Source organism: Mycobacterium kyorinense, assembly GCF_002101735.1.
GTDB lineage: Bacteria > Actinomycetota > Actinomycetes > Mycobacteriales > Mycobacteriaceae > Mycobacterium > Mycobacterium kyorinense.
Map to the genome: position 1 here is coordinate 1 of NZ_LQPE01000047.1, position 56054 is coordinate 56054.

56 protein-coding genes (1 of these 56 running past the window's edge) are annotated in these 56054 nt (G+C 68.7%); 25 read left to right on the forward strand and 31 right to left on the reverse strand.

Going from position 1 to position 56054, the window contains the following annotated elements; all coding sequences use genetic code 11:
- Window positions 1-136 precede the first annotated feature (136 nt).
- Together AWC14_RS07580 and AWC14_RS07585 are read right to left on the reverse strand one after the other, a co-directional pair.
- Window positions 137-3124, reverse strand: a complete 2988-nt coding sequence (locus AWC14_RS07580) for a UPF0182 family protein (protein ID WP_045384864.1) — start codon at window positions 3122-3124, stop codon at window positions 137-139.
- A gap of 57 nt (window positions 3125-3181) precedes the next feature.
- Window positions 3182-4204 (reverse strand): YlbL family protein, encoded by a 1023-nt coding sequence (locus AWC14_RS07585; RefSeq protein WP_057003342.1) that lies wholly within the window; start codon window positions 4202-4204, stop codon window positions 3182-3184.
- A 119-nt stretch (window positions 4205-4323) separates the two neighbouring features.
- Here AWC14_RS07585 and AWC14_RS07590 point away from each other — a divergent pair, with 119 nt between their 5' ends.
- The 3 genes from AWC14_RS07590 to AWC14_RS07600 all read left to right on the forward strand — a co-directional run bounded on the left by AWC14_RS07590 (window position 4324) and on the right by AWC14_RS07600 (window position 7951).
- Window positions 4324-5688, forward strand: coding sequence for a zinc-dependent metalloprotease (locus AWC14_RS07590; protein WP_081968357.1), 1365 nt, complete (start codon window positions 4324-4326; stop codon window positions 5686-5688).
- A gap of 69 nt (window positions 5689-5757) precedes the next feature.
- Window positions 5758-6564 (forward strand): cyclodehydratase, encoded by an 807-nt coding sequence (locus tag AWC14_RS07595; protein ID WP_193393841.1) that lies wholly within the window; start codon window positions 5758-5760, stop codon window positions 6562-6564.
- Between the two features lie 43 nt (window positions 6565-6607).
- A complete protein-coding gene (locus AWC14_RS07600) occupies window positions 6608-7951 on the forward strand; it encodes a macrolide-binding ATPase MABP-1 (RefSeq protein ID WP_045384867.1) in 1344 nt (447 codons plus the stop codon).
- Between the two features lie 4 nt (window positions 7952-7955).
- Here AWC14_RS07600 and AWC14_RS07605 read toward each other — a convergent pair whose 3' ends face one another.
- On the reverse strand, window positions 7956-8225 hold the full coding sequence (locus AWC14_RS07605; RefSeq protein WP_045384868.1) for a WhiB family transcriptional regulator: 270 nt from the start codon (window positions 8223-8225) through the stop codon (window positions 7956-7958).
- 365 nt (window positions 8226-8590) lie between these two features.
- Complete coding sequence (locus tag AWC14_RS07610; RefSeq protein WP_142281602.1) at window positions 8591-10669, reverse strand: ATP-dependent DNA helicase UvrD2; 2079 nt, start codon at window positions 10667-10669, stop codon at window positions 8591-8593.
- A gap of 65 nt (window positions 10670-10734) precedes the next feature.
- On the opposite strand from AWC14_RS07610, the gene mrx1 reads away from it, so the two are divergent.
- Window positions 10735-10980: a mycoredoxin Mrx1 gene (gene mrx1 / locus AWC14_RS07615; protein WP_045384870.1), complete on the forward strand. Its 246-nt coding sequence runs from the start codon at window positions 10735-10737 to the stop codon at window positions 10978-10980.
- A 5-nt stretch (window positions 10981-10985) separates the two neighbouring features.
- Here the strand turns inward: mrx1 and nudC are convergent, their stop codons facing one another.
- Window positions 10986-11909, reverse strand: a complete 924-nt coding sequence (gene nudC, locus AWC14_RS07620; RefSeq protein WP_057003341.1) for an NAD(+) diphosphatase — start codon at window positions 11907-11909, stop codon at window positions 10986-10988.
- Between the two features lie 9 nt (window positions 11910-11918).
- Window positions 11919-12992: a potassium channel family protein gene (locus AWC14_RS07625; protein ID WP_057003340.1), complete on the reverse strand. Its 1074-nt coding sequence runs from the start codon at window positions 12990-12992 to the stop codon at window positions 11919-11921.
- 33 nt (window positions 12993-13025) lie between these two features.
- Between AWC14_RS07625 and AWC14_RS07630 the strand changes: the two genes are divergently transcribed.
- A complete protein-coding gene (locus AWC14_RS07630; RefSeq protein ID WP_045383603.1) occupies window positions 13026-13415 on the forward strand; it encodes a DoxX family protein in 390 nt (129 codons plus the stop codon).
- Here the strand turns inward: AWC14_RS07630 and AWC14_RS07635 are convergent.
- Genes AWC14_RS07635 through AWC14_RS07650 form a run of 4 tightly spaced genes read right to left on the reverse strand, consistent with a single transcriptional unit; the run spans window position 13399 to window position 21641 of the window.
- A complete protein-coding gene (locus AWC14_RS07635) occupies window positions 13399-16608 on the reverse strand; it encodes an ATP-dependent helicase (RefSeq protein WP_057003339.1) in 3210 nt (1069 codons plus the stop codon). The two genes, AWC14_RS07630 and AWC14_RS07635, sit on opposite strands and share 17 nt — an antisense overlap.
- Window positions 16605-19709: an ATP-dependent helicase gene (locus tag AWC14_RS07640; RefSeq protein ID WP_045383600.1), complete on the reverse strand. Its 3105-nt coding sequence runs from the start codon at window positions 19707-19709 to the stop codon at window positions 16605-16607. Before AWC14_RS07640 ends, AWC14_RS07635 begins: the two co-directional genes overlap by 4 nt.
- A gap of 60 nt (window positions 19710-19769) precedes the next feature.
- Window positions 19770-20471, reverse strand: coding sequence for a hypothetical protein (locus AWC14_RS07645; RefSeq protein ID WP_045383597.1), 702 nt, complete (start codon window positions 20469-20471; stop codon window positions 19770-19772).
- 39 nt (window positions 20472-20510) lie between these two features.
- On the reverse strand, window positions 20511-21641 hold the full coding sequence (locus tag AWC14_RS07650) for a hypothetical protein (RefSeq protein ID WP_045383595.1): 1131 nt from the start codon (window positions 21639-21641) through the stop codon (window positions 20511-20513).
- A gap of 127 nt (window positions 21642-21768) precedes the next feature.
- On the opposite strand from AWC14_RS07650, the gene AWC14_RS07655 reads away from it, so the two are divergent.
- Both AWC14_RS07655 and AWC14_RS07660 read left to right on the forward strand, forming a co-directional pair.
- The gene (locus AWC14_RS07655; RefSeq protein WP_045383593.1) at window positions 21769-22548 is read left to right on the forward strand and encodes an alpha/beta fold hydrolase; all 780 of its coding nucleotides are present in this window, start codon (window positions 21769-21771) and stop codon (window positions 22546-22548) included.
- Between the two features lie 3 nt (window positions 22549-22551).
- Entirely contained in the window at window positions 22552-22848 is a 297-nt protein-coding gene (locus AWC14_RS07660; RefSeq protein ID WP_045383590.1) for an MGMT family protein, read from the forward strand.
- Between the two features lie 73 nt (window positions 22849-22921).
- Here AWC14_RS07660 and AWC14_RS07665 read toward each other — a convergent pair whose 3' ends face one another.
- The 3 genes from AWC14_RS07665 to AWC14_RS07675 form a co-directional block, all read right to left on the reverse strand.
- Window positions 22922-23776, reverse strand: a complete 855-nt coding sequence (locus tag AWC14_RS07665) for a TIGR02569 family protein (protein ID WP_045383588.1) — start codon at window positions 23774-23776, stop codon at window positions 22922-22924.
- A gap of 36 nt (window positions 23777-23812) precedes the next feature.
- Entirely contained in the window at window positions 23813-24991 is a 1179-nt protein-coding gene (gene moeZ / locus AWC14_RS07670) for an adenylyltransferase/sulfurtransferase MoeZ (protein WP_045383586.1), read from the reverse strand.
- Window positions 24992-25081: 90 nt separating this feature from the next.
- Window positions 25082-26116 carry a DUF3152 domain-containing protein gene (locus AWC14_RS07675; protein ID WP_045383619.1) on the reverse strand — a complete coding sequence of 345 codons (1035 nt, stop codon included), beginning with the start codon at window positions 26114-26116 and terminating at the stop codon, window positions 25082-25084.
- 169 nt (window positions 26117-26285) lie between these two features.
- Here AWC14_RS07675 and fasR point away from each other — a divergent pair, with 169 nt between their 5' ends.
- Entirely contained in the window at window positions 26286-26942 is a 657-nt protein-coding gene (fasR, locus tag AWC14_RS07680) for an HTH-type transcriptional activator FasR (RefSeq protein WP_045383616.1), read from the forward strand.
- On the opposite strand, the gene AWC14_RS07685 is transcribed toward fasR, so the two are convergent.
- On the reverse strand, window positions 26929-27171 hold the full coding sequence (locus AWC14_RS07685; protein ID WP_045383584.1) for a DUF3107 domain-containing protein: 243 nt from the start codon (window positions 27169-27171) through the stop codon (window positions 26929-26931). The genes fasR and AWC14_RS07685 overlap by 14 nt on opposite strands.
- A gap of 181 nt (window positions 27172-27352) precedes the next feature.
- Between AWC14_RS07685 and AWC14_RS07690 the strand changes: the two genes are divergently transcribed.
- Window positions 27353-28015, forward strand: a complete 663-nt coding sequence (locus AWC14_RS07690; RefSeq protein ID WP_045383581.1) for an MmpS family transport accessory protein — start codon at window positions 27353-27355, stop codon at window positions 28013-28015.
- On the opposite strand, the gene AWC14_RS07695 is transcribed toward AWC14_RS07690, so the two are convergent.
- Window positions 28012-28707 carry a ferritin-like fold-containing protein gene (locus AWC14_RS07695; protein ID WP_045383579.1) on the reverse strand — a complete coding sequence of 232 codons (696 nt, stop codon included), beginning with the start codon at window positions 28705-28707 and terminating at the stop codon, window positions 28012-28014. The two genes, AWC14_RS07690 and AWC14_RS07695, sit on opposite strands and share 4 nt — an antisense overlap.
- A 280-nt stretch (window positions 28708-28987) precedes the next feature.
- Here AWC14_RS07695 and AWC14_RS07700 point away from each other — a divergent pair, with 280 nt between their 5' ends.
- Both AWC14_RS07700 and AWC14_RS07705 read left to right on the forward strand, forming a co-directional pair.
- The gene (locus AWC14_RS07700; RefSeq protein ID WP_045383576.1) at window positions 28988-30463 is read left to right on the forward strand and encodes a DEAD/DEAH box helicase; all 1476 of its coding nucleotides are present in this window, start codon (window positions 28988-28990) and stop codon (window positions 30461-30463) included.
- A gap of 23 nt (window positions 30464-30486) precedes the next feature.
- Window positions 30487-31701, forward strand: coding sequence for an Rv3212 family protein (locus tag AWC14_RS07705; RefSeq protein ID WP_057003338.1), 1215 nt, complete (start codon window positions 30487-30489; stop codon window positions 31699-31701).
- Here the strand turns inward: AWC14_RS07705 and AWC14_RS07710 are convergent.
- A complete protein-coding gene (locus AWC14_RS07710) occupies window positions 31698-32501 on the reverse strand; it encodes a ParA family protein (RefSeq protein ID WP_045383572.1) in 804 nt (267 codons plus the stop codon). The genes AWC14_RS07705 and AWC14_RS07710 overlap by 4 nt on opposite strands.
- Window positions 32502-32621: 120 nt before the next feature.
- On the opposite strand from AWC14_RS07710, the gene AWC14_RS07715 reads away from it, so the two are divergent.
- Genes AWC14_RS07715 through AWC14_RS07725 form a run of 3 tightly spaced genes read left to right on the forward strand, consistent with a single transcriptional unit; the run spans window position 32622 to window position 34785 of the window.
- Complete coding sequence (locus AWC14_RS07715; RefSeq protein ID WP_045383569.1) at window positions 32622-33212, forward strand: acid phosphatase; 591 nt, start codon at window positions 32622-32624, stop codon at window positions 33210-33212.
- Window positions 33209-34306: an isochorismate synthase gene (locus AWC14_RS07720; RefSeq protein ID WP_045383566.1), complete on the forward strand. Its 1098-nt coding sequence runs from the start codon at window positions 33209-33211 to the stop codon at window positions 34304-34306. The genes AWC14_RS07715 and AWC14_RS07720 overlap by 4 nt, the downstream gene beginning before the upstream one ends.
- The gene (locus tag AWC14_RS07725) at window positions 34303-34785 is read left to right on the forward strand and encodes a GNAT family N-acetyltransferase (RefSeq protein WP_045383564.1); all 483 of its coding nucleotides are present in this window, start codon (window positions 34303-34305) and stop codon (window positions 34783-34785) included. The genes AWC14_RS07720 and AWC14_RS07725 overlap by 4 nt, the downstream gene beginning before the upstream one ends.
- On the opposite strand, the gene AWC14_RS07730 is transcribed toward AWC14_RS07725, so the two are convergent.
- On the reverse strand, window positions 34737-35159 hold the full coding sequence (locus AWC14_RS07730; protein ID WP_162267207.1) for a hypothetical protein: 423 nt from the start codon (window positions 35157-35159) through the stop codon (window positions 34737-34739). The two genes, AWC14_RS07725 and AWC14_RS07730, sit on opposite strands and share 49 nt — an antisense overlap.
- Before the next feature lie 61 nt (window positions 35160-35220).
- On the opposite strand from AWC14_RS07730, the gene AWC14_RS07735 reads away from it, so the two are divergent.
- Both AWC14_RS07735 and whiB1 read left to right on the forward strand, forming a co-directional pair.
- The gene (locus AWC14_RS07735; RefSeq protein ID WP_045383561.1) at window positions 35221-36195 is read left to right on the forward strand and encodes a diacylglycerol/lipid kinase family protein; all 975 of its coding nucleotides are present in this window, start codon (window positions 35221-35223) and stop codon (window positions 36193-36195) included.
- Window positions 36196-36430: 235 nt separating this feature from the next.
- Window positions 36431-36685, forward strand: a complete 255-nt coding sequence (gene whiB1 / locus AWC14_RS07740) for a transcriptional regulator WhiB1 (protein WP_023371700.1) — start codon at window positions 36431-36433, stop codon at window positions 36683-36685.
- 75 nt (window positions 36686-36760) lie between these two features.
- On the opposite strand, the gene AWC14_RS07745 is transcribed toward whiB1, so the two are convergent.
- Together AWC14_RS07745 and AWC14_RS07750 are read right to left on the reverse strand one after the other, a co-directional pair.
- On the reverse strand, window positions 36761-38260 hold the full coding sequence (locus AWC14_RS07745) for a sensor histidine kinase (protein WP_045383557.1): 1500 nt from the start codon (window positions 38258-38260) through the stop codon (window positions 36761-36763).
- 26 nt (window positions 38261-38286) lie between these two features.
- Complete coding sequence (locus AWC14_RS07750; protein WP_045383610.1) at window positions 38287-38502, reverse strand: biotin/lipoyl-binding carrier protein; 216 nt, start codon at window positions 38500-38502, stop codon at window positions 38287-38289.
- Window positions 38503-38739: 237 nt separating this feature from the next.
- Here AWC14_RS07750 and AWC14_RS07755 point away from each other — a divergent pair, with 237 nt between their 5' ends.
- Window positions 38740-39372, forward strand: coding sequence for a hypothetical protein (locus tag AWC14_RS07755; protein ID WP_142281604.1), 633 nt, complete (start codon window positions 38740-38742; stop codon window positions 39370-39372).
- 69 nt (window positions 39373-39441) lie between these two features.
- On the forward strand, window positions 39442-39516 hold the full coding sequence (locus AWC14_RS30175; RefSeq protein ID WP_085976515.1) for a 50S ribosomal protein bL37: 75 nt from the start codon (window positions 39442-39444) through the stop codon (window positions 39514-39516).
- Window positions 39517-39567: 51 nt separating this feature from the next.
- Here AWC14_RS30175 and rsrA read toward each other — a convergent pair whose 3' ends face one another.
- Together rsrA and AWC14_RS07765 are read right to left on the reverse strand one after the other, a co-directional pair.
- Entirely contained in the window at window positions 39568-39858 is a 291-nt protein-coding gene (gene rsrA / locus AWC14_RS07760) for a mycothiol system anti-sigma-R factor (protein WP_045383554.1), read from the reverse strand.
- Window positions 39855-40505, reverse strand: a complete 651-nt coding sequence (locus tag AWC14_RS07765; RefSeq protein ID WP_162267209.1) for a sigma-70 family RNA polymerase sigma factor — start codon at window positions 40503-40505, stop codon at window positions 39855-39857. The genes rsrA and AWC14_RS07765 overlap by 4 nt, the downstream gene beginning before the upstream one ends.
- A 254-nt stretch (window positions 40506-40759) precedes the next feature.
- Between AWC14_RS07765 and AWC14_RS07770 the strand changes: the two genes are divergently transcribed.
- Both AWC14_RS07770 and AWC14_RS07775 read left to right on the forward strand, forming a co-directional pair.
- Window positions 40760-41608 (forward strand): SDR family oxidoreductase, encoded by an 849-nt coding sequence (locus AWC14_RS07770; protein ID WP_045383547.1) that lies wholly within the window; start codon window positions 40760-40762, stop codon window positions 41606-41608.
- The gene (locus AWC14_RS07775; RefSeq protein ID WP_045383545.1) at window positions 41595-42086 is read left to right on the forward strand and encodes a YbaK/EbsC family protein; all 492 of its coding nucleotides are present in this window, start codon (window positions 41595-41597) and stop codon (window positions 42084-42086) included. Before AWC14_RS07770 ends, AWC14_RS07775 begins: the two co-directional genes overlap by 14 nt.
- Here AWC14_RS07775 and AWC14_RS07780 read toward each other — a convergent pair.
- Genes AWC14_RS07780 through AWC14_RS07790 form a run of 3 tightly spaced genes read right to left on the reverse strand, consistent with a single transcriptional unit; the run spans window position 42077 to window position 44237 of the window.
- Window positions 42077-42829 (reverse strand): class I SAM-dependent methyltransferase, encoded by a 753-nt coding sequence (locus AWC14_RS07780; RefSeq protein ID WP_045383543.1) that lies wholly within the window; start codon window positions 42827-42829, stop codon window positions 42077-42079. The genes AWC14_RS07775 and AWC14_RS07780 overlap by 10 nt on opposite strands.
- Entirely contained in the window at window positions 42826-43632 is an 807-nt protein-coding gene (locus tag AWC14_RS07785; protein ID WP_045383605.1) for an enoyl-CoA hydratase/isomerase family protein, read from the reverse strand. Before AWC14_RS07785 ends, AWC14_RS07780 begins: the two co-directional genes overlap by 4 nt.
- Before the next feature lie 20 nt (window positions 43633-43652).
- The gene (locus tag AWC14_RS07790) at window positions 43653-44237 is read right to left on the reverse strand and encodes a TetR/AcrR family transcriptional regulator (protein ID WP_045383541.1); all 585 of its coding nucleotides are present in this window, start codon (window positions 44235-44237) and stop codon (window positions 43653-43655) included.
- A gap of 161 nt (window positions 44238-44398) precedes the next feature.
- Between AWC14_RS07790 and AWC14_RS07795 the strand changes: the two genes are divergently transcribed.
- The 3 genes from AWC14_RS07795 to AWC14_RS07805 are packed head-to-tail and all read left to right on the forward strand — an operon-like array spanning window position 44399 to window position 45971.
- A complete protein-coding gene (locus tag AWC14_RS07795; RefSeq protein WP_057003337.1) occupies window positions 44399-45619 on the forward strand; it encodes an alkane 1-monooxygenase in 1221 nt (406 codons plus the stop codon).
- Between the two features lie 32 nt (window positions 45620-45651).
- Window positions 45652-45792, forward strand: coding sequence for a rubredoxin (locus AWC14_RS07800; protein WP_169716309.1), 141 nt, complete (start codon window positions 45652-45654; stop codon window positions 45790-45792).
- Window positions 45789-45971, forward strand: coding sequence for a rubredoxin (locus AWC14_RS07805; protein ID WP_045385184.1), 183 nt, complete (start codon window positions 45789-45791; stop codon window positions 45969-45971). The genes AWC14_RS07800 and AWC14_RS07805 overlap by 4 nt, the downstream gene beginning before the upstream one ends.
- 73 nt (window positions 45972-46044) lie before the next feature.
- On the opposite strand, the gene AWC14_RS07810 is transcribed toward AWC14_RS07805, so the two are convergent.
- The 3 genes from AWC14_RS07810 to AWC14_RS07820 all read right to left on the reverse strand — a co-directional run bounded on the left by AWC14_RS07810 (window position 46045) and on the right by AWC14_RS07820 (window position 49574).
- Complete coding sequence (locus AWC14_RS07810) at window positions 46045-47190, reverse strand: NDMA-dependent alcohol dehydrogenase (RefSeq protein ID WP_045385182.1); 1146 nt, start codon at window positions 47188-47190, stop codon at window positions 46045-46047.
- Between the two features lie 14 nt (window positions 47191-47204).
- Complete coding sequence (locus AWC14_RS07815; protein WP_045385179.1) at window positions 47205-48752, reverse strand: aldehyde dehydrogenase family protein; 1548 nt, start codon at window positions 48750-48752, stop codon at window positions 47205-47207.
- 66 nt (window positions 48753-48818) lie between these two features.
- A complete protein-coding gene (locus AWC14_RS07820; RefSeq protein WP_045385177.1) occupies window positions 48819-49574 on the reverse strand; it encodes an SOS response-associated peptidase in 756 nt (251 codons plus the stop codon).
- Window positions 49575-49663: 89 nt separating this feature from the next.
- Here AWC14_RS07820 and aroA point away from each other — a divergent pair, with 89 nt between their 5' ends.
- Window positions 49664-50938: a 3-phosphoshikimate 1-carboxyvinyltransferase gene (aroA, locus tag AWC14_RS07825; protein ID WP_045385174.1), complete on the forward strand. Its 1275-nt coding sequence runs from the start codon at window positions 49664-49666 to the stop codon at window positions 50936-50938.
- On the forward strand, window positions 50935-51915 hold the full coding sequence (gene rsgA, locus AWC14_RS07830) for a ribosome small subunit-dependent GTPase A (RefSeq protein ID WP_045385186.1): 981 nt from the start codon (window positions 50935-50937) through the stop codon (window positions 51913-51915). The genes aroA and rsgA overlap by 4 nt, the downstream gene beginning before the upstream one ends.
- A 58-nt stretch (window positions 51916-51973) precedes the next feature.
- Here the strand turns inward: rsgA and AWC14_RS07835 are convergent, their stop codons facing one another.
- The 4 genes from AWC14_RS07835 to AWC14_RS29145 form a co-directional block, all read right to left on the reverse strand.
- Window positions 51974-53263, reverse strand: a complete 1290-nt coding sequence (locus AWC14_RS07835) for a fatty acid desaturase family protein (RefSeq protein ID WP_057003336.1) — start codon at window positions 53261-53263, stop codon at window positions 51974-51976.
- Between the two features lie 81 nt (window positions 53264-53344).
- A complete protein-coding gene (locus AWC14_RS07840) occupies window positions 53345-54481 on the reverse strand; it encodes a ferredoxin reductase (protein WP_045384824.1) in 1137 nt (378 codons plus the stop codon).
- A gap of 44 nt (window positions 54482-54525) precedes the next feature.
- The gene (locus AWC14_RS07845) at window positions 54526-55020 is read right to left on the reverse strand and encodes a DUF6912 family protein (RefSeq protein WP_045384828.1); all 495 of its coding nucleotides are present in this window, start codon (window positions 55018-55020) and stop codon (window positions 54526-54528) included.
- Window positions 55021-55091: 71 nt separating this feature from the next.
- Window positions 55092-56054: the 3' portion of a WS/DGAT/MGAT family O-acyltransferase gene (locus tag AWC14_RS29145; protein WP_045384822.1), read on the reverse strand. 453 nt of this gene lie beyond the right edge of the window; only the last 963 of its 1416 coding nucleotides appear in the window; its start codon lies off the right edge, out of view — the gene reads right to left on this strand; it ends in the stop codon at window positions 55092-55094.

Consider the following 56054-nt stretch of genomic DNA (forward strand, 5'->3'; position numbering starts at 1 on the left):
AACCACCACGAAGCGGCCCTGTCACGCTGACACACCGCAACGCAGCACCATCACCCTGACACTGAGCGCAAACCCGGCGACACGCCCGGCGTGTCGGCCGGGGACGCGCACGCTCGCGGCCAAGGCGACCCACCCCTTACTTGGCGTTGTTGAACTTGGTGATCGCGTCGTCGACTCGCTGCAGCGCTGCGCCGTAAGCCGCGAAGTCGCCCTTCTTCTGGGCATCGCGCGCCGCGGCGATGGCCGCCTGGATCTCCTTCATCGCTGCGGCCTTGGCGGGCGACAACGTCGCGCCGTTCGGCGACGGCGGAACGGCCGCGGCCGGCGGCGCGGGTGATGCCGGCACCGAATCGGCGGCCGGCGGCGGCGTTCCCGACGGCGGACTGGCCGGCGCACCGGCATCCGTCGGCGCGATCTCGGTCGCGGTGGCACCGGCGCCGGGCCCGAACAGCCCCGTCAGCGCATCACTGACCGTCGGCCCATAGCCGATCTTGTCGTTGTACATCATCGCGACCCGGATCAGCCGCGGGTAGCTCGACGCCGCATCACTGGAACCCGGCGAGGCGTACACCGGTTCGACGTAGAGCAGCCCGCCCTGCGCCACCGGCAGCGTCAGCAGATTGCCCCACCGGATCCGGTTCTGGTTGTCCCGCCCGATCACGCCCAGATCTTGCGACACCGCGGTGTCCGTGGTGATCGCATTGTTGGCCAGTTTCGGCCCGTTGACCTGACCGGGGATGGTCAGCACCGTGATCTTGCCATACGTCGCGGGATCCGAGCTGGCGCTGATGTAGGCGGCCAGATAGTCGCGCTTGAACCTGTTCATCGCGCTGGTCAGCTGATACGACGCCGAATTGTCGCCTTTGGCAAGGTTTTTCGCGACTATGTAGTAAGGCGGCTGGTAGCTGCTGGCGGTCGGGTTGGGGTCCAGCGGCACGTCCCAGAAATCCGACGTCGAGAAGAACGTCACCGGGTCGTTGACGTGGTATTTGGCCAGCAGCATCCGCTGCACCTTGAACAGGTCCTCCGGATAGCGCAGATGTTCCGCCAGTTCGGGCGTGATGTCACTCTTGGGTTTGACGGTGCCCGGGAACACCTTCATCCACGCCTTGAGCACGGGGTCCTGCTCGTCCTGGGCATAGAGCGTGACCGTGCCGTCGTAGGCATCGACGGTGGCCTTCACCGAGTTGCGGATGTAGGAGACCTGCTTGTCGGGCGCCAGCCGGTTGAACGCCACCTCGTTGGAGTCGGCGGTGGCCGACGACAACGACGTCAGCTCGGAATACGGGTAGTTGTCCAGCGTGGTGTAGCCGTCGATGATCCACACCAGCCGCTTGTTGACGATCGCCGGGTACACCGCGCTGTCGGTGGTTAACCAGGGAGCCACCGCCTCGACCCGCTGCGCAGGATCCCGGTTGAACAGGATCTTGCTGTTGGAGCCGATCACGTTGGAGAACAAGAAGTTTCGTTCGGCGAACTTTGCGGCGAACACGCTGCGCGACACCCAGCTGCCGATCGGGACTCCGCCGGTGCCGGTGTAGGTGTAGTTCTTGGTTTCGGTGTTGGTTTCGTAGTCGTATTCGCGGTCGTTGCCGTTCTTGCCGACGATCGCGTAGTCGGCCGGGGTGTTGGCGATCACTGGACCGAAATAGACGCGGGGCTGATCCAGCCGCGCCGGACCGTCGGACACCACACCGCCGTTGGCGCCGACGACGTTGACCAAAAACTCCGGATAGCCGCCGTTCTGGTTGGGGTCGTTGGCAATACCGCGCACGGTGTTGGCCGGCGAGGCGATGAACCCGTTGCCGTGGGTGTAGACGGTGTGCCGGTTGATCCAGTCGCGCTGGTTGTCGATCAGCCGGTCCGGGTTGAGTTCACGGGCCGCGACGACGTAGTCGCGCAGGTTGCCGTCGCGGTCGAGGTAGCGGTCGATGGACAGCTGGTCGGGGAAGAAGTAGAAGTTCTTGCCCTGCTGGAACTGGGTGAACGCCGGGCTGACGATCGTGGGGTCGAGCAGCCGGATGTTCGACGTGGTGGCGCGGTCGGAGGCCACCTGCTCGGCGGTGGCCCGCCCGTCGCCGCTGTAGTTGCGGTAGCTGACCACGTCGTCGGTCAGCCCGTAGGCTTGCCGGGTCGCGGTGATGCTGCGGCTGATGTATTCGCTTTCCTTTTGCGCCGCATTGGGTTTGACGCTGATCTGTTCGACGATCAGCGGCCAGCCCGCCCCCACGATCAGCGACGACAGCAACAGCAGTACCAGACCGATCGCTGGAATCCGCAAGTCCCGCAGGGCAATTGCGGAGAACACCGCCGCGGCACAAATCAGCGCGATCGCCAGCAGGATCAGCTTGGCGGGCAGCACCGCGTTGATGTCGGTGTATCCGGCGCCGGTGAACGGCTTGCCGGCCCGGGTGTGCGACAGCAGCTCGTAGCGGTCCAGCCAGTAGGCGACCGCCTTGAGCAGCACCAGCGCGCCGACCAGGCTGATCAATTGGATGCGCGCCGAACGGCTCAGCGCGCCGGTACGCCCAGACAGCCGGATGCCGCCGAAGATGTAGTGCGCCACCAGATTCGCCACGAACGCCAAGAACAGCGCCACGAACAAATAGCTGACCACCAGCCGGTAGAACGGCAAATCGAAGGCGTAGAAGCCGAGATCCTTGCCGAATTGCGGATCTCTGATGCCGAAGACGCCGCCGTGCAAAAACAGCTGGATGCGCACCCAGTACGTCTGCGCGATGATGCCGGCCAGCAGGCCGATCATCGCCGGGACCCCGATTCCGAACAGCCGCAACCGCGAGAGCACCACGGTGCGATACCGCGCCACCGGATCGTTGCCGTTGCTGGGTACGAACACCGGACGGGTCCGATAGGCCAGCGCCAACCCGCCGAACACAATGCCGCCGACCAGCAGCCCGACCACCAAGAACACCACAAAGCGAGTCAGCAGCACGGTGGTGAACACCGACCGGTAGCCCAGTTCGCCGAACCACAGCCAGTCGACGTAGGCGTCGATCAGTCGCGGCCCGACCAGCAGCAGCACGATCACTACCAGCGCGATCGCGATCAGAATCCGGCTGCGCCGAGTAAGCTTCGGCATTCTCGCCGTGGGCCGCATTCCCACTACTTACGCTCCCTGACCGTCCTCATTTGTATCGACGGTCACAACTGTACGCAGGCGTCAGCAACTCGGCGGCTGCCCACCCGATGTGATGGCATGCAACGCATCCACCGCCTGCCCCAGGTTGTCGACCTTCACCAGTTGCAGTCCGGGCAGCTTGTCCGAGCTGGCCTCGTAGCAGTTCTTGGCGGGCACCAAAAAGACCGTGGCCCCGGCCGCGCGGGCGGCGTTCATCTTGTGCACGATGCCGCCGATGGGGCCCACCTTGCCCTCGGCGGTGATGGTGCCGGTGCCCGCGACGAACTTCGCGCCGGCCAGGTCGCCGGTGGTGAGTTTGTCGACGACGGCGAGGCTGAACATGAGCCCGGCCGACGGGCCGCCGACGTTGGCCAGGTTGAAGTCGATGACGAACGGCGCCCACGGCGCGTCGAGCACCGACACCCCCAAAAAGCCGTAGCCGCGATCGGGGTTGGCGCCCAGCGTGATCCGCGCACTACCGGGCGGGGCGTTCTTGCGCCGGAAGTCGACGGTGACCGACTGACCGGGTTTGGTTTTCTTCAGCAGCGACGTGAACTGCTCCACGTTGGCCACCGGCGTGCCGTCGACCGCGTCGAGCGCGTCACCGTCCTGCAGCTTGCCCTTCGACGGGCCGGGATCGCTCACCGCCGCCACGGTGACCGCCTGCGGGTACTTCAAATACCCGAGGGCGGCGTACTCCGCGCTGTCCTCGGACTGCCGGAAATCGGCGTTGTTGGCCTTGTCGACCTCGTCCCGCGACTTGCCCGGCGGATAGACCAGGTCACGCGGCACCAGCTGCTCCTGCCCGGACAGCCACAGCGTCAGCGCCTCCCCCAGGCTCAGGCCGTCGCGCTGCGACACCGTCGTCATGTTCAGGTGACCCGTCGTGGGATGCGTCTGGGTGCCCTCGATGTCGACCACCTGTTTGCCATCGACCTCACCGAGCGTGTCGAACGTCGGACCCGGACCCAGCGACACGAATGGCACCGTCACCACCGCGAGCAGCACGCCGAAGGCCACAATCGGCACCAGCGCGACGATCAGCGTCAGAATCCGCCTGTTCACGTCGCCTACCCTAAAGTGTTGTGGTGGCGACCCGCTGCGCCCGGCTACGCCGCGCTGGCGATCGCCACCAGCGCCGTTCACTGTCAGCGTGACCGCGGACCGCTCCCGGCGGCTCGGCCATGAGTACCGTTGGGGGTATGGCTGACCTGCCTTTCGGCTTCTCCGCCGGGGACGACCCCGAGCGCGACAAGCCGGGCAAAGACGACTCGGGCTCGACCGACCCATTCGGAATGGGCGGCAATTTCGACATGGCCGACCTGGGCCAGATCTTCACCCGTCTCGGGCAGATGTTCAGCGGCGCCGGCACCGCGATGGCGTCCGGCAAGCCCTCCGGTCCGGTCAACTACGAACTGGCACGGCAGCTGGCGTCCAGTTCGATCGGTTTCGTGCCGCCGATCCCGGCCGCCACCAGTTCGGCGATCAGCGATGCGGTGCACCTCGCCGAGACATGGCTCGACGGGGCGACCGCACTGCCGGCCGGCACCGCCAAGGCCGTCGCGTGGAGCCCCACCGACTGGGTGGACAACACGCTGGAAACGTGGAAACGGTTGTGCGATCCGATGGCTCAGCAGATCGCCACGGTGTGGGCTACGGCGTTGCCCGAGGAGGCCAAGGGCATGGCCGGCCCGCTGCTGTCGATGATGTCGCAGATGGGCGGCATGGCGTTCGGCTCGCAGCTGGGCCAGGCGCTGGGCCGGCTCTCCCGCGAGGTGCTGACGTCCACCGATATCGGTTTGCCGTTGGGCCCCAAGGGAATTGCCGCACTGCTGCCCGATGCAGTGGAAACTTTCGCCGACGGGCTGGAGCAACCGCGCAGCGAGATCGTGACCTACCTGGCGGCGCGCGAGGCCGCCCACCACCGGCTGTTCAGCCACGTGCCATGGTTGTCCAGTCAGCTGCTCGGCGCCGTGGAGGCCTACGCCAAGGGCATGAAGATCGACATGGCCGGAATCGAGGAACTGGCAAGGGATTTCAATCCTTCGTCGCTCACCGACCCGGCCGCGGTGGAAGACCTGCTGACGCAGGGCGTATTCGAGCCCAAGGCGACGCCGGAGCAGACCCAGGCACTGGAGCGGCTGGAGACACTGCTGGCGCTGATCGAGGGCTGGGTGCACACCGTGGTGACCGCGGCGCTGGGCGACCGCATCCCGGGGGCGGCCGCGCTGGCCGAGACGCTGCGACGGCGCCGGGCCACGGGCGGGCCCGCCGAGCAGACGTTCGCCACACTGGTGGGTTTGGAACTGCGTCCGCGCAAATTGCGGGAAGCCGCGCTGCTGTGGGAGCGGCTCACCCAGGCCGCCGGCGTCGACGCCCGCGACGCGGTGTGGCAGCACCCCGATCTGCTGCCCGACGCCGAGGATCTCGACGAACCGGCCGGCTTCATCGACCGGGTCATCGGCGGCGACACCAGCGGTATCGACGAGGCGATCGCCGAATTCGAACGCGGCACCGACCCCGGTCCCGACGGCTCTGTGGATAGCTGAGCGGAGCCCCACGCCCGGCGTGGCACAGTCGCGACTGTGCCGAGCACGCTGTACGCGCTTGATCCGGCGATGCCGGTGCTGGTACGCCCCGACGGCGCGGTCCAGGTCGGCTGGGATCCGCGCCGCGCCGTGCTCGTCCAGCCACCCCGCGGCCTGACCGCCGTCAAGCTGGCCGCGCTGCTGCGCAGCATGCACTCGCCGCTGCCGATCAGCGAGCTGCACCGGCAGGCGGGCGCGGTTTCCGAGCAGGACCTCGACGACCTCGTCGCGCAATTGGTCGAAGCCGGCGTCGCCACCCGCAGTCGCCAGCGGCCCGGGCGGTCGGCGTCGATACGGGTGCATGGCCGCGGACCGCTGTCGGACCTGCTGCTCGGGGCGCTGCGCTGCTCGGGCGCCCGAATCAAGCACAGCAGCCAGCCGCACGCCCTGGTCACCCAGACGGGCGCCGACTTGGTGGTGTTGTCGGACTACCTGGTCGCCGATCCGCGGATGGTCCGCGAACTGCACAGCCAGCGCGTCGCTCATCTGCCAGTGCGCGTGCGCGACGGCACGGGGCTGGTCGGACCGCTCGTGATCCCCGGGGTGACCAGCTGCCTGGCGTGCGCCGACCTTCATCGGCGGGACCGCGATGCCGCCTGGCCGGCCGTCGCCGCCCAGCTGCGCGACGCCGTCGGCACCGCCGACCGGGCGACGCTGCTCGCGACGGCCGCGCTGGCACTCAGCCAGGTCAACCGGGTCATCGGTGCGGTGCGCGGCGGCGACACGGCACCCGATCCCGGACCGCCCACCGCGTTGAACGCCACTCTGGAGTTCGACGTGCATGCCGGCTCGATCGTGGCGCGGCACTGGCCGCGCCACCCACTGTGTTCTTGTTGACATCGCGTGTTGCCAACTCGGTGCGGGCGACGGTCGGGCCGTCATGGATGATGGGTATGTGACAGACATCAAGCGGGGCCGCGCGGCGCGCAACGCGAAGCTGGCCGGCCTGTCGGTGAATATCGCGGGCCGCACGGCGCTGGGCATCGGCAAGCGACTGACCGGCAAGTCCAGGGACGAAGTCAACGCCGAGCTGATGGAAAAGGCTGCCCATCAACTGTTCACCGTCCTCGGTGAGCTCAAGGGCGGCGCGATGAAGGTCGGGCAGGCGCTATCGGTGATGGAAGCGGCCATTCCCGAGGAGTTCGGCGAGCCGTACCGCGAAGCGCTGACCAAGCTGCAGAAGGATGCCCCGCCGCTGGCGGCGCACAAGGTGCACCGGGTGTTGGACGCCCAGCTCGGCACCAAGTGGCGGCAGCGTTTCCTCGAATTCAACGACACCCCGGTGGCTTCGGCCAGCATCGGGCAGGTCCACAAGGCGGTGTGGCACGACGGCCGCGAGGTAGCCGTCAAGATCCAGTACCCGGGCGCAGACGAGGCGCTGCGCGCCGACCTGAAAACCATGCAGCGGATGGTCGGCGTGCTCAAGCAACTCTCCCCCGGCGCCGACGTGCAGGGCGTCGTCGACGAACTGATCTCGCGCACCGAGATGGAGTTGGACTACCGGCTGGAAGCCGACAACCAGCGCAAGTTCGCCAAGGCATACCAAGACCACCCGCACTTCGTGGTGCCGCATGTCGTGGCCAGCGCGCCGAAGGTCGTCATCCAGGAATGGATCGAGGGCGTGCCGATGTCCGAGATCATCCGCAACGGCACCACCGAACAGCGTGACCTGATGGGCACCCGGCTGGCGGAGCTCACCTTCGACGCGCCGCGGCGGTTGGAGATGATCCACGGCGACGCCCACCCCGGCAATTTCATGCTGCTGCCCGACGGCCGGATGGGGGTCATCGACTTCGGCGCGGTCGCCCCGCTGCCGGGCGGCTTTCCCATCGAGCTGGGGATGTCGATTCGGCTGGCGCGGGACAAGAACTACGACCTGCTGCTGCCGACGATGGAAAAGGCGGGCCTGATCCAGAAGGGCCAGCAGGTGTCGGTCCGCGACATCGACGACATGCTGCGCCAGCACGTCGAGCCGGTGGAAGTGGAGGTATTCCACTACAACCGCAAGTGGCTGCAGCGGGCGGCCGCCCACCGCATCGACCGGTCGATGGCACAAATGAAGACCGTGCGGCAGCTGGATCTGCCGGCGAAGCTGGCGATGCCGATGCGGGTGCTGGCGTCGGTGGGCGCCATCCTGTGTCAGCTGGACGCGCATGTGCCGATGAAGGCGCTGTCGGAGGAGCTGATCCCCGGCTTCGCCGAGCCGGACACCGCGGTCGTCTAGCTGCTTAAGCCGCCACGGCGTCCTTGCGTGGACGCCCCCGAGGCCGCTTGCGGCTGATGATCGAACCGCGGTCCAGGATTTCGCCGCCCCACACACCCCACGGCTCTGCGCGTTCCAGCGCCGCGGCCAGACACTGGGCGCGAATCGGGCAGTCGGCGCACAGCGCCTTGGCGCGTTCCAAGTCGACGGGACTGTCGGCGAACCACAGGTCGGGATCGCCGACATGACACGGCAGCTCCGGCAGCTTCTCGTCGCGGACCGTCTGTCTCGACATGTCCTGATCACCTTCCTGGTCTCTGGCGGTCTTTGGAAGATCCGGACCAGGTGGCGGGATGCCGACCCGAAAACTATGGCCACGGATCTGATTTCGAGTCCGTGGCCTTCGAGAGCTATTTCCTAGAACCTAGGTGGAGCCCCGATCCACGGACGCGTTGGTAGCGGCGGCGATGCGGCGATGACGCGGCGCGGCCGATGCGGGCGCCGCGGCGGCATGGCGGGAGCCAACGCCGGCCATGCCTACGCCGAGTGCGTTCATGGTGATCATCGTGGCTCCCTCCTTCCGTGCATGTGCCGTAAGAATGCGGTTCGAGGCTAAATCGTAGCAGCCCAACGCGGCAAGCGATTTTCTGACCTGCGAATTTAGCCGCGGCTGCGGACCAGCTCCAACACGTCCGGCCCGAACTGCTCGAGCTTGCGGGCACCGATACCGGGGATCGCGACCAGCGCGGCGTCGTCAGCGGGCAGCATTTCCGCGATCGCGATCAGCGTGTTGTCGGTGAACACGACGTAGGCCGGCACGTTGAGCTCCTTGGCGGTGCGCAGCCGCCAATCCTTGAGCCGCAGCAACAGCTCGTCGTCGATATCGGCGGCGCACGTCTCGCAGCGGCGCAACATGATGGCCGCCGGCGTGGTCAGCGCCTTGTTGCAAATGCGGCAACGCGATGCAGCGCCGCGGTTGCGCCGCGGCTTACTTGGCGTCGGGTCGGACTGCGTCTGCGGGGCGATCCCGTTGAGGAACCGTGACGGCTTGCGGCTCTGCCGCCCGCCCGGCGTCCGCGACAACGCCCAGCTGAGCGCCAAATGTGTTCGTGCCCTGGTGATTCCGACGTAAAGCAGCCGGCGCTCCTCCTCCACGGGCTCGCTGTCTGCGCCGTGCGCCAGCGCGTGGCTGATCGGCAGCGTGCCGTCGGCCAGGCCCACCAGAAACACCGCGTCCCACTCCAGCCCCTTGGCGGCGTGCAGCGACGCCAGCGTCACGCCCTGCACCACCGGCGGGTGGCGGGCGTCGGCGCGCATTCGCAACTCGGCCAGCAGACCGGGCAGGTCCAGTTGCGGGCGGTGCGCCACCTCCTCGTCGACCAGTTCGGCCAAGGCGCTCAGCGCCTCCCAGCGCTCGCGCGCCCGGGTGCCCGCCGGCGGCTGCGCCGTCAACCCCAGCGGTTCCAGTAGCCCGCGCACCACGTCCGGCAACTCGCCTTCTGCGCCCTGGGCGGCCGCCCGCTGCAACACCAGCAGCGCTTGGCGGATCTCCTGACGGCTGAAAAAGCCCTCGCCGCCGCGCACCTGATACGGAATGCCGGCCTCGGTCAGCGCCTCCTCGTATACCTCGGACTGGGCGTTGATCCGGTACAGCACAGCGATCTCCGCCGGTGGCGTGCCCGCCGCGACGAGCTTCGCGATGGCCTTGGCCACCGCGGCCGCTTCGGCAACCTCGTCGGGATGCTCGTGAAACGACGGCACCGGGCCCGGGTCGCGCTGGCCGACCAGGTGCAGCTTGCTGCCGGCCACGCGGCCGCGGGCGGCGGCGATCACCCGGTTCGCCAGCGACACCACCTGCGGCGTGGAGCGGTAGTCCCGCTCGAGACGCACGACCGTGGCGTCGGGAAATCGTCGGGAGAAGTCGAGCAGAAAGCGCGGGCTGGCGCCGGTGAACGAGTAGATGGTCTGGTTGGGGTCGCCGACGACGGTCAGGTCGTCGCGCTCCCCCAGCCACGCCGAGAGCACCCGCTGCTGCAGCGGGGTGACGTCCTGGTATTCGTCGACGACGAAGCAGCGGTAGCGGTCGCGGAATTCCTCGGCGACCGCGGCGTCGTTTTCGATCGCGGCCGCAGTGTGCAGCAGCAGGTCGTCGAAGTCGAGCAGCGCGGGGCCGTCGCTGCGGGCCTTGAGCGACTCGTAGCCGGCGTAGACCGCGGCCACCCGCGGGGCGTCCAACGGGATGTCGCGGCCGGCGGCGGCGACCGCCTCCGGGTACTGCTCGGGGGAGATCAGCGACGCCTTCGCCCACTCGATTTCGCCGGCCAGATCCCGCACGTCGTCGGTGCTCAGCTGCTGCCCGGCACGGTTGGCGGCCCGGGCGACGACGGCGAACTTGGTGTCCAGCAGCTGCCAACCCGTGTCGCCGACCACACGCGGCCAGAAGTAGCGCAACTGGCGGTGCGCGGCGGCGTGAAAGGTCACGGCCTGGACATTGCCGATGCCCAGCGTCCGCAGCCGGGCGCGCATCTCACCCGCCGCGCGCTGGGTGAACGTCACCGCCAACACCTGCCCGGCGGCGACGTGGCCGGCAGCGACCAGCTGGGCGATGCGGTGCGTGATGGTGCGGGTCTTGCCGGTCCCGGCACCGGCCAGCACGCACACCGGGCCCCGGGGCGCCAGCACGGCCTCGCGCTGCTCCTCGTCGAGGTCGGCAAGCAAGGCGTCCGCGGTCACCGGCATGCCGTCCATCTTGGCAGCGGAGGCCGACAAACCCCGGGGTCCGCCACGCCGTCTATAAACGAGGCATGAGTAACGCTGCCCTGACCATGTACACGACGCCCTGGTGCGGCTACTGCCATCGGCTCAAGACGATGTTGAAGGCCGCCGGTATCTCCTACGACGAGGTGAACATCGAACAGGACGCCGCGGCCGCGGAGTTCGTCGGTTCGGTCAACGGCGGCAACCGGACCGTTCCGACCGTCAAGTTCGCCGACGGCACGACGTTGACCAATCCCAGCGCCAACGAGATCAAAGCCAAGCTGGCCGGGTAGGCGGCTCAGCCGGCCGCGGCCCAGGATTCGATGATCACCCGGGCAATCGAAACCGAGCCGGGCAGAAGGAGTTTCGAGTCGGAATTGCTGCCCCAGTCACCGGCGGCCAGCGCCGCGCGGACCTCGTCGCGGGTGAACCAGGCCGCCTCGGCGATCTCACCGTCGTTGAACGAGAACTCCTGATTCGGGTCGGCCACCGCGTGAAAGCCGACCATGAGCGATCGGGGGAACGGCCACGGCTGGCTGCCCAGGTAGCGCACGTCGCGCACGGTCAGACCGATCTCCTCGCGAACCTCGCGGGCCACGCACAGCTCGAACGACTCGCCGGCCTCGACGAAGCCGGCCAGCAGCGAGAACAGCCGCTGCGGCCACACGGTCTGGCGGGCCAGCACCGCGCGATCGCCGCCGTCGTGCACCAGGCAGATCACCGCGGGGTCGATCCGCGGGAATTCCTCGTGCCCGGTGAGCGGGTTGACCCTCGCCCAACCCGCCCGGATGGGTTTGGTCGGTGAGCCGTCGGCGGCCGAAAACCGGGCGCTGTCATGCCAATTCAGCAACGCCAACGCCGACGACACCAGCTGCGCGCTGACGTCGTCGAACAGCTGACCCGCCCGGCGAAGATCGGCCACCTCGACAGGGACGTCGGGGTCCTCGGGCGCTTCCAGCGGGCCGCGGATGGCCCACACGTGCCGACCGCCCTCCAGGCGGCCCAAAAACACGGCGTCCGAGGGTGGTTTGTCGGCGAGCGTACGCGCCGCGCCGAGCACCACCCGGCCGCCGGCGACCAGCACCTGGTTGCGGTGGTCCACCCGCAACAGTGCGGCATCGGCCCAGCCGTCGGCGGCGGCGTCGACGTCGGTGCGCAGCTGGTCGGCGCGGTCGGCGCCGATGCGCGAGAGCAGCGGAACGCTTTGCAGCTGGAAATCCATGCCGGTGCTCTACTTCCCCACGCTGCGGATGTACAGCAGCCGGTCGTCGGCCTCGATGGCGTCGACCTCCGGCGCGTCGACCCGCAGCAGGTTGCCGTCGCGCACGACGCCCAACACGATGTCGGTGAGGTGCCGCGGCGACCCGCCGACCTCCGTCTGCTCCACCTCTCGTTCGGCGATAGCGAATCCGGCGTCGGGAGTCAGCAGATCCTCGATCATCTCCACCACGCTCGGCGTGGTGGTGGCGATGCCGAGCAGCCGGCCCGCGGTCTCCGAGGACACCACGACCGAGTCGGCGCCCGATTGCCGCAGCAGATGCTGGTTTTCGGCCTCCCGGATCGACGCGACGATCTTGGCTTTCGGCGCAAGTTCCCTTGCGGTCAGCGTGACCAGCACCGCGGTGTCGTCGCGGCTGGTGGCGACGACGATCGACGCGGCGTGCTGCGCACTGGCCAGCCGCAGCACGTCGGATCGGGTGGCGTCGCCGTGCACGGTGACCAGCCCGGCCGCCGCGGCGTGGTCGAGTGCGGCCCGATCGGTGTCGACGACGACGATGTCGCCGGCCGGTACCTCGTCGCTCAGCATTGCGGCGACGGCCGTCTTGCCTTTGGTGCCGTAGCCGATGACGACGGTGTGGTTGCGCACTCTGCTCCTCCAACGCTGGATCTTCAGTGCCTGCCGCGAGGTCTCCGTGAGGACCTCGAGCGTCGTCCCGACCAGCACGATCAGGAACGCGACCCGCAGCGGGGTGATGATCGCGACATTAACCAGGCGGGCGGTCTCGGTGTACGGGGTGATGTCGCCGTACCCGGTCGTCGACAGCGACACCGCCGAGTAGTACAGGCAATCCAGGAAGGTCAGCGGGTGGTGGCCGTTGGCATCGTGGTACCCGCCGCGGTCGAGGTAGACAATCACGGTCGCCGCGAACAACGCCACCGTGGCGATGGTCACCCGGCGGGTGATGACACGCACCGGGCTGGCTTCGCTTCCGGGGATGCGCAGCACACCGACAAGGGCGTAACTGGGCTGGGCGGTGAGCGTCTCGTCGAGACCGCTCAACCGCCGCCAGCTAGCTCTGGCCACGGCTCATCGGCAGGCGCACGACACAATGTAACCATGACCGCTACCACAGCTCACCCCGACGCGAGCGCGGCTCCGGCATACCGGATGGGTGCCCTGCTGATCGGGATGGGTATCACCCATTTTCTGGCGCCCAAACCCTTCGACGCCATCGTCCCGACGGAGCTGCCGGGCAGCCAGCGGCTCTACACCTATGCGTCCGGCGTCGGCGAGGTTGCGACCGGCGCGCTGCTGCTGGCCAGGAGCACCCGCCGGTTGGGCGCGCTGGCGGCGGCGGTGCTGTTCGTCGCGGTCTTTCCGGCCAACGTCAACATGGTGCGGCTGTGGTGGGCCAGGCCCTGGCCGATGCGGCTGGTCGCGTTGGCCCGGTTGCCGTTACAGATCCCGATGATCACCTCCGCTCTCAAAATCAGGCGCACTGCCTAGCCAGCAGCGCCGCGAGTTCGCCGGGCCCCGGCAATGCGTGCGGCACGACGGTGGTTCCGCTGCGGACGTAGTGAAAAGCGGTGCGCACCAACGATTCCGGGCAGCCGGACAGTCCCGCCCAGGCCAGCCGGTAGACGCCGAGCTGGATTGCCGCGTGCCGGGCGGCTTCCGGGCCGCGTGGCGGCTCGCCGGTCTTCCAGTCGACCACGGTGGCGCCGCCATCCGGTTCGGCGAACGCCGCGTCGATGCGGCCGCGCACCACGGTGTCGCCCACGGCCATCTCGAAGGGCACCTCGACGGCGACAGGGGTGCGGGACGCCCAGGGTGAGGCGAGGAAGGCCTCTTGCAACGCGGCCAGTTCCTCGGCGTCGGCCTGCGCGGTCTCGGTGTCGGCGGCCCCGGGCAGGTCGGCGAGGTCGAACAGCCGCTCGGCGCCGTAAAACCGCTGCACCCATTCGTGAAACGCATTGCCCAACAAGGCATGCGGCTCGGGGCGGGCAGGCAGCCGGCGCGTCAGCCGCCGCAGCGCGCCGTCCGGGTCGCGGGCCAAGTCCACCAGGCCGCTGACCGACAGTTGGCCGGGCAGGCTCGGCGTCGCCGGCGTGGTGGCGCGCGCGCGTTCGGCGAGCAACGCATCGACGTCGGGGTCGGCCGGTAAGGCCGCGTCGGCCTGCGACATCGCGGCGACCACCAGCGCCGCGCCGCGCTCCACGTCGGCACGCCGGGCGCCGAGTGGGTCGACGGGCCAGATGGCTTCTACAGCAGTGTCGCGCAACGGGTTTGGTTCGCCGTCGGCAGGTGGCGGCGCCCAGTGTTCGACCTCGCCGCAGTCGTGCCTTTCGATGACGTCCTTGAGCTCGTGCAGGAAGTCGGACGGGCCGCGCGGTTTGATCCCGGTAGCACCCCAGTGGTGGCCGGACAGCAGTAGCGTGTCCTGGGCGCGGGTGATGGCCACATAGAGCAGGCGGCGCTCCTCGTCCATGCGCCGCTGCTCCAGCTGGCGGCGATGCGCAGAGATCGTGTCCGACAACTGTTTTCGATCGACGACGTCCGACGTCTCCAGGACCGGGACGCCGTGCGCGCCCAACGAAGCGCGATCGCCTCGCAGCAGCGGCGGCAGCTCGGCGGCATCGGTCAGCCAGGTGCGGGCCGACCCGGTCGACGGGAACACGCCGCCCGACAGATGCGGAACGGCCACCACGTGCCACTCCAGGCCCTTGGCGGCGTGCACGGTGAGCACTTGGACCTGGTCCTGGGCGACGGTGACTTGCGCCGGCGGCAAGCCGTTTTCGACGTCGGTGGCGGCATCCAGGTAGGCAAGGAGACCCTCGACCGAGGGGTTGCCGGCCCGCTCGGCGTAGCTCGCGACCACGTCGGCGAAGGCGTCGAGGTGTTCGGTACCGGTGCACCCGGTGGTGGCCGGTTGCGCGGCACGGACCTCGCAGTCGACGCCCAGTACCCGGCGCACCTCGGCGACCAGGTCGGGCAGCGGATGGCCGAGATGTCCACGTAGCGTGGTCAACTCGTCGGCGAGTGCGGTGATGCGCCGATACCCGGCCGGTGAATACTCGCTGTCCGGTCCGGGGTCGTCGATGGCGTCGGCCAGGCCGGCGGTGTCGGCGTCCGGGCCGGCCGACGCCGCGATCCGCTCGACGGAATCCGTTTCGCGCGCACCGCCATCCAGGGCGACGGCCCGCCGCCACAGCGCCGCGATGTCGCGGCCGCCGAGCCGCCAGCGTGGTCCGGTGAGCACCCGCATGGCCGCCGATCCGGCGGCGGGGTCGGCCACCAGCCGCAGCATCGCCACCACGTCGGCGACCTCCGGGACGGACAGCAGGCCGGCCAGCCCCACCACCTCCACCGGGATGCCGCGGGCCCGCAGCGCCGCGGCCATCGGTGCGGCGTCGGCGTTGCGCCGCACCAGGATTGCGGCGGTCGGCGGCGCGCCGCCGGCCGAGCCGGCCCGCTCGTAGTGGTGCTGCAGGTGGTCAGCGATCCACTCGCGTTCGGCGCATACGTCGGTCAGCAGCGCGCATCTGACCGTGCCGGGTGAAGCGTTGGGCCGGGCCCGGAGCGGCCGCACCGCCACCGACCGTCGCCGCGCTTCGGCCGAGACCGCGTTGGCCACTTGCAGGGTGCGCGGCGGGTTGCGCCAGCTGGTGCGCAGTTCAAGCATCGGCGCCGGCGTGCCGTCGGGCCGCGGGAAGTCGGTGGTGAACCGCGGCAGGTTGGTGGCCGAGGCGCCGCGCCAGCCGTAGATCGACTGGATCGGGTCGCCGACGGCGGTCAACGCCAGTTCCTCGTCGACTCCGCCGCCGAACAGCGACGACAACACGACGCGCTGAGCGTGACCGGTGTCCTGGTACTCGTCGAGCAGCACCACTCGATAGCGGCTCCGCAGCTCCTTACCGACCTGGCCGAACGTCGTCACCAGCCGCGCGGCCGCGGCCATTTGCATGCCGAAGTCCATCGCCTTCTCGGCCCGCATCCGCGCATGCAGCTCGTCGATGAGCGGCACGAGCTCGGCGCGTTCGGTCTGGGTGGCCAGCATCCGCAGCAGCCACTGGCTGGGGCCGCGGTCTCTCTGGTAGGGGCCGGCCGGCAGCGTGTGCACCAGCCGTTCCAGCTCGACGTGGGTGTCGTGCAGCTGCGCGGTGTCGACGAGGTGCTCGGCGAGCTGGCCGGACAACCGCAGCACCATCGAGGTGACCGCGGCCGGGGTCTTGTCGGTGCGCAGTTCGCCGCGGTAGCCGTTGACCACGTCGAACGCCAGCTGCCACAGCTCGGTCTCGGACAGCAGCCGGGTATCCGGCTCGACGCCGAGCAGCAGGCCGTGGTCGCGCAGCAGCTGCCCGGCGAATGCGTGGTAGGTGCTGACCGCCGGGGCGCCCGCGGGCTCGCCGGTGATCAGTCCGGTGCCGGCCAGCCGGGCAAGCCGCGACCGGACCCGCCGCAGCAGCTGCCCGGCCGCCTTGCGGGTGAACGTCAGGCCGAGCACCTGGTCGGGTCGCGCGTAACCGTTGGCGACCAGCCACACCACCCGCGCGGCCATGGTCTCGGTTTTGCCGGCGCCGGCGCCGGCGATGACGACCAGCGGCCCTGGCGGCGCGGCGATGACCGCGGCCTGCTCCTCGGTCGGTTCGAAAAGCCCAAGGCTGCAAGCTAACTCGGCAGGGCTGTAGCGGGGTGTCATGTCGCGATCCCGTCTGTGTGGGCCGGGCAGCTGGGCCGCAGCGGGCAGTGCACGCAGCCGTCGTTGATGCGGGCGACAAACTGAGGCCCGGCGGTAGCGGCGGCCGCCTGCCTTATCAGGTTGCGCCACTCTTCGCGCGCGGCCGGTGTCAACGGGTCCTGCTCGCGTTCGGTGGCGCCGCCGGCCGTCGTCCTGCCCGGATACACCAACCGGGCGCCGCCGGGCTCGGCACGCGGCAACTGGGGGTCCCTCCCGCTCGCGGGGGCGCCCTCGGCCACGGCCAACTGATAGGCCGCCAGCTGCGCGTGGCGCTGCGCGTCGTCCTTGCTGACCGGTGTCTTGCCCGTCTTGACGTCGACGATGACCAGCCGGCCGACGGCGTCGCGCTCGACTCGGTCGACCCGGCCGCGCAGTCGCACACCGTCGACCACCCCGTCGACGTCGACCTCGACGCCGACCTCGGTGAGCGCGTGCCGCGTCTGGGCCCGCCACTCCAAGAAGGCCTGCAGCATCGCGCGATGGCGGGCCAACTCGTTGGCCGCATACCAGCGCGACTGGAACGGCAGCTGTTCCCAGGCCCGGTCCAGCGCGGCCATCAGCTGCGACTCGCTGGCCGCCGACTCGGCGATCAGGGCGTGCACCACAGAGCCGATGGCCGACGGCAGGTCGCGCGGATCGGTTCCGCCGTGGCGTTCGGCCAGCCAGCGCAGCGGGCAGTCGGTCAGCGTCTGCAGGCTCGACGGCGTCAGCGTGACCACGTGGTGGTCGCCGCTCCACAGCGGCTCGGCGGTGCTGACCGGGGTCATGCCGTACCAGCCGGCCGGGTCGGCGCCCGGCACGCCGGCCTTGGCGAGCCGGGCCAATTGTGTTGCTGCTCTTGCTCTTTCAGTTTCGCTAACCGTGCCGTCGGGTGCGCAGACCACGCCGCGCAGCCGGCCTACCACCGCGGCCCCCGACAACACCCGCGGGGCCGTGACAGGGGATGTGTCGAGCTCGTTAGTGGCCCACTGCGCGATCTCGGAGAAGAACGGCGACGGCAACGCGCTGTCGCAGCCCGCCTGCCCGCCTTCTCCGTCGACGGCGGTGACCAGCAGCCGCTTTTTGGCCCGGCCCATCGCCGCCACCAACAGGCGCCGCTCCTCGGCGAGCAGTGGTGCCCGCAGTGACGCGCCCTCGCCGACCCCGTCGAGGACGTCCAGCAACCGCTGGGTAGCCAGCACGCCGCCGCGCGGAATCGTGTTGGGCCACAACCCTTCCTGTAGACCGGCGATGACCACCAGGTCCCACTCGTGGCCGAGCGCGGCGTGCGCGCTGAGCACGCTGACCTGTTCGGCCACACCGGGCTCGGGACGCACCGGCGGCACCTGCAGCGCACCGACGTGGTCGAGCAGCCCGCGCAGCGACGCCCCGGCGGTGCGCGACACGTATTGGTCGGTGACCTCGAACAGCGTCGTCACCGCGTCGAGGTCGCGGTCGGCCTGGGTGCCGGCGGCGCCGCCGCGCTCAGCCGCCGCCAGCAAGCGACGCTGAAGACCCGAGCGCTGCCACGCCGCCCACAGCGTGTAGCGCGGATCCCGGCCGTCGCGATGACAGCCGGCGGCGGCGTCGAGCACAGCGCGGACCCGTCGCAGCGGGCGGGCGTGCGCCGCGGACAGTGGCGGCGGGTCGCCCGCCAACGCCGACACCAGCAGGTCGTCGACGTCCCGGTCCGGTGCGCTGCGGCGCAGCGCCCGGCGCAGTTGGCGAAGCGTCACCGGGTCGACCCGGCCGATCGGCCCGGTCAGCAACGCCAGTGCATGCTCGCCGTCCAGCCCGTCGGCGGTGGCGGCCAGCACGGCCAGCAGCGCCCGCGCCGCGGGCTGCTGCCACAGCTGCCCACCGGACGTCGGCACGGCCACCGGGACGCCCGCCCGGGTCAGGGCGTGCGCCAGCCCCGCCGCGGCGCGCTGCACCGATCTGACGATGACCGCCATCTGCGACCACGGCAGCCCGTCGACCAGGTGTGCCCGCCGCAGTGCGTCGGCGATCAGCGCCGCCTCCGCATGCTCGGACGCGGCCAGGCGCACGGTCACCGAACCGGAATCGGTTCCGGCGGAGTCGATTTCGCTCCCCCCGGGAAGCCGGCCCGCGACGCCGGATACGGCGCGCGCCACCGCCGGCGCGCAGCGGTGCGACGAGGTCAGCGTCACCGACGGCGCATCGTCGCTGTGCAACAGCGCGGCCGGGTCGCCGCCGCGGAAGCCGAACACCGCCTGGTTGGGGTCGCCGGCGATCACAGTCACCTCGGCGCCCGCCGCCAACACCCGCACCAAACGGGCGGCCTGGGGGTCGAGCTGCTGGGCGTCGTCGACCAGCAGAACCCGGATCCGGGCATGCTCGGCGGCCAGCAACTCCGGGTCGACGGCGAAGGCCTCCAGCGCGGCCCCGACCAGTTCGGCGGCGCCCAGCGCCGGCGTGGTCGCCTGCGGCGCGGCTGTCCCTACCGCGGCGCGCAGCAACATCACCTGCTCGTACTGGCGCGCGAACCGGCCCGCCGCCGCCCATTCCGGGCGCCCGTGCAACCTGCCCAGCTGCTGCAGTTCCCGCGGGTCGACACCGCGTTCGGCGCAGCGCGCCAACAGATCCCGCAACTCGGCGGCGAATCCTGCGGTGCTCAACGCGGGACGCAGCTCGGCGGGCCACGCCGTCGAACCGTCCTGCAGGTCGCCGGCCAGCAGCTCGGCGATGATTGCGTCTTGTTCGGCGCTGGTGACCAACCGCGGAGGCGGCCCGCCGGCGCGCTGCGCGGCCAGCCGCAGCACGGCGAAGGCGTAGCTGTGCACGGTGCGCACCAGCGGCTCACGGATCACGACAGGCCCGGCAGCTTCCGTCCGCGCCCGCAACAGCTGTGCCGTCAACGCGCTGCGCGCCCGGGTGGCGATGCGGCCCGAACCCGTCAGCAACAGAACAGATTCCGGTTCGGCACCGGCAGCGATGCGGGCGGCCGCGGCGTCGACCAGCAGGCTGCTCTTACCGGTGCCCGGGCCTCCGAGCACCCGAATCCGGCCGCGCAGACCCGGATTCAACACCGTGCGCGCCTCGCGACCCCACCGATGTGCCATAGCGGCATGACATCACGGGGGTCCGACAAGTCGGCCCGGGCCGCTCGGCGACGATCGCGGTCACACCCGCCGAGCGAGGTCCTCCCCGCCGCCGTCGTGGCGCGGCTGCTCGTGCGGGAACACCGGGGGCGGCGTCAGGCCGTGCCGAGTCTCGCCCGGGCCGGCTTGCGGTCCCGCCATCGCCTGGTCGCCCCGGTCCGCGTTGTGCTGCGGCTCGGGCTGAGGCTGAGTAACGGCCTTGTCGTCGTCACGTCCTTGCTGCTGGGCACCGGCCATACCGCCCGGGCCCTGACCGACGCCACCGCCGGCGGCGCCTTCGGCTCCCGGCGCGCCGGGTGTCTGGCCCTGTCCGCCGTGGCCGGCGCCTTGGAACGCCTGCATCATCGGCTGCATCAGCTGACTGAACTGACCGCCCATCTGGCCGAGCATTTGCCCTGGCGCACTGGCCATTTCACCCATCTGCCCGGCCTGGCCCGCCATTTGACCGAGCATCTGCACGATCTGCATCACGCCCTGCTCGCCGGACTCCTCGGAACCCTGGTAGGCCACGTTCGAGGCGGCCACTTTGCCGGAAAACATCGTTTCCTTGCCCTGCAGCATCGCCATGTTGGCCTCTAACGGAGCGGCCAGCGTCGGCAGCGCGGCCGAGATCGTCTGGCTCATGAGGTCGTCGCCCGGCGGAATCGTCGGCATCGGTGGTAGCTGGATTCCCGACGCCGGATCCCAGGACTGGGGTCCAGATCTCTCTAGTGGCAAATTCATGAAGACCGTCTCCTCTTCACGCTTCGGTGCCCGCCAACGTCACCAGTCATCGTCGCCCTCGTCCTCGGAAAGGTCGTGGTCGAGCGGCGTCGGAACCGCCAGCCCTGCCCGCGTCCCCCCGCTGGTCTCGCGGTGGCCCATCATGCCCATGCCGCCCATGCCGCCCATGGCGCCGCCGGCGGCCACCGGTGCCGCCCCGGCGGTTGCCGTGCTGCCCGCGACCGCGCCCTCCTCCACCGCGGTCGGGGAGACGTTGGTGTGTTTGTCGACCAGTTTGGCCATCAGCGGGGTCCGTGGCGAGCTGCCGCCGGAGCCGGGCACCGACGCCCCATGCATCATGCCCCCGCCGGCCCTCGGGCCGGAACCACCCGCCGCCGGGTGGTTGCTGAACGCGGCAAACGGCGACGCGCCCGCTCCGCCGCCACCGCCTTTGCCCAGTTGGCCGAACATCGACGAGATCTGCTGCAACGGCTGGGTCAGCTGCTGCAACCCTTGCCCGCTGACCATCTTGCTGAGCTGCTGCGGGATCTGCCCGATTTGGCCGACCATCCCGCTCATCATCTGCATGATCTGCTGCCCGCCCTGGCCACCGGTCTTTCCGGCCTCCTGCGCGTCTTTGCTGGCCTGCCCTGCACCCGGCGCGCCGCCGGGCGGGATGGGTATCGCGGACGGGTTCACCGCAGGCACGCCGAGTTGGCTGGCGAGCTCGCCGGTGCTGGCCGACACGTCGGCCATGTTCTGCGATTGGCCCAACTTGATCGCGCTTTGCAGCAACTCTTCCTTGTTCTGGATCGGCATGGCCTCGATGGCTTCGCACATGTGCTGAATCTCTTGTGCGGTCGCGTTCACCATCGCTTTGGTTTGGGTCACGGCCGCCGCCATGGCGTGCAGCTGCATCGCAATCGCCTGCGCCTGAGCGGCGTTCATCTCGTGGCCGCTGATGATCGTGCTGGCCTCGCCCAGCGCCGCCGTTGCCGCGGCGCCCGACCAGCTGTTGGACATGTTGGTCCATTGCCCCTGCAGCTGAGGGACCACGGTCCCAGTCAGATGCATCGCCAGCTGCTCGTACTGCTCCGCGGCGGCCGTAAGTTGTTCCTCATCGACATTCGGCCAGCCGGGACCCATGACGGTCTGTGACCCGTACGGGCTGCTATCAGGCGGGACGCCCATCACGCGACCTCTCTCGGAGTATGCCGGGTGTGCAGATCAACATTACTGTGCTGCTCACCAGCTTATTGACACATTTTTGGTGGCAGGCCATTCGGGCCGTCGCCGGCCAGCTGGCACCATTCGACAGGTGACCGACCTGCACGTCCATCGCTACGGCCCGCGCGGGCCCGTGCGGCTGCTGGCGATCCACGGTCTGACGGGTCACGGGCGGCGCTGGCGAGCGCTGGCAACGCAGCACCTGCCGGAGGTCGCTGTGGCCGCACCCGACCTGCTCGGACACGGCAGGTCGTCGTGGGCCGCGCCGTGGAGCATCGACGCCAACGTCGCGGTCCTGGCCAGGTTGCTGAAGGAGCAGGCCGACGCCCCGGTACTGGTGGTCGGGCATTCCTTCGGCGGCGCGATCGCGCTGCATCTGGCCGCCGCACACCCGGACCGGGTGGCGGCGCTGGTGCTGCTCGATCCCGCGATCGGTTTGGACGGCAGGTGGATGCGCGAGATCGCCGACGCGATGCTGGCCTCCCCCGACTACCCGGACGCCGCAGAAGCCCGCGCGGAGAAGGCGACGGGTTCGTGGGTGGATGTGGACCCGGCCCTGCTCGACGCCGAACTCGACGAGCACCTCGTCGCGTTGCCGGGCGGCCGCTACGGCTGGCGGATCAGCCTGCCGGCGATGATGTCCTACTGGAGTGAGCTGGCCCGCCCAATCGTGTTGCCGCCGAAAGGGATCGGCACGACGCTGGTACGGGCGCGGTGGACGTCGCCACCGTATGTCGGCGACGAGCTCATCAGCAGCCTCCGTGAAAAGCTGGGACCGGACTTCAGACTGGTCGATTTCGAGTGCGAACACATGGTGGCGCAAGCCAAGCCGGCCGAGGTGGCGGCGCTGATTCGCGAGCGGCTGGGCTGACTTGTGGCGAAGGTGACCGACGCACAGGTCGAGCGGGTGCGGGCCCTGGTGGCCGCAATCCCTCCCGGGCGGGTCGCCACCTACGGCGATATCGCTTCTGCCGCAGGCCTTTCCAGCCCACGCATCGTCGGGTGGATCATGCGCACCGATTCCTCCGACCTGCCCTGGCACCGAGTGATCACCGCATCGGGCCGGCCCGCAAGGCATCTGACCACCCAGCAGCTGGAACTGCTTCGGGCGGAAGGGGTTCTGGCCGTCGACGGGAGGGTGTCGCTGGCCGAGGTCCGTCACACGTTCTAGCTCGAATGTGGCCTTGATCCACGCCTTTTCGCCGCAGGCGTGCATCAAGCCCACACTCGGCCAGGTTCAAGGACTAGAGCACCAACCGCACCAGCGCTGCCGTACGGGCCAAACCCGGAAAGGCCTCCGCCGTCGAACGCGGGTGCAGTGCATGGACCGCGAGCCGAAACATCAACGCCCGCAACAACATCTGCGGCCACTCCGGCAAGGCGTTCCAGCGTTCGATGAGACCGTCGTCGGCTTCACCCCATGACAGTGCGTCGACGACAACCACTCCCGCCGCCCACGACGCCGGCCGCCAGTAGGGGGTGATGTCGGTGATTCCGGGCGCGGCCGCGCCCGCGAAAAGGACCGTCCCGTAGAGGTCGCCGTGCACCAGCTGGCTGGGACTCTTGGTGCGTCGCCGCAGACCTGCCAGCTGGTGGATCAGCTCGATCGACCGCTGCCCGTCGGCCGACGGCGGCGCGATCCGCGCGTTCGGCGGCACCGAGGCCAGCGGGCGGTCTTCCCAGGCGGCGCGGTCGGCGGCGATGAAGACATCGACGTCGGCCCACGGCGCGGAGGGGCCCTGGGTCAGGAATCGGGGGCGTTCCAGTTTGCCGGTGGCCTCGTGCAACCGGACCGCCGCGGAAACCACCTCGTCGTGGCGAGGCTCGGGTGTGCCGGCGACGAACGTGTCGGCGCGCCACCCGGCAACCACATAGCGCCCGTCGGTCGAGCGGACGGGACGGGCCAGCCGTATCCCGTCGACAAACAGCGTTTCGCGGACCTTGGCCGACCAGGCCGCGCGGGCATGGTCGGCCACCATCGACAGCACGACTTCGCCGCACCGCCAGCCGCCTTCCCAGCTGGCGCCCAACGGCACCGGACGCACACCGCTCACACCGAACGCCGCCAACACATGCTCGGGCGGCGGCTCGACAGTCACGCGACCAGCCTAATCGCCGTGAGCTGGGGTTCTCGGTTAGTACATCACCATGTCGGGCTGCATTTGCTGCGCCCAGGCGACGATGCCGCCCTGCAAGTGAACCGCATCGGAGAAACCAGCCTTTTTCAGCGTGGCCAGCGCCTCGGCCGAGCGCACACCGGTCTTGCAGTACAACACCGGGATCCGGTCCTGCGGCAGCTGGGCCAGGCCCTCACCGGAGTTGATCGACGACTGCGGGATCAGCCGAGCGCCGTCGATGTGGTTGATGTCCCACTCCACCGGCTCGCGCACGTCGATCAGCGCAATCTTCTTGCCGGAGTCCAGCAACTCGCGCAGCTCGCGGGGGGTGATCGTGGCGTCGGCGGCGGCGTCGGCGGCCTCGTCGGACAGCACGCCGCAGAACTCTTCGTAGTCGATCAGTTCGGTGATCTTCGGCGTCGACGGGTCTTTGCGGATCGCGATCGCGCGATAGCTCATTTCCAGCGCGTCGTACACCATCAACCGGCCCAACAGCGGTTCGCCGATGCCGGTGATGAGTTTGATGGCCTCGGTGCCCATCACCGACGCGATCGACGCGCACAGGATGCCCAGCACCCCGCCTTCAGCGCACGACGGCACCATGCCGGGTGGCGGGGGCTCCGGGTACAGGTCGCGATAGTTCAGGCCCCGCCCGTCGGGGGCGTCTTCCCAGAATACCGACACCTGGCCCTCGAAGCGATAGATCGAGCCCCACACGTAGGGCTTGTGCGCCAACACGGCGGCGTCGTTGACCAGATAGCGGGTGGCGAAGTTATCGGTGCCGTCCAAGATCAGGTCGTATTGCTCGAACAGCTCGACCGCGTTGTGCGGCTCGAGGCGGACCTCGTGCAGCCTGACCTCGACCAGCGGGTTGATCTCGGCGATCGAGTCGCGCGCGGACTGCGCCTTGGAGCGGCCGATGTCGGAGACGCCATGGATGATCTGGCGCTGCAGGTTGGATTCGTCGACGACGTCGTAGTCGACGATGCCGATGGTGCCGACCCCGGCGGCCGCCAGGTAGAGCAGCGCCGGCGCGCCGAGTCCGCCGGCGCCGATCACCAGCACGCGCGCGTTTTTGAGCCGCTTCTGCCCGTCGACCCCCACGTCGGGAATGATGAGATGCCGGCTGTAGCGCGCGACTTCTTCTCGTGTCAGCTCGGCGGCCGGCTCAACCAGCGGCGGCAACGACGTCGACACCGATATCTCCTAGGTTGCTTTTCGATTGCTGTCTATTAATCACAGCAGTTGCCCGGATCAACGGCAAACAGCGACAGAAGCTTCCCGACGTTAGGCGATCGGGTAGGGCCAGGGATTGAATCGGCAGCTTTTATTGTCCGGCTTGACCCACTCCGGGTCGAACTTCGACGCGTCGTTGTCCGACGTGGAAAACGTCTGCTGCATCATCACCGGCGCCAGCCCGCCCTGCGCGTCACACGACTCGTGACGCAGATAGCCGATGGCGTGACCGACCTCGTGGTTGATCACGTACTGGCGGTACGAACCGACGTCACCCTCGAACGGCACCGCGCCGCGGACCCACCTGGCCTCGTTGATGAATACTCGCGGCTGCCCCTCGGGACCGTACGACGGGTTGTAACAGGACGTTTCCAAGGGGAATTCGTAGCCGCAGCCCTCGCGTACCGTCATCGGAGAGCTCAGCGAGATCCGGAAGTCGGGGCTGCCCGGCGCGCTCCCGTCGATCCGGATGAAGGCGAACTGCGGATTGTGCGTCCAGCTCTTGGGATTGGCCAACGTTTGGTCGACCATGCGGGCGAACGCATCGTCACCGCCGAACGCGGCCGGATCGACCCCGTTTTCCACCTCGACGGTGTAGCGGAACACCTTCGCGGCGCCCTGCCCGATCTGCGGGGTGGTGCCCGGGATGACGCGCCAGGTCTTGTCTCCGGTCTGGGTGAACGCGCCGCCGTCGGGCAGCATGCCGGTGGGCAGATTGGCGTCGAACATGGTCAGGCCCCGCGGCGGCGCATCGATGATCGCCGTGCCCACCGACCCGATCGCCGGCGGACCCTGCGCCGGATCCTTCGACGCCGGAGGTGGCGCGCTGGTCCCGGTCGCCGTCTGGTACAACACCACCGCGGTCAGCGCCGTCAGCACGGGCAGCGCATAGGCACGCCAACCATAGGTCGACACGAACCGGCCCAGCCAGGTTTGTTTGCGCCACTGGCGCGGCCTGTCCCGGTTGGAACGGGCCCGTCCGGAGCTGTCGGCGAGCGGATCCCGCTGCGCGCGCAGCGGTTCTCGCCAGTCGTCGCGGAGAACCGGTACGGGACCGCCCCCACGCCCCTCCGGGTGGTAAGTCACCGCCTCAGGATCGCACATTCCCTGCTGAGGATGCCGCTAGCTGGGACCTTTGGCGTGCCCGGTAAAGCGTTGACCGCATCAATAACCAGCGCGCGAAGGTACGGGTAGTAGTGTCGTTGCGACGAGCGTGGCTGACGATGTGTGGCCAACCAAGCAGATTGAGGACTTGATGAGCGATCTCGCCAACGCGGCCGCAAGGCGGACGGCGGACCCTGTCGCCCCCGCCCGGCGGGGTAATCGGCTGCCCCGCGACGAGCGCCGCGGTCAGTTGCTCGTCGCTGCCAGCGAGGTTTTCGTCGACCGCGGCTATCACGCGGCCGGCATGGATGAGATCGCCGATCGGGCCGGAGTCAGCAAACCTGTTCTTTACCAACACTTTTCGAGCAAGCTGGAACTGTACTTGGCGGTGCTGCAGCGGCATGTCGAAAATCTGGTGTCCGGCGTGCGGCAGGCCCTGCGTACCACCACCGACAACCGGCAGCGGTTGCGCGCAGCGGTACAGGCGTTCTTCGACTTCATCGAGCACGACGGCCAGGGCTACCGGCTGATCTTCGAAAACGACTACGTCACCGAGCCGCAGGTGGCCGCCCAGGTGCGGGTGGCCACCGAATCGTGCATCGATGCGGTGTTCGACCTCATCAGCGCCGATTCGGGGCTGGATCCACACCGGGCCAGGATGATCGCGGTGGGCCTGGTCGGCATCAGTGTCGACTGCGCCAGGTACTGGCTGGATACCGACCGTCCGATTTCCAAGGAAGACGCCGTGGAGGGCACTGTGCAGTTCGCCTGGGGCGGGCTATCGCACGTGCCGCTTACCCGCTCCTAGCGGCACCGATCCCGAACCCGACGCGGCGGGCGTCGGCCACGCCGATTTCGACATAGGCGATCTTGGCGGTCTGGATCAGGAAGCGACGGCCCTTCTCGTCGGTCAGGCTCAGCACATCGGAGTCTTTGCGCAGCGCGGCACTGACCAGTTCTTCGACCTCGCTGGGCGTCTGCGCACTGGTGAAGACCAGCTCCCGCGGGCTGTCCGTGATACCGATCTTGACCTCCACGCCGGCCCCTTCCTTGTAGACGTTCTCAGCATGCAGGCTAGTGGACGGCCCAGGGCGGTCGTGAAAGCCGGTCGGCGCCAAGCGTTCGCGAGCACGAGTGTCGCCAAATCGTGACCAACACACCGGGTGCCGCCCGTCACCGCGGCTACTTCACATCGATAACATCTGCACTATTAGCACCATGAATCACTTGGATACGGAGATCCAGGACTACCCAGACGAGCTGGTCTACGAGACCTACCCGGACGACGACGATCTGGTCGAGCCGGCCGATCAACGCTGGCGTCCGGTGGCCGTGATCGCCGCCGTCGTGTTCGTGCTGGCCGTGATCGCCACGGTCGTGATCCTCAACGGCGGCGACAGCACCTCGACGACGGCCACGGTGGCGCCACCCACGCGCACGGTGATCGCCACGCCGCGGCCGACGTCGCCGCCCAGCGCGTCGCTGCCACCCGAGACGGTCACCACCGTGACACCGCCCCCGCGCGAACCCAGCGTCACGGCCAGTCCGACCGAGGTGCCCAGTGCGGCACCGCCGGCGGAGGCCGCCCCGGCGCCGCTGCCGCCACCGAGCCCGAACACCGTCGTCTACCGGGTGACCGGCACCAAGGGGATGCTCGACCTGGTCAACATCGTCTACACCGACGAGCAGGGCCTGCCGCGCACCGACCTGAACGTGTCGTTGCCCTGGTCGAAGGCCGTCATACTCAACCCCGGCGTGCAGACGAAATCCGTTGTGGCGACGAGTCTTACGGGTCGGCTCAACTGCGAGATCATCGATGCGCAGGGCCAGCCGGTCGCCGTGTCGGCCAGCAACACGATCATCGCGACCTGCGCCCGTTAAGCGAGACCGAGCTCGCGCATCCGTTCGTCGTGGGTGTGCTGCAACCGGTCGAAGAAACCCGTCAGCTGCGTCAATCCGTCGGTCCCGGACACCACCAAATCGACCAGCTCGTCATGGTCGGCCAACACGTACTGCGCCTGCGTGATCGCTTCGCCGAGCAGCCGACGGGACCACAACGCCAGCCGGCTGCGCTGTTTGGCGCTGCTGTTCACCGCTGCGCGCACCTCGGCGACCACGAACTGGGAGTGCCCGGTTTCCGACAGCGTCGCGCGCACCACGTCGGCCACCTCGGCGGGCAGCCCGTCGGCGATTTCCAGGTATAAGTCGGCCGCCAGTGCGTCGCCGACATAGGTCTTGACCAGCGCCTCCAGCCAGGTGCTCGGCGTCGTCAGGCGGTGGTAGTCGTCGAGCGCGGAGGCATATTTCGACATGGCCGGTACGACGTCGACGCCGCGCCGTTCCAGGGCTTCGCGCAGCAACTCGTAGTGCCCCATCTCCGCGGCCGCCATCCGGGCCATCGAAATCCGGCCACGAAGGTCCGGCGCCATCCGCGCCTCGTCGGTAAGCCGGTAGAAAGCAGCGACCTCGCCGTACGCCAGCAGCGCGAACAATTCGTTGACGCCGGGATGATCGGCCGACAGTCGTGGCGGGGGCGGATCGGCCAATTCGTCGGCGCGTGAGAGCGAGGACATGGCAACACTGTAGGCCCCGTCGGTGGCGACCCGGTGCGTCCAGCGGGTGTCCGCGGCCGACCTGGGGGCACCACCCGCTTGCGGGGGACTATCATGGACATCGGTGGTGGCGGTAAATCCTTACCGCCGCTACCCGCGAAATGTGCGTGCACGCAGTCGGCCCGCCTGTGAGAGTGCAGGGCCCCGCGAACCGGCATCGGATTCGACACTCAGCTCGTGCGCGCGTGACCCGCAAAACGACCTGATCGAAACCGATACCGAGAGGCACACCCGCATACGCATGACTCCCGTCACTCACGCACCTCACCTCACGTTTGCCAGTCTTGGAGTTCGCGACGAAATAGTGCGCGCACTCGCCGAAGAAGGCATCGAACATCCCTTTGCCATCCAGGAGCTCACGCTGCCGCTGGCGCTCGCCGGCGACGACGTGATCGGCCAGGCCCGCACCGGCATGGGCAAGACGTTCGGCTTCGGCGTGCCGCTGCTGCAGCGAATCACCGACCCCGACACCGACCGCCCGCTGACCGGCATCCCGCGCGCGCTGGTCGTGGTGCCCACCCGCGAGCTGTGCCTGCAGGTCTCCGGCGACCTGGCCACCGCGGCCAAGCACCTGCACGCCGATGGCGGCCGGCGGCTGTCGGTGGTCTCCATCTACGGCGGCCGCCCCTACGAGCCGCAGATCGAGTCGCTGCGCGCCGGCGCCGACGTGGTGGTGGGCACCCCGGGCCGGCTGCTCGACCTGGCCCAGCAGGGCCACCTGCAATTGGGCGGGCTGGCGGTGCTGGTGCTCGACGAGGCCGACGAGATGCTCGACCTGGGCTTTTTGCCCGACATCGAGCGCATCCTGCGCCAGATCCCCGAGGACCGGCAGGCGATGCTGTTCTCGGCGACCATGCCGGACCCGATCATCACGCTGGCCCGCACGTTCATGAACCAACCGACCCACATCCGTGCCGAGGCGCCGCAGGCCTCGGCGGTGCATGACGCCACCGAGCAGTTCGTCTACCGGGCGCATGCGCTGGACAAGATCGAATTGGTGAGCCGGATATTGCAGGCCCGTGGCCGCGGCGCCACCATGATCTTCACCCGCACCAAGCGCACCGCCCAGAAGGTGGCCGACGAACTGGCCGAGCGCGGATTCGCCGTCGGCGCCGTGCACGGCGACCTCGGCCAGATCGCAAGGGAGAAGGCGCTCAAGGCATTTCGCGCCGGCGGCATCGACGTGCTGGTCGCCACCGACGTGGCCGCCCGCGGTATCGACATCGACGACGTCACCCACGTCATCAACTACCAGTGCCCCGACGACGAAAAGACCTACGTGCACCGCATCGGCCGCACCGGCCGAGCCGGTCGCACCGGCGTCGCAGTCACGTTGGTGGACTGGGACGAGCTGGCCCGCTGGGCGATGATCGACAAGGCGCTCGACCTGGGCTGCCCCGATCCGGCCGAAACCTATTCGAGCTCGCCGCACCTCTACACCGAACTGGACATCCCGACCGAGGCCCGCGGCACGGTCGGAGCGCCCCGCAAACCGCAGGCCAAGAAGGCCGCCGCCGCCGGGGACAAGCCGGCCCGCAAGAGCACCCGGTCACGGCGACGCACCCGCGGCGGCAAACCGGTAACCGGGCACCCCGCCGCGGCCACCAACGGTGACGCGCCGGCCGAAGCTCCCGCCGGCGAGGGCACGCACAGCGGCCGCCGACGTCGGCGCCGCCGGCCCCGCAAAGCGGCGGAGGTCGCCGCCAACGCCAACTGAGTCGGCTCGCCGCCCGCCGCCCGATGGTCAAACCCGAACGCCGCAGCAGGGCCGACATGGTGGCCGCCGCCGCGATCGTGGGCGTCGTCGCGGTGGTGGCAGCGCTGATCTGGTGGACCAGCGACGCGAGGGCCACCAGCAGCCGACCCGCCGCAGTACCGATACCCGCCCCGAGCACGGCCCGTGAGGTGCCCGCGTCGGTCAAGCAACTCTGGACAGCGCCGAGCGCAGCGACCAGCCTCCCGGTGGTGGTCGCCGGCGCTGTGGTCACGGGCGACGGGCAGTCGGTGCAGGGCCGTGATCCGGCCAGCGGCGACGTGCGCTGGAGCTACTCGCGCAACCGGCGGCTGTGCGCGGTGTCCTGGGTCTACCGCTACGCCGTCGCCGTCTATCCCGACGACCGCGGCTGCGGACAGGTCAGCACCATCGACGCCTCCACCGGCCGCCGCGGGCCGGCGCGCAGCAGCTACGCCGACAAGCAGGTCGACGTCTCCTCCGACGGCACGACCGTGCTGTCGGCGGGGAAGACGCGGCTGGAGCTGTGGCGCTCGGACATGGTCCGGATGCTGTCCTACGGCGAGATCGACGCCCGGGTGAAGCCGTCGTCGCAGGGGTTGCACACCGGATGCACGCTGACGTCGGCGGCGGCCAGCTCGTCGGCCGTGTCGGTACTGGAAGCATGCCCCAAGCAGGCCGATCTGCGGCTGACGCTGCTGCGGCCGAGCAAGGAAGAAGACGAACCCGAGCAGCGGTATGTGCCCGAGCCGGGAATCGGCGCCGGGTCGGGCGCCCGGGTGCTGGCCGTGTCGGACACCACCACGGCCGTCTACCTGCCGTCTCCGCAGCCCCGGGTCGAGGTGGTCGATGCATCGGGCACCACTGTGGCGAGCACGGTGCTGCCCAAGCAGCCGATGCCGTCGAACGTGGTGTCTCGGCTGGGCAACCTGGTGAGCTGGTGGACTGGCGACGCGGTGCTGGTGTTCGACGCGGCGACGCTGACCTACCGCTACACGGTCGCGCCCGACGATCCGGTCGTCCCGGTGGGTCCGGCGACCGTCATGGCGGGCCGGCTGCTGGTCCCGGTCGCTGGCGGGATCGGTGTCTATGACCCGGCTACCGGCGCGCACGAACGCGATATCCCGGTCGAGCGGCCGCCGGGTACGGCGCCGGTGATTCCCGCCGTATCGGGCTCGCAGATTCTCGAGCAGCGCGGCGACTCCGTCGTCGCACTCGGCTAAGAGATCTCGGGCGTGAACGTCGGCAGCGGCTTGCCGGACTTCCAGTGCTTGAGCAGAGCATGGGCCAGCTCGCGGTAGGCCACCGAGCCCTTGTTCTTGCGTGCCGCCATCACCGACGACCCCGACGCGCTGGCCTCGGCGAAGCGCACTGTCCGCGGGATCGGCGGCGCCAGCACCGGCAGGTCGTAGCGGTCGGCGACGTCGAGCAGCACGTCGCGGGTGTGGGTGGTGCGGGGGTCGTACAGGGTCGGCAGCGCACCCAATAGGCGCAGGCGCGGGTTGGTGATCTGCTGGACGTCGGCGACTGTGCGCAGGAACTGCCCGACGCCGCGGTGCGCCAGCGTCTCGCACTGCAGCGGCACCATCACCTCGTCCGCGGCGGTCAGCCCGTTGAGCGTCAGCACCCCCAGCGACGGTGGGCAATCGACGACGACCACGTCGAACTGGTCGGCGAGCTTGTCCAGCGCGCGCTTGAGCGCGTACTCGCGGCCGGCCCGCATCAGCAGCATCGCCTCGGCGCCCGCCAGGTCGATGTTGGCGGGCAACAGTGTCATGCCCTCCGCGGTGTCGACCAGCGCGGCATTGGGCTCCACCTCGCCGAGCAGCACCTCATGCACCGACACCGGCAGCTTGTCGGGATCGTGGCCGAGCGAGAAGGTCAGACAGCCCTGCGGATCGAGATCGACGAGCAGTACTCGCCGTCCCTTGTCCACCATCGCGGCTCCCAGCGAGGCCACCGTCGTCGTCTTGGCCACCCCGCCCTTCTGGTTGGCCACCGCCAGTACCCGGGTCTCTGCCATCAAGCGCCGCTCCTCCTGTCCGCTTCGCGTCGTCGCCGGCGCGGCCACACGGCCATCCTGGCATCTTCCCCATCCTGCCCGCGCGTCAATCGCGATGCGTTTCAGGCAGAATCGGTCGGCATGGGCGTAGAGAACCATCGACTGGTACTGCTGCGCCACGGCGAAACCGAATGGTCGAAGTCCGGCCAGCACACCAGCCGCACCGATCTCGAGCTCACCGACGACGGACGCCGCCAGGCCGCGGCCGCCGGGCGGGCACTCGCAGAACTGCACCTGGATCGCCCGCTCGTGATCACCAGCCCCCGCCAACGGGCCGTGTCGACCGCCGAACTGGCGGGGCTGGCCATCGACGAGAAGTCGCCCCTGATCGCTGAGTGGGATTACGGATCCTACGAGGGCCTGACGACTGCGCAGATCCGCCGATCCGACCCGGAGTGGTTGGTGTGGACACACGGTTGCCCCGACGGCGAGACCGTCGCCCAGGCTACCGAGCGCGCCGACGCGGCCGTCGCGCTCGCACTCGGGCACATGGCGGCGCACGACGTGCTGTTCGTCGGGCACGGTCACTTCTCCCGGGCGGTGATCGCGCGCTGGCTCGAGCTGCCGCTGCGCGACGGGATCCGATTCGGCATGGTCGCCGGTGCGATCGCGGTGTGCGGCTTCGAGCACGGAGTCCGGCAGCTCGTCGCGCTCACCCTTCCGCGCCCATGAGTGCCGAGCCGCCGTTCGTGTTGTGCGGGCCGGCCGGGGTTCTGGTTGCCGACGGCGTACGGGCGGCCTACCACGACGTGCCCGCCGCGCAGGCCGCACTGCGCTCCGGTGCGGCACCAATCGTGGTGGGCGCGTTGCCATTTGAACTTGCTCAGCCCGCTGCATTGATGACGCCGCGAGCCGTGCGGCATTTCGATGCGCTGCCTGGCTGGCCTGCCGACCCACTGCCGGGCGTGCACATCGCCGGGGCAGTGCCCGCACCCGAGGAACACCGCGCCCGGGTGCGACGCGCCTGCGACCAACTGAACGCACCGGGCAGTGCCCTGCAGAAGGTGGTGCTGGCCCGCGCCTTGCGTCTGGCCGCCGACGGCCCGCTGGACGCCCGCGTCATCCTGCGCCGGCTGGCCGCCAAAGACCCTGCCGCCTACGGCTATCTGGTCGATTTGACGGCGGCGGGCGACCGGTTCACGGGCATGGCGCTGATCGGCGCCAGCCCCGAGCTGCTGGTGGCACGCGACGGCGGCCGGGTGACGTGCCGGCCGTTCGCCGGCTCGGCGCCACGTTCCGCTGATCCCGAGCTCGACGCCGCCGCCGCTGCCGCACTGGCCGATTCGGGCAAGAACCGCCACGAGCATCAACTGGTCATCGACGCGATGGTCGAAGCGCTGCGGCCGCTGTGCACCGAGCTGACGATCGCGCCCACCCCGCAGCTAAGCCGCACCGCGGCGCTCTGGCACCTGAGCACACCGATCAGCGGACTGCTGCGCGATACGTCGACCACGGCAATGGATTTGGCGTTGGCGCTGCATCCCACCCCGGCGGTCGGCGGGGTGCCGACCGATGCCGCGGCCCGGCTCATCGGCGAACTGGAGGGCGACCGCGGCTTTTACGCCGGCGCGGTCGGTTGGTGCGACGCCCGCGGCGACGGACGGTGGGTGGTGTCCATCCGCTGCGCCCAGCTGTCCGCCGACCGCCGGAGCGCACTCGCCCACTGCGGGGGTGGCATCGTGGCCGAGTCGGATCCCGACGACGAACTGACCGAGACAACAACGAAATTCGTCACCATCCTGACCGCGCTGGGAGTTCAGCCGTGACGACGCGCATCCGCCGCGCCGCGCCCACCGACGCCGCGGCAATCACCGCGATGATCCACCAGCTGGCCGACTTCGAGCAGGCTCCGGACCAGTGCACCGTCACCGAAACACAAATCCGCGCAGCGCTTTTCGACGAGCCGACCACGCTTCGTGGGCACGTCGCCGAGGTGGACGGCGAGGTGGCCGCAACAGCCCTGTGGTTCCTCAACTTCTCCACCTGGGACGGCGTAGCGGGAATCTATTTGGAGGACTTGTACGTTCGCCCCGAGTTTCGCCGTCGCGGGCTGGCCCGCGCGCTGCTGTCAGCGCTGGCCCGCGAATGCCTCGAACGCGGCTACAGCCGGCTGTCGTGGGCGGTGCTGAACTGGAACACCGCCGCGATCGCGCTGTACGACAGCATCGGGGGTCGGCCGCAGTCGCAGTGGACCACCTACCGGCTGTCGGGTCCGGAGCTGGTAGAGCTGGCGGGGCCTCGCTGATCCCCGGAAATCCAGCGCAGGGCGGGCGGACTGAGCAGCAACACCAACACGGCCAGCGCCACGACGCCCAACGGAATCCCCGCCAGCGGCCGGTGTGAGCCGACCGCGAGGTACCACGCGACCGGCAGCAGCAACAATTCGGCGAACACCGCCGGTCCGCGGCCCCAACGCCGACCGACCAGCAGGGCGCACCCCGCGGCCAGCACGCCGCCGCCGATCAGCGCGAACCACACGGCCGTACCGAAACCGTTGACCACACGCTGGTCAGCTCCGCCGAGACCGCGCAGCAGAAGCACCGCGGCCACCACCAGCGCCGCCGCGCCCTGCAGGGCCACCACCAGTCCTGCCCCACGCACGCCGGCCGGAACACTCACAGCGTCAGCGTAGCCACCTACTCCCGTGGGATTTTCGCGATCGCCGCTAGGCTTTTGCGTCATGCGCGCCGTGCTGATCGTCAACCCCACTGCGACGTCGACGACCCCGGCAGGGCGGGACCTTTTGGCGCACGCGCTCAAAAGCCGTCTGCAACTGCGGGTCGAGCACACCACCCATCGAGGTCACGGTGGCGAGATCGCCCAGGCCGCCACCGAAGAGGGGGTCGACCTGCTCGTCGTGCACGGCGGCGACGGCACGGTGAGCAACGTGGTCAACGGCCTGCTCGGGCGACCGGGCCGGCTACCGACGGGCCATGTCCCGGCGGTGGCCATCGTGCCGGGGGGGTCGGCCAACGTGCTGGCCCGCTCGTTGGGGATCTCGCCAGACCCGCTCAACGCGACCAACCAGCTCATCGGGCTACTCGACCAGTTCGGCCACCAGCAGAAATGGCGCCGGATCGGCGTGATCGACTGCGGCGAGCGGTGGGCGGTGCTCAACGCCGGGATGGGCGTCGACGCCGAGGTGGTGAAGGCGGTCGAGGCGCAGCGCGAGAAGGGCCGCAAGGTCACCGCTGCGCGCTACATCCGCACCGCCGTACCGGCCGCGCTGGCCACCACCCGGCGGGAGCCGACGCTGACCCTGCACTTGCCGGGCCGCGACCCGGTGTCGGGCGTGCATTTCGTGTTCGTGTCGAACTCCAGCCCATGGACGTATGCCAACAACCGGCCCATCTGGACCAACCCCGACTGCAGGTTCGAGGGCGGGCTGGGGGTGTTCGGCGTCACGAGCATGAAGGTGATCCCCACCTTGCGGATCGTCCGGCAGATGTTTGCCAAGCGGCCCAAGATGCAGGCCAAGCAGCTGGTCCGCGACGACGACGCGGCCTGCGTGCGGGTCACTTGCGACGGTCCGCCGATCGCCAGCCAATTCGACGGCGATTACCTAGGTGTACGGGAGGAGATGACGTTCCGGGCCGTCCGCGACGCGCTGGCCGTCGTCGCACCACCGGCGAAAAGCCCGCCTGACCTGCGCTAACGTAAAATCGGGAGGGCAAATGCCCTGTCATACTAGTACAGCTGGTTAAGGGATTTGGTAACAGATCCTCAAAGTGAGATTGCCCACGGACCAACGCACGCTATTGACATCTGTTGAGCCTGTGAAACGATCGAAACATCGCGTGCAACGGTACGGAAATTTTCTTGTGCCCGCGTTAACAGCCGAAGAAAAAACCGGTGCGCTGTGCTGCGCACTTAGTGAGGAGTAACGACGTATGGATTGGCGCCACAAGGCGGTCTGTCGCGACGAGGACCCGGAGCTGTTCTTCCCGGTGGGGAACAGTGGACCGGCGCTCGCCCAGATCGCCGACGCGAAACTGGTCTGTAACCGCTGCCCGGTGACCACCGAATGCTTGTCCTGGGCGCTCAACACCGGCCAGGACTCCGGCGTGTGGGGCGGCATGAGCGAAGACGAACGTCGCGCGCTGAAGCGCCGCAACGCCCGGACGAAGGCCCGCAGCGGAGTCTGACGCAAAACCCGGTTTAACTCTCGCGGCCCCGACAGTGTCGGGGCCGCGAGCTTGCGTACGGGGTCGCCACGCAACCTATTGCACGAGCCTGGCGCGACGGCCGATCGGGACACGCAGGACGACGTCGGTGCCGCCGTCGGCGGCATCGTTCATCCGCAGCGACCCGTCGAGCTCGGCGGTTACCAGTGTGCGCACGATCTGCAGGCCCAGCCGATCGGATTTCTCGACGCTGAACCCGTCGGGCAGTCCGCGGCCATTGTCGTGGACGACCACGTCGAGCCAGCGGGCCGAGCGCTCGGAACGAATAGTCACCGACCCTTGCGCCGCTTCCGGCTCGAAGGCGTGCTCGATGGCGTTCTGCACCAGCTCGGTGATCACCATGATCAGCGCCGTGGCGCGATCGGAGTCCAGCACGCCCAGCATGCCTACCCGGTTGATCCGGATCGGCGTGTCAACGGTTGCCACGTCGTTCATGATCGGCAGGATCCGGTCGATCACCTCGTCGAGGTTGACCTCCTCGTCGACCGACATCGACAGCGCGTCGTGGACCAACGCGATCGACGACACCCGCCGTACCGACTCGATCAGCGCCTCCCGCCCTTCGGGGTTGGTGGTGCGGCGGGCCTGCAGGCGCAGCAGCGCCGCCACCGTCTGCAAGTTGTTTTTGACCCGGTGGTGGATCTCGCGGATGGTGGCGTCCTTGGACATCAGCGCACGATCGCGGCGCTTGACCTCGGTCACGTCACGCACCAGCACCGCCGCACCGGCCGCCGCGCCGTGCACCACTAAAGGCAGCGTGCGCAGCAGCACCGCCGCCCCGCCGGCGTCGACCTCCATCCGCATGCTCGCTCCGCCGGCCAGCGAGTCCTGCACGTGGTCGGCCAGTTCTTGCGCCTCGAACGGGTCGGAGATCAGCGGCCGGGTGACGTCAATCAGGTTGTGGCCCTCCAGTTCTGAGGTCAACCCCATCCGGTGATAAGCCGACAGCGCGTTCGGGCTCGCGTAGCACACCACGCCGTTGACATCGAGCCGGATGAAACCGTCGCCTGCGCGCGGGCTGGACCGCGACATCGCCACGTCGCCGACGTTGGGAAACGTGCCCTCGGAGAGCATGTGGACCAGGTCGGCGGCACAGTCGCGGTAGGCGGTCTCCAGCGGGCTGATTTGGCGGTCGGGCGCCACCGCGGTCTGATGGCTCAGCACGGCCACCACCCGCTCGCCGTAGCGGACCGGGACCGCCTCGACGTTGAGCCCGGTCTGTAGCTGCAAATCGTCTTGCGCCGCAACGTTTCCGCGCTGGATGGCGCCGGATTCGAACGCCGCGGCGACCAGCGGCGCCTTCTTGGGGGGAAAGACGGTGCCGACGGCGTCGCGCAGCAGGACCGTCGGCGCGGTGTTGGGCCGGCATTGCGCGACGCACACCAGCGTGCCGTCGTCGCGGCGCACCCACATCAGGTAGTCGGCGAAGGACAGGTCGGCCAGTAGCTGCCACTCCCCGACCACGGCGTGCAGGTGGTCGACGGCATTGCCCGGAAGGACGGTGTGTTCGGCGAGCAGGTCACCGAGAGTCGACATGGCTCACTCCCGGCTTCGACAGGGCCTTAGCTGATGACGGCGATGAGGTCGCCGGCCTGGATGACATCTCCCACCGATACGCTGACTTTGCTTACCGTGCCGGCGACTTCGGCCAGGACCGGAATCTCCATCTTCATCGACTCCAGCAGCACCACGGTGTCGCCCTCGCTGACCTGGTCGCCCTCGTTGACCACGACTTCCAGCACGCTGGCCACGATCTCCGCGCGGACGTCCTCGGCCATCATCACCCCGTTCGTCACCCAGCCGGTCGCAATCTGTCGCCTTATCGAACCACAACCGGCTGACGCCGGTGCGCCGAGAGTGGCCCGGCCGCGACGACCGTACGGATAAGCAAATCCAAAGATTCGTAAGCAAATCCATAGAGTCCGATCTGTGATCGTGTCGTGTTCCTTCTGTGACTATTGAATACCAGTGTTGCCTGAGTGACTTGAGTGTCTGAAGCGCTTAGGGTGCCTCAGTTGAGTGGAGGAGTAATTCTGTTGTCCGCGAACGTGTTTGCAATTCCGACGTCTTACGACCCACTGGTTCGAGCGGCTGCCGGCGCGGGACTCGCGCTGGCGGCATTCGCCGCGATCGGCTGGGGCAGCGGTGTTGCCGGGGCGGCTCCCCAGCAACCTGTGCTCGTCGACGACCCGGTGCCCGCGCCTGTCCCCGCCGTGTCCGGCAACGGCGTGAACATCGCCAACGCGATTTTCGGTGAACTGGGAAATCTGCTGAACGCCGTCTTGCCGGGCAGTGGTTCGCTGTTCATGCCCGCGACCTCCGACCCGAGCCTGCTCTCACCGGGAGGGGCTCTGCCCAGCACCCTGTCGCCGGGGGCCACGACTCCCGGCACGCTCGGCACGATGCCGCCCGGCACTCTCGGCACCCTGCCGCCCGGGACGACCATCCCCGGTACCGCCTTGCCGGGCCAGACCCCGGCCCTGCCGGCGTATCCCGGTACTGTCACGCCCGGCCAAAGCCCGGCGTTGCCAGCGTCGCCCGGCGCGCTCACACCCGGCCAAACCCCGGCCCTGCCGACATCGCCCGGCATCCCGGCGCCGGCGGTGACCAACCCGGCGGTCCCGGCTCAGAACGTCCCGGTGGTGTAGCCCGGTCGGCGGACAACAGCCGCCACATGAAAGACTGACCTGCCGGTAAAGCTGCAAGGAGGATCAGTCATGGCCAAGCGTGGCCGGAAGAAGCGCGACCGCAAGCACAGCAAGGCCAACCACGGCAAGCGGCCCAACTCCTAAGACTTCGGTGGCGAGCCCCAGCGCCCGGCTCCGCCGCGCTGGGGCTCGCCACTAACGCTGCCGGCTCCGGATGATCGTGGTGCGGCTGATCTCGAGCCGTAGCCGCTCGCGAAGGCCCTCCGGAGCCTTTTCGCCCCGGCATTTCATGGCGATCAGCGCCTTGATGCGCTCCTCGAGGCCGTAGTGCCGCAGGCATCCCGGGCATTCCTCGAGGTGGTGGCGCAATTTCTGTCGCGTCTCCGGCGTGCACTCACCGTCGAGCAGCGTCCATACCTCCGCGAGCACTTGCGCGCAGTCAACATCCGAGCTGGTGGCGCCGGAATCGCAGGAGAAGTCGGTCACGACGACACCTCCTCCGGCGCTTGGTCACCGCGGAGGAAACCCCGCTCCTTGGCGACATCGGCCAACAAACCGCGCAGCTGACGTCTGCCGCGGTGCAACCGCGACATCACTGTCCCGATTGGCGTGTCCATGATTTCGGCGATCTCCTTGTACGGGAAACCTTCGACGTCTGCGTAGTACACCGCCATCCGAAAGTCCTCCGGCAAGGCCTGCAGTGCCTCTTTGATCTCGGTATCCGGTAGCGACTCGAGGGCCTCGACCTCGGCGGAGCGCAAGCCCGTGGAGGAGTGCTCAGCGGTGGCAGCCAGCTGCCAGTCGGTGATCTCGTCGGTCGGGTACTGGGCAGGCTGGCGCTGCTTTTTGCGGTAGTTGTTGATGTACGTGTTGGTCAGAATGCGGTAGAGCCACGCCTTGAGGTTGGTGCCCGGCGTGAACGAGCGGAAACCGGCGTACGCCTTGACCATGGTTTCCTGGAGCAGGTCTTCGGCGTCGGCGGGGTTGCGCGTCATGCGCAGCGCGCCGCCGTAGAGCTGGTCCAGCAGGGGAATCGCGTCGCGTTCGAAGCGTGCCGTGAGCTGCTCGTCCGCCTCCTCCATGGGATCGGGTGCGGGCACCTCGGGCCCGATCGCGGCATCGCTGTCGGCCATCTTGGTTAACACAGTCCCTTCTGTCGGGGCATCACCGGACAGCCCGGGCACCAACACCGGACGCTCCATCTGGCACATCGCCGTCGACACCAGACTCCCCTTCTGCCCAATCTAGAGGCTGCGACCGACAAGTGTCTTTCGGGTATCTCCCGCAGAACCGCATCTGTCAACAGCATCGACCATCCCGCTATTTCCGGTGGCTGTTTAGCCGACCGCAGTCCGGAGCCGGGGCGCCCGGCGCTAATGTGACGGCCATGTCTTTGAACGGCAAGACCATGTTCATTTCGGGTGCCAGCCGCGGAATCGGCCTGGCGATCGCCAAGCGGGCCGCCCGCGACGGCGCCAACATCGCGCTGATCGCCAAGACCGCCGAGCCGCACCCCAAGCTGCCCGGAACGGTCTACACCGCGGCCAAGGAACTCGAGGAGGCCGGCGGCCAGGCGCTGCCGATCGTCGGGGACATCCGCGACGGCGACTCGGTCGAGGCAGCGGTGGCCAAGACCGTCGAGCAGTTCGGCGGCATCGACATCTGCGTGAACAACGCGTCAGCGATCAACCTGGGCTCGATCACCGAGGTGCCGCTCAAGCGGTTCGACCTGATGAACGGCATCCAGGTGCGCGGCACCTATGCGGTGTCGGCGGCCTGCATTCCGCACATGAAGGGCCGGGAGAACCCGCACATCCTGACGCTGTCGCCGCCGGTGCTGCTCGAACCGAAATGGCTCAAACCGACGGCGTACATGATGGCCAAGTTCGGAATGACGTTGTGCGCGTTGGGAATCGCCGAAGAGCTGCGCGACGACGGGATCGCGTCCAACACGCTGTGGCCACGCACGCTGGTCGCCACCGCCGCGGTGCAGAACCTGCTGGGCGGCGAGGCGGCGATGGCGCGCGCCCGCAAACCCGAGGTGTACGCCGACGCGGCCTACGTGATCCTCAACAAACCCGCTACCGAATACACCGGCAACTCGGTGTTGTGCGAGGACGTGCTGGTGGAGTCCGGGGTCACCGACCTGTCGGTGTACGACTGCACACCGGGTGGCGAGCTCGGGGTCGACCTGTGGGTGGAATCCCCCAACCCGCCGGGGTATGTCCAGCAGTAGGGCGACGCCGGCGCTGGCCGCCCTAGCCGCTGCGGGTGTGCCGCACGAGGTGGTGAAGTTCGGTCACGATGCGCGAGAGGGGTCCTTCGGCGACGAGGCCGTCCGCGCGTTGACCGAGGCGGGCGACATTGCAGCAGAACAGATTTACAAGACGCTGGTGATCGCCGGTCCCGACGGGCTGGCAGTTGCGATGCTGCCGGCTGTGGCGCGGTTGTCGTTGAAGGCGGCCGCGGCGGCGTTGGGTTTTTCGCGCGCGACAATGGCCGACCGGACCAGCGCGGAGCGGGCGACGGGATATGTGGTGGGCGCGGTATCGCCGTTCGGGCAGCGAAAGCGGTTGCCGACCGTCGTCGACGTCGACGCGCTGGGTTGGGATCGGGTGTTTTGCAGCGCGGGCCGGCGGGGCTGGGACGTCGCCGTCGCGCCGGGCGACCTGATCCGGCTTACCGGCGCGGTGACCGCCGGCATTCAAGCCTGATCCGAAACGACCAGCCGATATCCCAGATCGAGCTCTGGCTGGTCGAGAAGGTCGGCGTGCCGATGCGTCCACTCGCCACTGTCCAGATCGGCGCTCAGCCGTGACAAGCCTTGCTGCACTGCCGGTTTGGCCGTCAAAGCGAGCATCGACATCCCGGCTCTGACCGTCGGGTCAAGGTAGGCCTGCGGGCGACGCCAGTAGGCTCCGCCGAATCCGTCGACGCAGTCGTGTGGAATCGCCACCGTCCGGACCGACGCATGGCCCAGCAGCGACACGAGTTCGGCGATGGGCACGGCCAGCTGTGCGTCGGTGTCCGCGGCGGTGGGGAGATATTCGCGCAGCAGCCAGAATTCACGAAAGACGGTGTCGTCCCAGGTGAAAATCACCACGCGGCGACGGGCGACGCGGATCATCTCGGCGACCCCGGCCGCGACATCAGACCAGTGGTGAATGGTCAGGATGGCGAGTGCGGCATCGACGGCGTCGGTGCGGATCGGCAGATGTTCGGCGACGGCGCGGATTACCGGCGCGGCGACGGCCCGGCGTTGGGCGATCATGACCCCGCTTGGTTCGACCGCGACGACGGTGTTGGGCGGTTCGTAGGAGCCGGCCCCGGCTCCGATATTCGCGACGGTCGCCATGCCTTGCAGTGCTTCGTCGATCGCCGCAGCGATGCGTGGATCAGGTTGGCGGGTAGCCGAATACGACTGCCCGACCCGGTCGTAAGTGGCGCGAGCGCTCACCGGGTCAGCATGGCGTGCACGCTGTCGGCGAATGCCTTGGTGGTGAAACAGGTTGGCTCGGCGAACTCCTCCATCGTGAGCGCGTCGTGCCAGCCGGCGTCGGCGGCGGCGCGCAGAAGCGGCTTCGTCATCGCCACCGCATGCGCGGGCATAGCGGCGACGCGTGAGCACCATTCGTCGGCCGCCGCGAGAAGGTGGTCGTGCGGGACGACCTGCTGTACCAGCCCGAGCCGTTGCGCGGTGTGGGCGTCGATGTGCTCGCCGCGCAGGTAGTAGGCGAGCGCGCCTTGGTAGCCGAGGCAGCGCGTCAGCGCCCAGCTGGTGCCGACCTCCGGTATCAGGCCGAGCCGGCCGAACGCAGGCACGATCACCGCATGTTCGCTGGCGATGGTGATGTCACAGGTCAACGCCCACGCCAGGCCGACGCCGGCGGCAGCGCCGTTGAGCGCGGCCACAAAGATGGTGTCCGACCCGGCGATAAGCCTTGCGATACCGCCGAATTCGCGGCGGATCCACCGCCACACGTCGGCGACGCCCTCGGGCTGGGTCAACTGCTCGGTCGCCGTGCGCATCATCTTCAAGTCGCCGCCGGCGGAAAAGCCCGGGTCGGCGCCGGTCAGCACCACGGCACGAATTTCGGGGTCGGCGGTGAGTTCCTCGAGGGCACGCCGCAGTTGCCGAACCAGCGGCGCGGACAGCACGTTGAGCCGGTCGGGTTCGTCGAACGTCACCACCGCGCGGTCACCACGATGGTCGACCCGGATGCGTTGCGGTGCTTGCGGATCGTCGCCGTCGGCGACCATGCCGTTGTAGAGCGAGTTCGTCACTGGTCTTCCTCCTCAATTGGCCTGGCGCGCAACACCATCCATGCGGCGTCGGCGAACGCTTCGATGGCCGCGTCGGGCATGTCCGGCTCGTCACCGGAGATCCAATTCCGACTGAATTCTTGTGCGGGACCGAACCATAACGCGGCGGTGATACCGGGTTGTATCGGCCGCAGCACGCCGTAGGCGTGATGCGGGCGCCACCAGTCGCGGATAGCGGTGAAGAAGCCACGGTTGGAGTCGTGCAGGGCGGGGCTTTCGAGCCGGTCACCGAGCAGCAACGCGGCCTCGGCCCGGTTGGCCGCCACCCAGCGCAGGTGATGTTCGACGCCGCCGCGGATTCCGCCCTCGGCGGTGGCGTGTTCGCGCAGCATCGCGATGAATCCCGCTTGGTATTCGCTCATCACCTGGGCATAGACCGCGGCGGCCAGCGCGGCCTTGTCCGGGAAATGGTGATACAGCGCCCCCACGCTCACCTTCGCCTCGCGCCGGACCTCATCCAGCGTCGCGCCCAGCGCGCCGTCGGCCGCGAACCGGCGTCGCGCCACCTCGAGCAGTCTGCCCCGCGCATCCCACCTCGCCACGAGAAATAATCTAACAGAACAGAGGATTCCTCGGCAGGCCGGTGAGGCTTTGGCTTCCGAAGACCAGAAGCCCGCGGAAACTTGAGCGGTTGCAGACGTCGTCGCACCGCGGGACCGCTGCCAGAGTGAACCGCACGTCCCTTGCAGAGAGGTAAATCCACATGACAACGCAAATCCACCCCGGCGCCGACGTCGCTGTGTGGCGCGACAAGAAGCGCTACCTGTGGCTGCTGGGCCTGGTCGTCCCCACCATGCTGTTTTTGGTGCTGCCAATTGTGTGGGGCCTGAACAGGCTCGGCTGGCACACCGGATCTCAGCTGCCGTTCTGGATCGGGCCGATCCTGCTGTACGTCCTGCTGCCGACGCTCGACCTGTGGGTCGGCTCGGATGGCCAGAACCCCCCGGACGAGGTGATGCAGCAGTTGGAGAACGACCGGTTCTACCGCTATTCGGTCTACGCCTACATTCCGTTCCAATACGCCAGCACCATCCTGGGTGCCTACCTGTTCACGGCATCCGACTTGAGCTGGCTGGGTTTCGAGGGGTCGCTCAGCTGGCTGGGCAAGCTCGGCGTGGCGATGACAGTGGGCGTCGTGGGCGGGGTCGGCATCAACACCGCACACGAACTAGGCCACAAGCGAGACGAATTGGAGCGCTGGCTGTCCAAGATTACCCTGGCCCCGGTCTGCTACGGCCACTTCTACATCGAGCACAACCGCGGCCACCACGTGCGAGTGGCCACCCCGGAAGACCCGGCGTCGTCCCGGTTCGGCGAGACGTTCTGGGAATTCCTGCCGCGCACCGTGTTTGGCAGCCTGCGCTCGGCGTGGAGTTTGGAAGCGCAGCGGCTGCGCCGGCTGAACAAGAGCCCGTGGCACCCCTCCAACGACGTGCTCAACGCCTGGGCGATGTCGGTGGTGTTCTGGGCGGTGCTGATCGCCGTGTTCGGCCCGGCGCTGATCCCGCTGCTCATCATCCAGGCAATCTACGGCGCATCGTTGTTGGAGTCGGTGAACTACCTCGAGCACTACGGGCTGGTACGGCAGAAGCTGGACAACGGCCGCTACGAGCGCTGCACGCCGCAGCACAGCTGGAACTCCGATCACATGGTGACCAACCTGTTCCTGTACCACCTGCAGCGGCACAGCGACCACCACGCCAACCCGACGCGCCGCTACCAGACCCTGCGCAGCATGGAGGGCTCGCCGAATCTGCCGGCCGGTTACGGCTCGCTGATCGCGGTGACGTACTTCCCGCCGGTATGGCGCAAGCTGATGGACCACCGGGTGCTGACCCACTACGACGGCGACATCACCAAAGCCAACATCCACCCGCGGGTGCGGGGCAAGGTGCTGGCCCGCTACGGGGCGGTGGCGGCCTGATGGCCGCCTACCGCTGCCCCGGCTGCAGCTAAGTGTATGAGGAAGCGAAAGGCGCTGCGCGGGAGGGCTTTCCGGCTGGCACACGCTGGGATGTGATTCCTGACGACTGGTGCTGCCCCGACTGTGCGGTCCGAGAAAAGTACGACTTCGAACCCTTGGAGGTAATGCAATGAGCGACTACAAGCTGTTCGTGTGTGTGCAGTGCGGCTTCGAGTACGACGAGGCCAAGGGCTGGCCGGAAGACGGCATCGCCCCCGGCACCCGGTGGGACGACATCCCCGACGACTGGAGCTGCCCGGACTGCGGCGCGGCCAAGTCCGACTTCGTCATGGTGGAAGTCGCTCGGGCCTGACGCTGACTGCCCGAAAAGACGCAGAATCGCACGCGGAACGCCCGCGTAGTGCGATTCTGCGTCTTCTCGCCAGTCAGTCGAACTCGATGATGCCGCGGATGTTTCGGCCCTCCCGCATATCGGTGACGGCGTCGTTGATCTCCTCGAGCCGGTAACCCCGCGACACCAGTTCGTCGAGTTTCAACTTGCCGTTCTGGTACATCGACAACAGCATCGGGGTGCTCGCCCGCGGGTTCATCCCGCCGTAGATGGTTCCCTTCAACTGCTTGTGGAACAACGCCATATCGCTCAACACCAACGGCACCAGCATCTCGCTGTACGGCGTCATCCCGGTCAGCACACAGCTGCCGCCCTTGCGGGTCAGCATCATCGCGGGCGCGATCAGGTCGGCATGCACCACACCGGCGGTGATCACCACCCGGTCGGCCATCACACCCAGCGTGAGTTCCCGCACCAGCGGCAACGCCGCCTCGACGGATTCCGCGGTATGGGTGGCGCCGAATATCGGAGCCGAATAACGCTTGAATGCAACCGGATCCACGCCGACGACGTATTTGGCGCCGGCAGCGCGAGCGCCCTGCAGTGCGTTCATCCCGACGCCGCCGATACCAAAAACGACGACGGTGTCGCCCGGTTCGGTCCCGGCGGCCACCGTGCCCGACCCCCACCCGGTGGTCACGCCGCAGGACACCAGTGCGGCGGCGTGCATCGGGATCGCGTCGTCGATCTTTATCACCGATTTCTCCGACGCCACCACGTATTCGGCGAAGGTACCCAGCTGCATGAGCGCCAACAAGTCCTCGTCGCCGACGTGGCGGCGCACGGTACCGTCGGTCGTCATCTCCCTGGCGAACATGGCGGCGCCCACGTCGCACAGGTACGTCGCACCCGACACACACCAGCGGCAGGCCCCACAAGCGGCGATGAACGACATCGACACCCGGTCGCCGGGCTGCACCGAGTGAACCTCCGGACCGACCTCGGCCACGACCCCCGCTCCCTCGTGACCGCCCAGCAGCGGAAAGAGCTCGGGAAACTCGATCCCGTTGGCGCGCATCATCTCTACGATTTCCGGGCCGGGAACCAGGTCGCCGGTGGCAAAGTGGTCGTCGGAATCACATAGCCCGGCCACCGACATCTTCACCAGCACCTCGCCGGTCCGCGGCGGATCCAGGGTGATGTCGCAGATTTCCCAGTCCTTGCCGATACCGCGCAGCACAGCTCCCCAGCACTTCATCGGGCCGCCCCCTTCGGCGCGATGCCCAGCCGTCGCACGCCGCGCGCGGCCGACGCGCGCAACAGGCCCAGCGCGAACTTGACCCGTCGCGACGACACCGGATACCACAGCAGCTCCTTGGTGGGGGTCGGTACGCGCGGCGCCGTGATCGCTTGGGGGCGACAGTATTTGAGCAGCCCGGCAGCGCCCCCCATGCGGGTACCGACACCCGAGTGCTTCCAGCCGCCCATCGGGATGTCGTAGGCGAACGCATTCGAAATGGCGTCGTTGATGTTGACCGCGCCGACGTCGAGCCGGCGAGCGATCCGTTCGCCGCGATCCTTGTCGCCGGTCCACACCGTGGCCGACAGGCCGTACACCGAATCGTTGGCCAGCCGGATCGCCTCGTCCTCGTCGGCGACCTTGACCACCGGCAGCGTGGGCCCGAACGTCTCCTCGGTCATGCAGGACATCGATTGGTCGACGTCGACGAGAACCGTTGGCTCGAAGAATGTTCCGGTTCCGGTCGGCTTGCCGCCGGTCACCGCGCGAGCGCCGGCCGCCACCGCCTCGTCGACGTGGCGCTGCACGATGTCGCGTTGCTTGCTGGTGGCCAGCGCCCCGACGTCGAACTTGAAATTGCGATCGTCTTGGCCCTGCCGCAGCCGCCGGACGTTCTCGGTGAGCTTGGCTACGAACTCGTCGTACACCGGCGCCTCGACGTAGACCCGCTCCACCGATACGCATACCTGGCCAGCGTTGTACATTCCGCCCCAAGCGATTCCGTTGGCGGCCCGCTCCAGGTCGGCGTCTGCCAGCACCAGCGCCGGGTCTTTGCCGCCGAGCTCGAGACTGTAGGGAAGGAGCCGCTCCGCGCAGGCGACCGCCACCTTCTTGCCGGTGGCGGTGGATCCGGTGAACTGCACGAAGTCGACGTTGGCGATGACCGCCGCGCCGGTGTCGCCGTAGCCGGTCGCCAGCGCGAGCACCGGCGGCGCGCCGATCTCGGTCCAGCCGTGCACGAACTCGACCGCGGACAGCGGCGTCACCTCCGAGGGCTTCAGCAGCACGGCGGCGCCGGCGGCCAAAGCGGGAATTGTGTCTAATCCAGGCATCAGGAACGGGAAGTTCCACGGGGTGATGACGCCAACCACCGGATACGGCCGGTACGTGGTGGTGAGTTTCTTCGTCATTGCGAGCGGGTTGAACGACCGGGGCTGCTCGTCGGCGAGGAACCGCTCGGCGTGACGGGCCCAGTAGTCGAGCAGCGAAGCGGTGACGGTCGGCTCGCCGCTGGCGTCGGCGCGCGTCTTGCCGGTCTCGGACTGGACCACGTCGATGATGCGCTCGGCGTTGTCGAGCACCCAGTCCTGGTACTTGAGCAGCCACCGCTTGCGTCCGCGCGGGCCGAGAGCTTCCCATTGGGGCTGGAACAGGCGCAGCTCTCGCGCTTTCGCAGCGACGGTATCGGACGTCTCGATCGGAACGGCGCCCACCACGTGTCCGTCGGCGGGGTTGCGCACGACAATCGTCGACGCGTCGGTCTTGTGCTCGGTCGCGGTCATCGTGGGATGATGCCGCCGGGCAGGGCGAGCCGCCTAGAGTAGCCGACTACCTCAGTTTCGCCGACTTCAGAGCAACGTCGCCTGCTCGGGCTGCAGCTTAACCGGCTCGATCAGTTCCGGGCCGTTGTTGCGCACATTGTTGACCAGCGTCGAGATCTCCCGCATCCGGATGCCGCGCACGTCCGGCGGACCGGCCAGCAGTTCGTCGTCGGGCGGAGCGTCGGGATCCAGCCAACGGTCCCAATCCTTTTCGGCCACCACCAACGGCATCCGGTCGTGGATCTCGGCGAGCTCGCCGACCGCGTCGGTGGTGATGATCGTGCAACTCAGCAGCGGCGAAGCGTCTTTGGCCGGTTTCCATACCGACCACAGCCCCGCCATGAACAGCGGCTCGCCGTCTTCGCGGTACATGTAGAACGGCGTCTTGCGAGTCTTCTTGCCCTCGGGGTTCGCCCGCCACTCGTAGTAGCCGTCCATCGGGACCAGGCACCGCTTGGATTTCGCGCTGGCACGAAACGCTGGCGACGTGGTGACCTTGTCGGCGCGGGCGTTGATGAGCTGCGGGCCCTTGGACTCGGGCGCACCGTCGGGTCCCGCCTTGGCCCACGGCGGCACCAGCCCCCAGCGCATGAGCCGCACCCGTCGGGTGGGCTCGTCGTCGGGTTCGTCGTGGCGGCGAACCACGGTGGTGATCGTCGTGGTGGGTGCGACGTTGTAGTTCGGGGCGGCCGGGTCTGAGCGCGCCGCCCTTGTTTCATCGAGCGCCTGGATCTTCTCGGCGAGGGCAGCGGGGTCGGTGGTGACCGCGAATCGTCCGCACATACCTCCATGGTGCCTGCTCGGTTGTCGGGCGACCCCCTGCGCCCGGCTTCGCCGCGCTTGCGATCGCCCCGGTAGGCGATGATGGATGCATGAGCACCTGGCCGGCACCGACGATGCCGTCACCTGTCAAGGCGACGGTGACCGTGCCGGGCTCGAAATCGCAGACCAATCGCGCGCTGGTGCTCGCGGCGTTGGCCAGCGGTGTCTCGACGATCAGCGGTGCGCTGCGCAGCCGCGACACCGACCTGATGATCGGCGCGCTGCAGACACTGGGGCTGCGCGTCGACAGCGCCGGCTCCGAGCTGACCGTCAGCGGGCAAATCGTCCCGGCGCCGGATGCCCGGATCGATTGCGGGCTGGCCGGCACCGTGCTGCGATTCGTGCCGCCGCTGGCCGCGCTGGGCGCCGCGACGGTCACCTTCGACGGCGACGAGCAGGCCCGGACCCGTCCAATCGCGCCGTTGCTGGACGCGCTGCGCGGCCTCGGCGTCGACGTCGCCGGCGACCGCATGCCGTTCCGGGTGCGCGGCGCCGGATCGGTCGCCGGCGGCACCGTGGCGATCGACGCGTCGGCGTCGTCGCAATTCGTCTCCGGGCTGCTGCTGTCCGGGGCGTCGTTCACCGAGGGCTTGACCGTCCGGCACACCGGCGCGGCGCTGCCGTCGGCGCCGCACATCGCGATGACGGTTGCGATGCTGCGTCAGGCGGGCGTCGACGTCGACGACTCCGCGCCTAACCGTTGGCGGGTACGTCCCGGCCCGGTCGCCGCCCGGCACTGGGACATCGAGCCGGATCTGTCCAACGCCGTCCCGTTCCTGGCGGCGGCGGTGGTCAGCGGCGGCACGGTTCGCATCACCGGCTGGCCGCCGGCGGCCATCCAACCCGCCGATGCCATCCTGCGCATTTTGCGGAAGCTGGATACGGTTGTCACCCAAGCCGATTCGTATCTGGAGGTGCGCGGGCCGGCGGCATACCACGGGTTCGACGTCGATCTGCGCGACGTCGGTGAGCTCACCCCGTCCGTCGCGGCGCTCGCCGCGCTGGCCACCCCGGGCTCGGTGTCGCGACTGAGCGGCATCGCCCATCTGCGCGGCCACGAAACCGACCGGCTCGCCGCGTTGAGCAGCGAGATCAACCGGCTGGGCGGCAACTGCCAGGAGACTCCGGACGGTCTGGAAATCACTGCTACGCCACTACATTCCGGCGTCTGGCATTCCTATGCCGATCACCGGATGGCGACGGCCGGCGCGATCGTCGGCCTGCGGGTACCCGGCGTCGAGGTGGACGACATCGCCACCACCGCCAAGACGCTGCCGCAGTTTCCGCGGCTGTGGGCCGACATGGTCCGGGAGTCGCGCGGTTGAGGCCCGGCGATTACGACGAGTCAGACGTCAGAATCCGCTCCGGGCGCGGCTCGCGCCCCCGGACCAAGATTCGACCGCGCCACGCCGACGCCAAGCCGGCCATGGTGGTCAGCGTCGACCGCGGCCGCTGGGGATGCGTGCTCGACGGCGACCCGATCCGTCGGGTCACCGCGATGCGGGCGCGCGAGCTGGGCCGCACACCGATCGTCGTCGGCGACGACGTCGAGGTGGTGGGCGACCTGTCCGGACGGCCGGACACCCTGGCGCGCATCGTGCGGCGTGGGCCGCGCCGAACAGTGTTGCGCCGCACCGCCGATGACACCGACCCGACCGAACGGGTGGTCGTTGCCAACGCCGATCAGCTGCTGATCGTGGTCGCGCTGGCCGATCCGCCGCCGCGCACCGGCCTGGTCGACCGGGCGCTGATCGCCGCCTACGCCGGCGGGCTCACACCGATCCTGTGCCTGACCAAGACCGACCTGGCGCCCGCCGAGCCGTTCGCCTCCCAGTTCGCCGACCTGGATCTCACGGTGGTGACGGCGGGCCGCGACGACCCGCTGGACGCCGTCGCCCCCCTGCTGACCGGGAAAGTGACCGTGCTGCTGGGACATTCGGGGGTGGGCAAGTCGACGTTAGTGAATCGGCTTGTGCCGCAAGCAGATCGAGCGGTCGGTGAGGTCACCGAGATCGGCAGGGGCCGACACACGTCGACGCAGTCGGTGGCGCTGCCGTTCGGCAGCTCCGGCTGGGTGATCGACACCCCGGGAATCCGCTCGTTCGGGCTGGCCCACATCGAACCCGACGACGTGGTGCTGGCGTTTTCCGATCTGGCCCAAGCGGTTTCGGAGTGTCCGCGCGGCTGCGGGCACATGGGTCCGCCCGCGGACCCGGAATGCGCACTGGACACGCTCACCGGACCCGCCGCCCGGCGCGTCGCCGCCGCGCGACGGCTGCTGGCCGTGCTGCGGGAAAGCTAACCGCGGGAAAGCTAACGGCGCGAAAGCTAACGCCGCGAGCGTGCGTAAACCCGGCTCTTTATGCGGCGTGTCGACCGGGGACACGCCCGCTCGCGCCAGAAGAAGAGGCGCGTTTGCTGCGGCGCCAACCCCGCACGGTGGCGATCGCGGTCTTCAAGCCGCGGCGCCGGCCCGTGGCCGGATCGGTGTCGCCGAAGCCCTCGAGCCCGGCGAACATCCGCTCGCTGCGCGTCTCCGGCGCATTGTCGGCAGTGTCGCGCAAATACTTGTCGGGCAGCGACAGCTTGGCGATCGTGCGCCACGTCTTGGCGTACTGCAACAGGAACGGACCCGTCGTGTACGGCAGGTCGTATTTGTCGCAGACCTGGCGCACCCGCACCGAAATCTCGGCGAGCCGGTTGCTCGGCAGATCCGGGTAGAGGTGATGCTCGATCTGATGGCACAGGTTGCCGCTCATGAACCGCATCACCGGCCCGGCGTTGAAGTTCGCGCTACCGAGCATCTGCCGCAGATACCACTGACCCTTCGATTCGCCGACCATGTCCGTCTTGGTGAACTTCTCGGCGCCGTCGGGGAAATGGCCACAGAAGATCACCGCGTTGGCCCACAGGTTGCGGATCACATTGGCCGTCAGGTTGGCCGTCAGCGTGGACCGGTACGTGGCTGCGGGCGACAGCGCGGTCAGCGCCGGGAAGGCGACGTAGTCCTTGACCAGCTGGTGTCCGGCTTTCGCGAGGAACTCGTCGATGCGGCGGCGCGCCTCCTCCTGGTCCGCGCGGCGCTTGACGATCTTGCCGATCTCCACGTGCTGCAGGCCGACGCCCCACTCGAACAGCAGCGCCAGCAACGCGTTGAACACCGGATTGAACAGGTTGAACCGCTTCCAGCGCTGGTCGCGGGTGACGCGCAGCATGCCGTAGCCCACGTCGTCGTCCATGCCCAGGATGTTGGCGTACTTGTGGTGCACGAAGTTGTGGGTGTAGCGCCAGTGCTTGGACGCGCCGAGGTTGTCCCACTCCCAGCTCGACGAGTGGATCTCCGGGTCGTTCATCCAGTCCCACTGGCCGTGCATGACGTTGTGGCCGATCTCCATGTTCTCGACGATCTTGGCCACGCCGAGCGCGGTAGCGCCGGCCCACCAGGCAGACCGCCGCTTGCTCGCCAGCAGCAGCACACGGCCGGCGACCTCCAGCGTGCGCTGAAACGCGATGGTGCGGCGGATGTAGCGGGCGTCGCGCTCGCCACGCGAGTCTTCGATGTCTTGGCGGATGGCATCTAGCTCGGTGGCCAGATTCTCGATGTCGGTATCCGTCAAATGAGCGAATACGTCGATATCGGTGATTGCCATAGTCCTGCCTTCCTGCAGTCCTGCAGTCGCTGACCTACGTTATCGTAACCTACGAACCCGTAGGTTACCTGTGGGTAGCCATTAAATTTCCAGTACACAATCGCCGGACGCCGCCGAAATACAGGTCTGCACCCGGGTTCCGGGCTCGTGCTCGACCCCGGTTCGCAGGTCGCGGACGTGACCCTCCGCCAGCGGCACCACGCAGGACTGGCAGATGCCCATCCGGCAGCCGAACGGCATCTGTACGCCCGCCCGCTCGCCGGCATCCATCAAGGAGGTGGCCGCGTCGGCGACGGCGGTTTTCCCGCTCTTCGCGAACGTCACCGTCCCGCCCGTCCCGGCCGGCGCGGCGCGCGACACCGCGAACCGCTCGAGGTGCAACCGGTCGCCGATACCGGCCGCCGACCATGCGCGCTCGGCGGCGTTGAGCATTCCTTCTGGCCCGCAGGCCCAGGTCTGCCGGTCGCGCCAGTCCGGCACTTCCTCGTCGAGGCGGCTCAGGTCAAGGCGGCCCTGGCTGCGGGTGGTGCGCACCCGCAGCTGGTAGCCCGCCTGGTCGCGGGCCAGCTGCTCGAGCTCGCCGGCGAACAGTACGTCGGCCGCGGTGGGCGCCGAATGCAGGTGGACGACGTCGGTGATCTGGTGGCGGCGCACCAGCGTGCGCAGCATCGACATCACCGGGGTGATGCCCGACCCGGCGGTGACGAACAGCAGGGCCGGCGGCGCCGGGTCGGGCAGCACGAAGTTTCCCTGCGGCGCGGCCAGCCGCACGATCGTGCCGGGCGCGACGCCGGCCACCAGGTGGGTGGACAGGAATCCCTCGGGCATCGCCTTGACGGTGATGGTCACGGTGCGCTCGCTGGTCACCGGGCTGGAGGTCAGCGAGTAGGACCGCCACCGCCAGCGCCCGTCGATCAGCAGCCCGATCCCGATGTACTGACCGGGCTGATAGTCGAAGGAAAAACCCCAGCCCGGTTTGATGACCAGCGTCGCCGAGTCCTCGGTCTCGCGCCGGACATCCAGGATGCGGCCGCGCAGTTCACGGGCCGACCACAGCGGATTGGCCAGCTTCAGGTAGTCGTCGGGCAGCAGCGGCGTGGTGATCTGGGCGGCCAGCTGGCGCAATGCGTGGCGGACAGGATGCCGGTAGGTGCGAAAGACGCTCGGACGTCGGGTGTCGACGACGTCGGCGGACGGCCTGGAAATCTTCTTGCTCATCGAAAACCTACGCTACCGTAACCTACGGTCGCGTATCCAGTCCTTCAGAGCAGTTCCAGCAGGAACGGCAGCTCCTGGGTCGCGTACCAGGCCAGATCGTGGTCCTGGGCATCGCCGACTGCCAGCTCGGCGTCCTCGTCGCCCAGGTCGGCCTCGTCGATCACTGCGATCGCCTTGGTGACGTCTGCCTCCGCGGCGGCGTTGTCGACGAACGCGGCCACCACGTCGCCGATCGCCACCGGCCCACCGAGCCGGACCACCGCGTCGTCGAGCTCCGGGCGCAGCGTGACGTTTTCGACGTCGGCGACCAGCACCGCGCGCCGCGGCGGCAGCTCGTCGGCAGCAGTAGACAGCAGCCGCAGCGAGGCCAACGCCGCGTCCCGCAGGGCGACCTCGCCGAGTTCGTCGTCGTCGCCCTCGGCGTAGGCCTCGCGCAGCGACGGCGTCACGGCGAACGCAGTGCCGTTGACCGGCCACAGCGAGCCATCGGTGACCAGCTGCTGCAGCATGGCCAAGGTGGCCGGGATGTACACCCGCACCCCGCGACTGTATCCATCTTGTGGCGACCCGCAGCGCCCGGCTTTGCCGCGCTCGCGATCGCCACGATCCACTACCGCGCGGCTTCCAGCAGCTCGTCGAGCGATTCGCTCAGCAAGCCCGGCAGCACGTCGACGTCGCTCATCGCATCCCGGTCGGCGTTGATGCCGAAATACAGCATGCCGTTATACGACGTGACCCCGATCGCCAGCACCTGCTTGTTCAGCAGCGGCGGCACCGCGTAGGTCTCCAGCAGCTTGGCCCCGGCGATGTACATCTGCGCCTGGGCGCCCGGCGCATTGGTGATCAACAGGTTGAACGCCCGCCCCCCGAAGCTGGGCAGGCCGGTGGCGACCCGGATGCCCATCGCATGCAGGGTCGGCGGTGCGAAACCCGACAACGTCACGATGCTGCGCGCGTCGACCAGGCTGGCCGCGGCCGGATTCGATTCGGTGGCGTGCGCGATCTGCGACAGCCGCACCACGGCGTTGCCCTCGCCCACCGGCAGGTCGACAAGGAACGGCGCCACCTCGCTCATGGCCTGGCCCGGGCCGGCCAAGTCGAACGATTCGTCGACGTATACCGCCAGCGGGGCCATCGCCCGCACCGTCGCCGTCGGCGCCACCACCTCGCCACGCGACAGCAGCCAGTTGCGCAACGCGCCGGTGATCACGGCCAGCACCACGTCGTTGACGTCGCACTCGTAGCGGGCCCGCACCGTCCGGTAATCCTCCAGGGGGCCGCGCGCGACGGTGAACCGGCGGTTGCGCGACACCGTGGTGTTCAACGGGCTGCTGGGCGCCCTGCCGCGGGCGAGCGTGCGGGCCACGTCGAACATTCGCCGCCCGACGTCCACCAATTGCTCGGAATTGGTTGCCAGCTCCGTGATTCCGGACCGCACGGCCTGCAGCTGCACGCCGGGTCGCAGAGCCCACTCGCCGATAGCCCCCAACAGCAGCCGGGCGGTGCCGGGTTCGCGGGCCGGCACCCAGATGTCCTCGGGGAACGGCGGCGGGCGCCGCGTCCGGTCGGCGAT

Excerpts from the sequence above, each read along its gene's own strand:
- AWC14_RS07590 (WP_081968357.1), top strand. The coding sequence starts at position 4,324 with ATGAGTACCGTTGGGGGTATGGCTGACCTGCCTTTCGGCTTCTCCGCC.
- AWC14_RS07595 (WP_193393841.1), top strand. The coding sequence starts at position 5,758 with ATGCCGGTGCTGGTACGCCCCGACGGCGCGGTCCAGGTCGGCTGGGAT.
- AWC14_RS07600 (WP_045384867.1), top strand. The coding sequence starts at position 6,608 with ATGGATGATGGGTATGTGACAGACATCAAGCGGGGCCGCGCGGCGCGC.
- AWC14_RS07605 (WP_045384868.1), bottom strand. The coding sequence starts at position 8,225 with ATGTCGAGACAGACGGTCCGCGACGAGAAGCTGCCGGAGCTGCCGTGT.
- AWC14_RS07610 (WP_142281602.1), bottom strand. The coding sequence starts at position 10,669 with ATGCCGGTGACCGCGGACGCCTTGCTTGCCGACCTCGACGAGGAGCAG.
- mrx1 (WP_045384870.1), top strand. The coding sequence starts at position 10,735 with ATGAGTAACGCTGCCCTGACCATGTACACGACGCCCTGGTGCGGCTAC.
- nudC (WP_057003341.1), bottom strand. The coding sequence starts at position 11,909 with ATGGATTTCCAGCTGCAAAGCGTTCCGCTGCTCTCGCGCATCGGCGCC.
- AWC14_RS07630 (WP_045383603.1), top strand. The coding sequence starts at position 13,026 with ATGACCGCTACCACAGCTCACCCCGACGCGAGCGCGGCTCCGGCATAC.
- AWC14_RS07635 (WP_057003339.1), bottom strand. The coding sequence starts at position 16,608 with ATGACACCCCGCTACAGCCCTGCCGAGTTAGCTTGCAGCCTTGGGCTT.
- AWC14_RS07640 (WP_045383600.1), bottom strand. The coding sequence starts at position 19,709 with ATGGCACATCGGTGGGGTCGCGAGGCGCGCACGGTGTTGAATCCGGGT.
- AWC14_RS07645 (WP_045383597.1), bottom strand. The coding sequence starts at position 20,471 with ATGAATTTGCCACTAGAGAGATCTGGACCCCAGTCCTGGGATCCGGCG.
- AWC14_RS07650 (WP_045383595.1), bottom strand. The coding sequence starts at position 21,641 with ATGGGCGTCCCGCCTGATAGCAGCCCGTACGGGTCACAGACCGTCATG.
- fasR (WP_045383616.1), top strand. The coding sequence starts at position 26,286 with ATGAGCGATCTCGCCAACGCGGCCGCAAGGCGGACGGCGGACCCTGTC.
- AWC14_RS07690 (WP_045383581.1), top strand. The coding sequence starts at position 27,353 with ATGAATCACTTGGATACGGAGATCCAGGACTACCCAGACGAGCTGGTC.
- AWC14_RS07695 (WP_045383579.1), bottom strand. The coding sequence starts at position 28,707 with ATGTCCTCGCTCTCACGCGCCGACGAATTGGCCGATCCGCCCCCGCCA.
- AWC14_RS07700 (WP_045383576.1), top strand. The coding sequence starts at position 28,988 with ATGACTCCCGTCACTCACGCACCTCACCTCACGTTTGCCAGTCTTGGA.
- AWC14_RS07705 (WP_057003338.1), top strand. The coding sequence starts at position 30,487 with ATGGTCAAACCCGAACGCCGCAGCAGGGCCGACATGGTGGCCGCCGCC.
- AWC14_RS07710 (WP_045383572.1), bottom strand. The coding sequence starts at position 32,501 with ATGGCAGAGACCCGGGTACTGGCGGTGGCCAACCAGAAGGGCGGGGTG.
- AWC14_RS07715 (WP_045383569.1), top strand. The coding sequence starts at position 32,622 with ATGGGCGTAGAGAACCATCGACTGGTACTGCTGCGCCACGGCGAAACC.
- AWC14_RS07720 (WP_045383566.1), top strand. The coding sequence starts at position 33,209 with ATGAGTGCCGAGCCGCCGTTCGTGTTGTGCGGGCCGGCCGGGGTTCTG.
- AWC14_RS07735 (WP_045383561.1), top strand. The coding sequence starts at position 35,221 with ATGCGCGCCGTGCTGATCGTCAACCCCACTGCGACGTCGACGACCCCG.
- whiB1 (WP_023371700.1), top strand. The coding sequence starts at position 36,431 with ATGGATTGGCGCCACAAGGCGGTCTGTCGCGACGAGGACCCGGAGCTG.
- AWC14_RS07745 (WP_045383557.1), bottom strand. The coding sequence starts at position 38,260 with ATGTCGACTCTCGGTGACCTGCTCGCCGAACACACCGTCCTTCCGGGC.
- AWC14_RS07750 (WP_045383610.1), bottom strand. The coding sequence starts at position 38,502 with ATGGCCGAGGACGTCCGCGCGGAGATCGTGGCCAGCGTGCTGGAAGTC.
- AWC14_RS07765 (WP_162267209.1), bottom strand. The coding sequence starts at position 40,505 with ATGGCCGACAGCGATGCCGCGATCGGGCCCGAGGTGCCCGCACCCGAT.
- AWC14_RS07770 (WP_045383547.1), top strand. The coding sequence starts at position 40,760 with ATGTCTTTGAACGGCAAGACCATGTTCATTTCGGGTGCCAGCCGCGGA.
- AWC14_RS07775 (WP_045383545.1), top strand. The coding sequence starts at position 41,595 with ATGTCCAGCAGTAGGGCGACGCCGGCGCTGGCCGCCCTAGCCGCTGCG.
- AWC14_RS07785 (WP_045383605.1), bottom strand. The coding sequence starts at position 43,632 with ATGGTCGCCGACGGCGACGATCCGCAAGCACCGCAACGCATCCGGGTC.
- AWC14_RS07795 (WP_057003337.1), top strand. The coding sequence starts at position 44,399 with ATGACAACGCAAATCCACCCCGGCGCCGACGTCGCTGTGTGGCGCGAC.
- AWC14_RS07805 (WP_045385184.1), top strand. The coding sequence starts at position 45,789 with ATGAGCGACTACAAGCTGTTCGTGTGTGTGCAGTGCGGCTTCGAGTAC.
- AWC14_RS07815 (WP_045385179.1), bottom strand. The coding sequence starts at position 48,752 with ATGACCGCGACCGAGCACAAGACCGACGCGTCGACGATTGTCGTGCGC.
- AWC14_RS07820 (WP_045385177.1), bottom strand. The coding sequence starts at position 49,574 with ATGTGCGGACGATTCGCGGTCACCACCGACCCCGCTGCCCTCGCCGAG.
- aroA (WP_045385174.1), top strand. The coding sequence starts at position 49,664 with ATGAGCACCTGGCCGGCACCGACGATGCCGTCACCTGTCAAGGCGACG.
- AWC14_RS07835 (WP_057003336.1), bottom strand. The coding sequence starts at position 53,263 with ATGGCAATCACCGATATCGACGTATTCGCTCATTTGACGGATACCGAC.
- AWC14_RS07840 (WP_045384824.1), bottom strand. The coding sequence starts at position 54,481 with ATGAGCAAGAAGATTTCCAGGCCGTCCGCCGACGTCGTCGACACCCGA.